A 57,671-nucleotide genomic window follows, 5' to 3' on the forward strand; every position below is an offset into this window, starting at 1 on the left:
ACTTCAACTTTAGGATTGACTTTATCTTGTTGTGGGTAAAGTATTTTTGAAATAACAATGGCGCCAGGGGCTGCCATGACTGAAGCTGCCAATAAATGTTTTGCAAAAGCCAAACGTGCAACAGGATCATCGCCACCTAAAAAACCAATGTATGCTGCCAAAACTCCACCAGCTACAGTTGCCATTCCGCCAATCATCACAAGTAAAATTTCAGATCTTGTCATACGTTCTAAATAGGCTTTAATCATCAAAGGAGATTCGGTTTGACCTAAGAAAATATTTCCTGCGACACTCAAACTTTCGGCGCCTGAAATTCCTAAAACTTTTGTCAATACTTTTGCCATCCCTTTGACAACAATTTGAATAACGCCCAAGTAAAAAAGAAGAGAGGTTAAGGCTGAGAAGAAAATGATGGTTGGTAACACTTGAAATAAAAAGATGTAACCATAACTTTCAACATCCATCAAACCGCCAAGTAAAAACTCACTTCCTGCTGCAGTAAATTCTAAAATTTTGACGAAAATATTTCCGACAAATTCAAACCCAGCTTGTACAAAGCCAATTTTTAAAACACCGATAGCAAGGAGTAGTTGAGCTGTTAAACCAGCGCCAACTGTTTTCCAGTTGATGGCTTTTTTATTCGATGAAAACAAATAGGCGATGAATAAAATACTGATCATTCCTAAAACGCCACGCCATAAGCTATTAAAACTAAAACCTTGATGCGGAATTGTTTCTTTTATGTTTGCAGCAGCTTCATCATCCTCTTGAGTTGGGATTTTTTGAAGTTCAGGTGTTTTGATAAAACCTAAAGTTTCTGTATTGTTTGATATCTGAAGTCCAGAGTCTTTTTGATCAATTTTATAGGCTTGGTAAGAAAGGCCATTAATTGGATTTTTAAAATAAATCGAGTCATTCTTAACGATGAAGCTTGTTTGAAAGCTTGCTTTTTCGTTTTTAAAACTTACAATTTCTAATTTTTCAAAATCTAATTGTAATTCTTTTGCTAGAGAGTCTTTGTCCGACTCTAGTTCCCAATTTCCTGAGATGCTTTGACCAAAACTAAAGCTTGCTAAAACTAAAGCACAGCTTAAAAAAATGTTTTTCATATTTTAACTTCTTTTCGAAATCTCGTCTCTTAATTTTGCAGCTTTCTCATAATTTTCTTCTTTCACAGCTTTATTTAAAAGCTCATTGAGCTGATTTTGGCTTAAGTGTGATAATTCGTTTTCTGAAGATTCTTCCTCAAAATAATCAACATCTTCAATCTGTTCATCTTCGGTTTGTTTTTCTTTCATTGTTGATTTCTGAAGCTCTATTCCTGCTTTATCTAATATGTTAGGATAGGTGAAAATCGGTGCGTTAAACCTTAATGCTAATGCAATGGCATCACTTGTTCTTGCATCAATAATTTCTTCTTTGTCATTGTTTTCACAGATTAAACTTGAGTAGAAAATACCATCAATCAATTTATGGATGATGACTTTTGTAACCTTGAGTTGAAATCGATCTGCAAAGGTTTTAAACAAATCATGTGTCAAAGGTCTTGGAGGTTTAAGCTCTTTTTCTAACGCAATTGCAATTGATTGTGCCTCAAAAGCCCCGATAACAATTGGTAATTGCCTTTTTCCATCCTCTTCGCTTAACAATAATGCATAAGCACCAGTTTGCGTTTGGCTGTAAGAAATTCCTTTGATGTTGAGCGTAATTAATTCCATTATTTGTTCTCTTGATGACCTAAAGATAAAAAAGGGCAATCTAAATAAAAAGGCATTTATTTAGATTGCCCTTTAGAAGGGCACAATTTATAAAAATTATGCGTTATTCGCTTTGAATTCTTTGAGTTTTTCAATCAATTTTGGGACAACTTCGAAAGCGTCTCCTACGATGCCGTAATCAGCAGCTTTAAAGAATGGTGCTTCATCGTCATTATTGATGACAACTTTTGTTTTTGAAGCACTGACACCTGCTAAATGCTGAATTGCACCTGAAATACCGATTGCGATGTAAAGATTAGATGCAACAGGCTTTCCTGTTTGTCCAACGTGTTCAGCATGTGGTCTCCAACCCATATCACTCACTGGTTTAGAGCACGCTGTTGCTGCGCCAAGAACTTCAGCCAATTCTTCAATCATTCCCCAGTTTTCAGGGCCTTTTAAACCACGACCTCCTGAGACAACAATTTCTGCATCAGCGATGCTCACTTTATCAGTATTTTTATCAATAGACTCGACATTAATACCGAAATTTTCATCGCTTACTTGCGCTTCAAATTCAATTTTTTCGAGTTCTGATTTATTTTCTTTTAAACCAAATGCATTATTTGATAAACCGATAATCTTAACATCAGTGTCAATTGAGGTTTGGTTAAATGCTTTGTTTGTAAAGGCTGTTCTTTTAACAGTAAAACCACCATCTGTTTGAGGAAGTTCAGTGACGTTTGAAGCATAGCCTGCTTCTAAATCAACAGCTAAAAGTGGCGCTAAATATTTAGCGTTGGCACTTTGACTCAAAACAACAACTTTAGATCCTTCTTGCTTTGCTGCATTTTTTAATGTTTCTGCATAAGCATCAGCACTAAATTTAGCTAATTTATCATTTTTAACTTCTAAAACTTTATCAATACCATAGTTGGCAAGTTCGTTAGTTGATTCTGCGTTTATTGTGACGGCTACAGCTTTTTCGCCAAGTTGGTCCGCAACAGCTTTTGCATAAGAAGCAACTTCAAATGCAGATTTTTTAAGCTGACCGTTTTCTGTTTCTGTATAAACTAAAATAGACATAATTTTCTGGATTTAAATAGCTTTCGCTTCGTTATGTAATAAGTCGATGAGTTCGTCAATGTTGTCTGCATCAACCATTTTGATATCTCCTTTTGGAGCTGGTTTTTCAAACTTTTTAGTCGAAGCTTGAGAGTTTGCTCCAACAGGTTCAACAACATTTAAAGGCTTTTTACGCGCCATCATAATTCCTCTCATGTTTGGAATTTTCAAATCGCTTTCTTCAACCAAACCTTTTTGACCGCCAATCACTAATGGAAGGCTTGAGGTTAAAGTTTCTTTACCGCCGTCAATTTCACGGACAGCAGTTGCTTTATCACCATCAACTTCTAAACTTACACAGGTATTGATGAAATTAGCGTCGATTAATTTTGCTAACATCCCTGGAACCATTCCACCATTATAATCAATAGATTCACGTCCAGCAATAATTAAGTCGTAACCACCATCTTTTGCAACTTTTGCCAATTCTTTTGCAACTTGAAAGCCTTCTAAAGCTTCAGTATCAACACGAATTGCAGTGTCAGCACCAATTGCTAAAGCTTTACGGATAGTTGGCTCTGTATCTTTGCCACCAACAGTGACGACATCAACGCTAGCGCCTTGTTTTTCCTTAAACCACATAGCTCTTGTTAAGCCGAATTCATCATTTGGGTTGATCACAAATTGAACACCGTTTGTGTCGAATTTCGTGTCATCTTCCGTGAAATTTATTTTTGAAGTTGTATCAGGAACATGACTTATACATACTAATATTTTCATCTTAAAAAGATTTTATCATTTTTACTTCTGCGAATATAAATTTTTTAGACTAAATTTCCTATGCATGCATAATAAATATTTCTAAAAATCTTTTAGCAAATCGACAATTGAATTAGTATTTTTGTCAATTCAAGAAATTAAAAGTTTAAAAGCATAATGAGAACAATCCAATTTAGAGAAGCTATAGCGGAAGCCATGAGCGAAGAAATGCGAGCAGACGAATCTGTTTATTTAATGGGGGAAGAAGTTGCTGAGTACAATGGTGCTTATAAGGCTTCAAAAGGTATGTTGGACGAATTTGGTCCTAAACGTGTGATTGATACACCAATTGCTGAGCTTGGTTTTACAGGTATTAGTATTGGTGCGGCAATGAATGGCAACCGACCGATTGTCGAGTTCATGACCTTTAACTTCTCTTTGGTTGGTATCGATCAAATTATCAATAATGCTGCTAAAATGCGTCAGATGTCAGGCGGACAATTTAATATTCCTATTGTTTTTCGTGGGCCAACGGCTTCAGCAGGGCAGTTAGGAGCGACGCACTCACAGGCTTTTGAAAGCTGGTATGCAAATACGCCAGGGCTTAAAGTGATTGTTCCTTCTAATCCTTATGATGCTAAAGGCTTACTGAAATCAGCAATCCGTGATGATGATCCTGTTATTTTTATGGAAAGTGAGCAGATGTATGGTGATAAAGGTGAAGTGCCTGAAGAAGAATATACAATTCCTATCGGGAAAGCTGACATTAAAAGAGAAGGAAGTGATGTAACAATTGTTTCTTTCGGAAAGATTATTAAAGAAGCTTATAAAGCTGCAGATCAATTAGCTGAAGAAAACGATGTTTCTTGTGAGGTGATTGATATCAGAACTGTTCGTCCGCTTGATTATGACACAATTATTGAATCTGTTAAGAAAACAAACCGCTTGATTATTTTAGAAGAAGCTTGGCCTTTTGGTAATGTGTCAACCGAAATCACTTATCAAGTTCAAGATAAAGCTTTTGATTATTTAGATGCTCCTATTGTTAAGATAAATACCGCTGATACACCAACACCATATTCTCCTAATTTATTAAAAGAATGGTTGCCAAATAGTGATGATGTCATCAAGGCGGTGAAGAAAGTTTTATATATTTAAATTATAATATTTCAAATTTTTAAGCTTCATTTGCATTCGCTTGTAAATGAAGCTTTTTACTTTATATGAAGAAATTTCTTGTTCTTTTTACACTCCTTTTTTCTGTCGTTAGTTTTGCGCAAACAAAAGTGAGCGGCCGTGTTTTTGACGAAGATGGAGAGCCAGTCCCTTATGCCAATGTTATTTTGGTTGATTCTAATATAGGAACAATCACTAACGAAAACGGAAAATTTTATTTGGAATCTGATAAAAAATACAATTTACTGAGGGTTTCTTTCGTCGGTTTTAAAACCCAAGATATTGAGCTCACAAAGTCTTCTACCTACAATTTAGAAATTACTTTGCCTAGTGATTCTGAAGCACTTCAAGAAGTGATTGTTTACAGTGGTAAAACTTCAAAGAAGAATAATCCCGCCATTGATATTCTTCGTAAAATATGGGAAAATAAACGTCAAAACGGTGTCAAGCAATTTGATTATTACGAGTACGACAAATATGAAAAACTCGAATTTGATATTAATACAATAGACAGTTCATTGATCAATTCCAAAATTTTTAATGGAATGGAGTTTATTTTTGATCAAGTCGATACAAATGCTGTGACTGGTAAAACATATCTACCAATTTTTCTGAATGAAGCACTTTCAGCAGTTTATGGCTCAAATGTTCACAATAAAGAAAAAGAAGTTTTAAAAGGAAATAAAAACTCAGGCTTTAGCGATAACCAAAGCTTGATTCAGTACATCAAGGATCTCTATAACGATTACGATATTTATAATAACTATATCAAGTTTTTTGATAAAAGTTTTGTGAGTCCGCTATCAAGAACTGGAATTGATAATTACAATTATGTGTTGTCAGATTCAGCTTATATTGGCGATAAATATTGCTATAAAATTGTTTACTATCCCCGTCGAAAAGGCGAACTGACTTTTAAGGGTGATTTTTGGGTGAATGATACAACATGGGCGATCAAGGAAATCAATATGACGATGAATAAAGGCGCCAATATTAACTGGGTAAAAGAGGTTTATATTGAACAAGAATTTGATGTGCTTAATGATTCTATTTTCCTGATTACACGAGATCACTTTATGACGGACTTTACTTTTAGAAAAAAAGAAGAGTCACGTGGGGTTTATGGGAAAAGAACAACGCTTTACGATCATTATAAATTTGATGTTGATAGACCTAAAGAATTCTATAAAAACCAATCTGAAATATATAACGATAGTGTCTATTTCAGAGAAGATGAATTCTGGGATAAAAACAGAATGGAATCTTTAAATAAAGATGAACGCCAAGTTTATAAAATGCTTGACACGCTTAAAACAGTAGATGCTTTTAAACGTATTTACAGTATAGGTACTGTTTTGGCAACGAATTATTGGGAGTTTGATGGCTGGGATTACGGTCCAGTTTTTTCAACTTTTGGATTTAATGATGTTGAAGGTGTAAGATTACGAGCTGGTGGAAGAACATACCAAAGCCAGAATGACAGATTTAGATTGCAAGGCTTTTTGGCTTACGGTTTTAAAGATGATAAATTCAAATATGGCGCTTCTGCAAAATATTTAATTGATATCCCAACACGCTTAACTATTGAAGGCGGAAACCGGCGTGATGTTGAGCAACTCGGTGCAAGCTTAACCAATACATCAGATGTACTTGGGCGAAGCTTAGCGTCATCATCAGTCTTAACAGTCGGCTCTAACTCGAGTTTAACGAATATTAATCTGACGAGTTTGGCTTTGTCTTTTGAGCCATTCGAAAATTTTAAAGTGCGATTTGGGTCAACTTACAGAACCTTAGAGTCAGCTTCAAAGGATTTTAGCATTGCTTATTACGAGGATGAAGCGCAAACAGAAATTTCTAAAGTGACCAAACAAACCGAGTTTTCCACACTCATTAAATATACACCTGGTCGGAAAACAACGGGTTATGGAGTAGAGCAGTTTGTCCTGAATGATGAAGATTATGCGGAGTTATTTTTAAATTTCTCACATGGAATGTCAGGGCCATTCGGAAGTGATTTTGATTATGATAAAGTTCAGTTTTTCTATCGTCAGCCGATTCAAGTTGGAGGTTTTGGTAAATTTACATCCACCTTTGAAGCCGGTAAAACCTATGGAGAAGTCCCGCTTGGTTTGTTAGATGTTGTTCCTGGAAACCAAACTTTATTTTCGATTTTAGGAACTTTTCCTTTATTAGATTACTATGAGTTTGTGACAGATTCTTATGTGAGTTTGCACATGGAACACAACTTCAATGGACGTTTATTTTCAAGAATTCCGGGATTAAGAGATTTAGATTTACGTGAAATTATTAGCTTTCGAGCAGTTTATGGCGAGTTGTCAGATGAAAATAAAGCACTCAATGCTTCGTTTACAAACCCTGTTTTGGTTGCGCCAGACAGAAAGCCTTATTGGTCGTATAGCTTTGGTGTTGGCAATATTTTTAGAATTTTCCGACTCGATTTTCACTTCAGAGGAAACTACAGGTCACTACCAGATGTTCGAAATTTTGGAATGACTGGCGGTTTCGGTTTTTATTTTTAAGTTAAAAAGACTTTAATATCCAAAGATTTCTTAATTTTGCAAGCCTATATTTTTTCATATAATTTAATTACAGAAATATGACTTTTGACGCTTTTATAGAGATTCCAAGAGGAAGTAGAAATAAATACGAATTTGATTTTGATACCAAAAGAATTCGTTTTGACAGAATGTTACATACATCAATGATTTATCCAGCTGATTATGGTTTTGTACCAGAAACATTAGCTTTAGACAAAGATCCACTTGACGTTTTAGTGTTTTTTACAAATCCAGTCATCCCTGGTTGTGTTGCTGAAGTAAAACCAGTTGGTGTTTTACACATGACAGATGAGAAAGGACCAGACGAGAAGATTATCTGTGTGCCAATTGATGATCCAATGTCTGAGGCAATCCAGAAATTTTCAGATATCAATCCACATTTAACAAGAGAAATTAAGCATTTCTTTACTGTTTATAAAGATTTAGAAGACAAAGAAGTTACAATTGGTGATTGGGGAGATGAAAATGAAGCAAAAGAGCTTGTTGAAAAAGCGATTAAGCGTTACGAAGAGAGTGATAAAGTAAAAAATAACTTTAGCATTTAAGTTTAAAGTCAATTTTTAAGAGATAATAAACCACCCTCATCACGACGGTGGTTTTTTGATTAATAACCTTTTTAAAAAACTTCGCAAATAGAATACAAATCCGTATTTTTGTGCTCAAAATCAATTTAAGATTATGTTTGATAGTTTAAGCGATAAGTTAGATAAGGCATTTCACGTCCTTAAAGGACATGGGCAAATTACTGAAGTCAATGTAGCAGAAACATTAAAAGAAGTCAGAAGAGCTTTAGTTGATGCCGATGTGAACTTTAAAATTGCAAAGAATTTTACAAACACGGTAAAAGAAAAAGCACTAGGGCAAGATGTATTGAATACATTAAAACCAAACCAAATGATGGTCAAAATCGTGAAAGACGAATTGACCGAATTGATGGGCGGTGATGCTGAAGGTGTTGATTTAAGCGGTCAGCCAAGTGTTATTTTGATGTCTGGTTTACAGGGGTCTGGTAAAACAACTTTCTCAGGGAAACTTGCAAACTTTCTTAAAAATAAAAAGACAAAAAAACCATTATTAGTTGCTTGTGATGTTTACCGTCCTGCAGCGATTGATCAGCTTCACGTTGTTGGTGAGCAGATTAATGTTGATGTTTTTTCAAATAAAGAAGAGAAAAATCCAGTAAAGATTGCTGAAGCAGCCATTGCTCACGCAAAAGAAAACGGACACAATGTCGTCATTCTCGATACCGCTGGTCGTTTAGCAATCGATGAACAAATGATGAATGAAATCTCCGAAATTCATCAAACCATTAAACCACAAGAAACACTTTTTGTTGTTGATGCCATGACGGGTCAAGATGCTGTTAATACAGCAAAAGCCTTTAACGATGTGCTTGACTTTAACGGTGTTATTCTAACAAAACTTGATGGTGACACGCGTGGAGGTGCTGCAATTTCTATTAAATCAGTAGTTGATAAACCGATCAAATTTATCGGTACTGGTGAGAAAATGGATGCGATTGATGTTTTCCATCCATCACGTATGGCCGATCGTATTTTGGGAATGGGTGATGTCGTATCTCTTGTTGAAAGAGCACAAGAACAATATGATGAAGAGGAAGCGAGAAAGATTCAAAAGAAAATTGCGAAAAACAAATTTGGTTTTGATGATTTCTTAAAGCAAATCCAGCAAGTCAAGAAAATGGGAAGCATGAAGGATTTGATGGGAATGATCCCAGGTGCTGGCAAGATGATGAAAAACATGGATATTGATGATGATGCTTTTAAGCATATTGAAGCAATTATTCACTCAATGACGCCAGATGAACGCTCAAATCCTAATGTGATTAACGCCAGCCGTAAAAGAAGAATTGGAAAAGGTTCAGGAACTTCAGTTCAAGAAGTGAATCAGCTTTTAAAACAGTTTACTCAAATGAGTAAAATGATGAAGATGATGCAAGGCGGTGGTGGTAAAAAAATGATGCAAATGATGAAGAATATGAAGTAGCAACTCCCGAAGAAACAACATAACACAACATAACATGACAATTTTAGACGGAAAAAAAGTAAGTAACGACATCAAAAATGAGATAAAGGCTGATGTCGATCAAATGATTGCTAAAAATGAAAAAGTGCCTCACCTTGCAGCAGTTTTAGTTGGGAATGATGGTGCTAGCATGACTTACGTGAACAGTAAAGTTAAAGCTTGCGAACGCGTTGGTTTTAAATCGACTTTAGTCAAATTGTCGAGCACAATCAGTGAGCTTGAGCTTTTAGAGCAAATCAAAAAATTGAATGAAGATGATGATATAGATGGCTTTATCGTTCAGTTACCCTTACCAAAACAAATCGATACGCAAAAAGTATTGATGACTGTTGATCCTGATAAAGATGTTGATGGTTTCCATCCAACAAACTTCGGTAAAATGGCATTGGATATGACAAGCTTCATTCCAGCAACGCCATTTGGAATCTTAGAATTACTTGAGCGCTACAATGTAGAGACTAACGGAAAACATACAGTTGTGATTGGAAGAAGTCACATTGTTGGTAGACCGATGAGTATTTTGATGGGACGAAAAGGCTTTCCTGGAAACTCAACTGTTACTTTAACGCACAGTCACACCAAAAATATCACGCAAATTATCAGTCAAGCTGATATTGTTATTTCGGCTTTAGGGAAACCAAATTTTTTAAAGGCAGAGATGGTTAAAGACGATGTTGTTGTGATTGACGTCGGTATTACACGTGTGCCTGATGAAACTAAGAAAAGAGGTTACAGAATTACTGGTGATGTAGATTATGAAAATGTGAGCAAAAAAGCATCTCACATCACGCCTGTTCCTGGCGGCGTCGGACCAATGACAATTGCGATGTTATTAAAAAACACGCTTTTGGCACGCGAACTTCATCGTATACGTCAAAATTCTTAAAAAACTTTATATTTTATAAAATAGCACCTAGTCAATTGATATTTCAGTTGACTCAGGTTGCTCTTTTGCCCAAGCTCTATAACTTTCAATATCGTCTCCGATAAATTTTAGCGCAAAATTCACGATTGTAATATCATCTAAATAACCAAGAAATGGGATGAAGTCGGGAACTAAGTCAAGCGGATTAAGGATATATAATAGACTAAAAGCAATAGCTGAAACCGTTTTCCAAGGCAAGTCTTTATAATGTCCATTTTTATAGTCAAGCAACATTCTTAAGAGCGTTTTGACATCTTCTTTAAGAGGTGCCCAATTTCTGTTCTTGATTTTATCTAAAATCCCTTCAGAACTATCAACCGCTTTGTCAATATCATCATGTGATATTTTTTTAGATTCAGCAGAAAAATATTCTTCATCAATATTTTCATTGTTCTTTTTGTTCTGGTACTGATTCTTCTGGTAAGTCTTCATTCAATTCTTTTTTCTGTTTTTTATTTTCAATTTCACCATATTCTTTTTTGTAAATTTTGACAATTAAAAAGAAAAGTGATAGTAATAGTGGACCAAAAATCAAGCCAATAAACCCGAAAAGTGGCACACCGATCACAACACCGATAAGCGTGATTAAAGGGTGTTCATCAGCCATACGTTTTAGCACATATAATCTTACTAAATTATCTGAAGAGCCGACAATAACAAAACCATAAATAATCATTCCTACAGCAGCGGCAGCATCACCTTGATAAAATAGTAAAACTGTTGCGGGAATAATCCCTATCGCTGTACCAATAAAAGGAATCATGGAGCCAATGGCGGTAATAACAAACCAAAAAAACGGTTCTGGCACGCCAAATATCCAAAATCCAATCAGAGAGATTAAGCCTTGAAATAAAGCAACTAAGGGAATACCAATGGCATTTGCTTTTACTTTTTCGCCAGATTCTTTAGCAATTAATAAAAGGTTATCGGTGCCAATCGGAATGTAAGTTTCTAAAGAACTCGATAGTTTTTCTTGATTGAGTAACATGTAATATAAAAGGAAATACATGATACTGATCGCTATAAAAATTTCAAAAGTACTACCTGCAAAACCTTGTAAATTTTGAGTCAGCCAAGAGGTAATTGTACTAGGGTCTAAACTGGCAGCAATTTGATAATCTGTTAATTTTTCAATTTCTGCTATCTGAGAGTTTAAGGCATTGACTAATTTTTCTGAATTAGAAACAACTTTACTGATTTTCGTACTTAGCATCCATGCGACTCCTAGGAAGGGAAGAAGAATTAAAATGAAAGATGAGACCAATAAAATAGTGACAGAGATCGATTCGTTTATACCTCTGTTTGTCATTTTTTTCATCACACGACGTAATAAAACATAAAATGTAATAGCGCCCAAAATTCCTGATAAGTAAGGAATAATTTCTTTGAAAATTAAGGAACCCAAACTGATGATCAAAAAGAGGATGAACAGTTGGCGTACGAGTTTTGGAGAAAGTGATTTCATTTATTTTTCGAATAATTGATTCATATTTCTGAAACTCTTAAACTCTAAAGCATTGCCGCTTGGATCCTTAAAAAACAATGTTTTTTGCTCGCCTGGTTTATCCTTAAATCTTACATAAGGTTCAATAATAAATTGGATCTCTTTTCTTTTTAAATGTGTTGCAAATCTGTCAAAAACATCCCATGGTAAAACCACGCCAAAATGTGGTACTGGTACTTGATGTGCATCTACCTTGCCATAAGCTTCATCAAAATGGTAATCTGAACTTTCATGAATGACAAATTGATGTCCAAAAAAATCATAATCTACCCAATGTGAGCTGCTTCTTCCTTCTTCAAAGTTTAGAACCTTTGTGTAAAATGCTCTACTTTCAGCTAAATTTTTGACAGGAACAGCTAAATGGAAAGGTGTCAGATGTTTCATAAGTGGTTGATTTTAGGTGTCTAAAAATAGAGATATTTTTTTAAACCTTAGCTTAATTTTATGTTTTTCAAAGCGTTGATTCTATTCGTTTGAATCATTTTCTATAAAAGAGATAATTTTCTGATCAACATCCGCATTATACAAGGAATGACCGAAGCCTTCTGTGATTAATAATTCTGAATTTTTTAAAGATTTATCAATTGCATAAGCTGAAGAAACAGCTGCTATTTTGTCACTCTTATCATGAACAACTAAACTTTTTGTTGAGATATCTTTAGCAAATTTTGCCATTGAGAATTCTTTATAAGTAAATCCGAACTTTTCCTTAAAAAAGCCTTCTAAATCTCGGATGAATGAATCACTTAAACTCAATATGTTTTGGTAATCACCAACAATATCAAGCATTTCAGAAGGCGCTCCCAAGAGCACGTTTTTCTTTATGTTTTGTTGGCCATATAAATGCTGATTGTAAATGACTGTCATCGCGCCCATGCTATGTCCGATAAGAAAATCAGGCTTGTATTTCTCAATCACATCTTTTAGAACTTTCGCATAAAGCGGCACATTGAGCGTTTTTCCGCTAGAATAGCCATGAGCTGGCGCATCAAAAGCATAAATATCAAATCCTTTTCTCTGAAATTTTTGAATCAAGTTTTTCCAACGATTCGTATTGCTATCCCAACCATGCACAAATAAAATTCGTGGTCCAGAATTCTCCCAATGATAAGTTTGTATCTCGTGTGAATGTGAAGAAATAACTTCTTTTTTGTGTGAATTTAGAAAGTCAATCTGATGTGGTTTTACATCGCCTCGTCTTGGCGTTGCAAATAAGGCGTAAGCAGTCTGCATCGCTTTCTTTTTGTTGACTAAGCGCTGTGTTTTTAATTTATAACCGATTATTTTCGGTAAATATTTATTTAGTTTCTTCTTCATTAATGCTGTCGTTAATAAGATCAATCGTTGCATTTTCGTCGTACCAGCCTAAAATATCAACGTCATCATCACTGTAGTTTTCAAACCAAAGTTGGATGATGCGTCTGGCACTTCTATAATCTGTTGAAAAATCTTTAAAATTCTCGGCTGAAATGATTTTTAATTTTTCATCAATGGGAACACCGATGATTTTGATATCCAACTCGCCTTCATCTCGCAATTTAAGATATCCTAAAGGTTTGAATTGAACAATTGTGCCAGTTTTAAGTTTTTTGCTAATCAGCAGAACATCAAGCGCATCACCATCACCACCCTCTTTTTTAGATTGAACGCTGTGCGGAATGAAACCGTAATTGCCTGGGTAACTCAGATAATTAATGTAACGATCTTTGCCGTTTTTTTGATCGATTTTAAAATCTTTCAGTTCTTTATTGTATTCGATTTTTGCGTTTGTTCCGCTCGGAATTTCAACTAACATCTGGAAAATACCTTCAGATGTTTGCGCTTTAATTTCTTTTAAAGAAATCTTTTTTTGACAAGAGAAACTGATCAGTGCAAAAACTGATACAAGAATCATTTGATTAATTCTCATCTTTATTTTTCTTCAGTAAAAGAAAACCAGAAATATTTAAAGGGCGCATCATCAGGAATTTGTGTCTTGCTTATTTTTGATGAAGAATCGTACTTTAATGAGCTTGGCAAATGCTTCTTGTCAATGACAACATAAATACCAGAATCTTTTAAATCAACGATCACATTTTTTAAGCTGTTTTGGATGAAATTGATTTTGTAGTTTTCATACAGATCTTTAAAAGTACTGCTTGCATTTAAGCCTTTATCAGTTTTGTAAGCAGAGTTTAAAATTTGGATTTCACTGATGTAACTTGTACTATCTTGAGCTTTACGTGGCTGAATTTTTAAAGCCAATTCGCCATTTTGATATACGTAATAATCATTATCTACCGCACGGAATCTATTTTTTAAGTCAGGTTTGACAATTGAATCTTGACTGAAAATACTTTCTAACTCATGCACTTCAGTTTGAGCCTTAATCTGGCCAACTTGATTTTGGCCGATTTTAAATTCATTTTGACTTTCTTGACAAGAGCTTAGGAATATTAAACTAAGAAGGAAACCGAACTGAACTATTTTTTTCATGCTAAATTTTTTCCAAAAATAATTAATCTTAGATCATAAGACTATTTTATCTAAAAAATATTGAGCTTATAAAGCTTTCAGGCAAGCATGCGAGAAATAATATTTACCTTTGCGGCATGTTGAAAAAAGAGATCGAAAACTTAGTTGATAAAGGCGAAATGTTGCCTTTGATGGAGCAATTTTATACAATTCAAGGTGAAGGACATCACACAGGTAAAGCTGCCTATTTTATTCGTGTGGGTGGCTGTGATGTTGGTTGCCATTGGTGTGATGTGAAGGAAAGTTGGAATCCGGATACGCATCCGCCAACGCATATTGACGAAATTGTTTCGCAAGCTAAAAGTTACAGTAATACCATTGTGATTACTGGTGGCGAGCCACTTACGTGGAATATGCAGCCCATCACATCGGCTCTTAAAAAAGAAGGTTTAGATATACATATAGAAACTTCTGGCGCTTATCCGCTCACTGGTATTTGGGATTGGATTTGCCTCTCGCCAAAGAAAATGAAATTGCCTCAACCTGAGGTTTATGAAAAAGCAGACGAACTTAAAGTGATTGTTTTTAATAAACACGATTTTAAATTTGCTGAAGAACAAGCCGCAAAAATCTCAGGTAATTGTCAACTTTACTTACAACCAGAATGGAGCGTGAGAGAGAAAATGATGCCGTTGATTGTGGATTATGTCATGAAAAATCCGAAATGGAAAATTTCACTCCAAACACATAAATATCTAGAGATTCCTTAAAATAAGAAGCTTTATTTTAGACGGAATTCAATTTTAATAAAAATTCATTCACTGTATTCTTAGAAAATTACTTAATATTATACTTTGTAAAGTTGTTTTATGAAGTCTAATAAATTTTTGTGCGCTTTAGTTTTTGTGTTCACTATCCAGTCAATGGTTAAGAATGAAATTAAAGTCATAAAAACTACCCTTGTATGGGTAGTTTTACTTTTCTCCACCCAAGTATTTTCTCAGTCTGGGACAGTTAAATATAACAACGAGGCAGAAATGTCATATTATTACAGTAATTTAAAACAAAATTATCCTGAAAAATTTAAGAAAATTCAACACTTTGCAACTTATGAGAAAAAAATGTTGAATCAAATCAATTATAAACTCGTTTTTTCCGAACATAAATCTATTTTTAAACCTATTGTTAAGAATAATGAAGAGAAAATGATTTTAACAACTCAAAAAGAAGGAGGTGTTTATTATAAAGATTCAGTATCAAATTATTTTAATACCATTAGGCGTTCTGAAACTTTTGATGTTCAACTCGCAGAAATAAAATGGGAAATTACGAGTGATTCCAAAGAGATTTTGGGTTATAAATGCTTTAAAGCAATAGGTCGTAAAAATGATATTGATTCTTTTGATTCAAGTTCTAAAATTGAAGCTTGGTTTACTGAAAAAATTAATTTATCACATGGACCAATGGGAATTAATGGATTGCCTGGCTTGGTTTTGGAAGCACACTTTGATCATTATCATTTTTACGCAACAGAAATTAAATTTGAATCTCACAAAGAAATCTCCAAGCCCATTGAAGGTAAATCAATCGACGAAAATCAATACATCAAACTTATTAGATAATTAAAATGAAAAAATTACTATTTATTACAGGAATCATCGCACTAACTTTTCAATTTTCACAAGCTCAAAGTGCTAAAATTACTTATAAAAATGAATTAACAGTCACTAAAGAATTGGAAGAGCTGAAAGAAAAGGATCCAAAAAAGTATGAACGATATTCATTTATGATTAAAAAAATGAATGAAAGAACAAAGCAATTAAGGTATACGCTTAAATTTAATGATCTTCGATCAGAATTTAAAACAAATCCGAAGATGGCAAAAGGTGATGATGCTGTTTCAAATATGTCTATATCGCAGAGCGAATATTTTTATGACTTGAGTAATAATAAGCGTTATCAAAAAAATAATATTTCGGGTAAAGAGCTTTTAATAAATAAAGAATCTATTTCATGGGAAATTTTGCCAGAAACAAAAGTTATCAGGGGTTACAAGGTTAGAAAAGCAGTAGCTGGTCAAACATTTTTTAGCATTGATAGAGAAAGTGGAGAATTGAAAGAAAAAGAACAGCCAGTCACGGCGTGGTTTACGACACAATTGCCATTTGCTTATGGGCCAGAAAATTACGGAGGCTTGCCAGGTCTAATTTTAGAGCTGAAAACTCAAGGAAAAAATTATAGCGTAGAGAAATTAGAAATTGATGAGGATAAAGATTTAGAAATTAAATTTCCGAATTTAGATAAAGCTTTATCAGAAAAAGAAGCAGCATTAATGATGCATAAAGCTGCTGCCAAGATGTTTGGAAGATGATAATGACGAGATAATTAAAACACATCAACAATGAGATACCTCATCATATTTTTAATTTCCTTTCAATGCTTTTCGCAGAATGGCATTGAAGTGATTTACAAATACGAATCTAATTTTCAAAAAGAAATTCCTGAAGATGCTTTTTATGGAAAAGTTTTAAAAGCTGCCAAGAAAATATTACCTAATTATGATTTTAAGCTATTGGCAAATGAAAATAAGTCTATTTATTTTTTGAAAAAAGGAATGTCTAATGATGCTTATCCTGAAAAGTTTGAAGCAATGATTTTGGGTACAGCAAACTCTAATAGCGTATTTTATGCGGATTTATCTCAAAATACTTTTGTCGAGCAAAAAAACGCTTTTGGTAAATTGTATAAAATAATTAGCGATTTTGATATTTATAACTGGAAAATTGTTGATGAGTTTAAAACAATATCAGGCTTTAAAGCACAAAAAGCAACATTGAGTTATAATGTAGGAAATGGACAAAATAAAAAGCAAAACAGAGAGATCGTGGCTTGGTTTGCGCCAGAAATCAATTACCCTTTTGGTCCTGTCGGATTTAGAGGTCTACCAGGCTTGATTTTGGAATTAAATGTCAATTGGGATTATGCTTACAGATTTAAATTGAATAAAATTGATTTTACTGATTCAAAATTAGAAATCAATAAACCTGAAAAAGGTGAACTTATCAATCTTGAAGATTTTAAAAAATTAAAAAGATGAAATAGTAAAAACTTCTTCTAACTTTTTATTAATAAGAAATCCCTATGAAATATCTAATAATCACTTTCTTTATCTTGATGGCTAGCTTAACAATGCAAGCGCAAAACTATGAACTAACATACATAGCTAGTTTTGATAAAGAGGTTATGCTTGATAGATTAGATAAAACTGAAAAAGAATTAAAAGAAAAATCAACGACAAGAAGATTTTTTAAGGAAGCACAGCCGATCGAATTTAAAATAATTGCGAACTCAAAAGCGGCATATAGTTATAGAGAGAGCCAAATGGAGTCAGACCATATTAAGATTAATATCAACAACGCACTTTATAATGAGAATAATAAATACTATTTAAACTTCACAGAGAATGAATATGTTTTTAAAAAACGCCATAGTTCAAAAGTTTATCGTGTTAGTTTTCAGCCTCATGAATATGAGATATTAAGCGATAAAGCTAAAGTAATCAATGGTTTTAATTGTCGTTTGGCTCTTGTGAAAGATGAAAACATCAAAGTTTGGTTTACCATGGATTATCCTCTTAACATCGGCCCTAAGAAATACATCGGTTTACCAGGTTTAGTTGTGAAAGTTTTAGAAAATACTATGATTAATTATGAGCTAAAATCTATCAAAGAAACAAAAACACAAATTAAAACATTTGACCCAACCCAAGAAGTGATAACCGAAAAAGAATATAAGGAGATGATGGATAAAATGAGTCAAGGTTTGTTTGAAAAATAATTTTTCACTAAACTATACTTTAACCAGTATTTCTTTTAATAAAACGTTGATGATTAAGCGTTGAAAAACACATCAAGAATGTTAAAAAATTAAAAAACATACATTTAACATTTAAAGTTGTCTTAAATCGTTTTTTTTTTTTAGGTTAGCTAACTCTAGCCAAAACATATCAAATGTTCTTCTAATTAATATAAAGAGGAAACGCTTTTCAAGATGAAAAGCGCTCCACAGATTAAGACATGAAAAATCACATCTCTAAGCGAATACAAAGTTACTGATTTTTCATGAAGATAAGGACAGCTTTTAGCTGAGATTTGGTCTAAGCGACCATAAAAATTTAAATATTTTAAGATAAATAACATGAAAAAGTTTTTTTCAATAATCGCAATTGGTGCGATGACAATAGGAATGAGTAGTTTTGATTCCGAAGAAATATATCAAGAAGATTGTGATGTTGCTTATAATGAATTACATGATTTTGCCGTCAATAATGGAGCAACTGATGAAAGTGCTAAAGCAGCAGCTGGTAACTATTGGGCTAATTGTGTTAATAACGGAGGTAGTTCTGCGATTATGGATGCATTGAAATTTATTGGTCTAAGATAAATTTTGTAAATCAAATTCATTTATGAAAAATCACTTTATTATAATTGTCCTTTTATTCAACTTAGTGAGTTATGCTCAGAGTTATCAAATCGAGTATCAGGCAAAGGTTGAAGGTTATGATCTTGACACAAAGAAAGGACGAGAACTGAGTAGTTCAGTGAGAACTTACTTGTTGAATACCAATCAAAAGATGCAACAAATATCGGAAGTGCTTGTGATAAAAGTTGTTTCTGAGTCTGATAAATATCATTTATCCTATCCTAATATTATGATGAAAGACGGCTTGTCAGATTTTGATTTAACATCAACTCAAAGTTGGATTTCAATTTTTCCTGAAATTTATTATGAAGACAATACGTCTTATGGTATTTCAAAATCCTATAGTGATTGGGTGGTAAAGTCAAAATCTCAACAGTATTTTAAGTGGGACTTAACTTCTGAAACTAAATCAATACTGGGCTTTAAGTGCTATCGTGCAGTTCCTATCATGAAAGATGGTTTGAAAAAACCAGATAATGCTTACATACCTGAGGAGGTTTGGTATGCACCAGCGTTAAATTTCAGAGCTGCTCCAGCTTTATTTGCTGATGTGCCAGGAGCGATTTTGGAATACAATACCAATTCAGCAAAAATAAAGGCGATTTCTGTAAATCAAGTTGATAAAAAAGTGAAAAGGCCAAATTTTAGAAAGTATGAAATTATTGATTATAAAACATTTAATAAGAGAGTTCGTGAAGAATCTCAAAAATTCATAGGTAATTAAAAAATAAAAACATGAAAACAACAATATTAATATTAAGTATATTTTTCTTGAGTTCTACTCCCACTAACCAAACTTTAAGAGATTGTGATGAAGAAGCTTCAAGAATTTTTGATTACACCTTCCATACATCAGGTGGAGATATAATTTATTCATTTATTCAATCGAATGAATGGAGAACTTTTTGTGAAATGGATAATGAAACTGGATTTTAATTCTTTTTTGATAATTTATTTTAACCACAAGGCGGCTTTTTAAGTCGCCTTGAATATTCAAAAACATGAAAAAATTTACATTAATAATTTACTTATTCAGCATTTTTGCTGTTGCTCAAAACCACGAGATCACATACACTTATAAAGTTGAAGAGTTTGGAGCTATGGAAGGTGTTGAAAAATACATCGTTGATCACTTTAAAAATGAAGTTAAAAAGTATAATAAAATGGCTGAGTTTTTAAAACTAAAAACGATTTCTAACGGAGAGACTTATTCAACGCGATTTAATAAAATGATGCAATCAGACGAATATACCAATACAGACCTGATGTCTGTCAAAACTTTGGTGTCTTCTGTTCAGCCTATTTATTACGATAAAGGAACAAGTTTAGCTTACAACTCTGCTATTTCTAGCGTTGTTATCGAGGTGATTAATAAAGATTATGTGACTTGGGAAATCCAAAATGAAACAAAAAATATTTTAGGAATTCAATGCTATAAAGCAACACCTCAAAATAAAAATGCTAAAGCAAAATTGGTTCCTGAATATGTTTGGTTTGCACCAAGTCTCAATTTTAAAGCAAGTCCGAGTGTTTTTGGTAATTTGCCAGGCGCAGTTTTAGAAGCCAAAAAACATAATGCGCTCATTACAGCTGTCGAAATTAAAGAAACTAATAAAGAACCTAAGAGAGTCGAGCCAAAACCAGGTCAAAAGGTAATGACTTATGAAGGTTTATCAACACAAATTCTACAAACTTTGGGTAAAAACTAGACTTTTAATGAACTAGTTTAAAAATTGATAATTTAAACTTTACTAAATATAACTTTTAATGAAATATGAATTGATAGAACATGATAGTAAATTTAAGATGTTAAAAAAATAAAAAAACATACATTTAACATATAAAGTTATCTTAAATCGTTTTTTTTTTTTTTAGGTTAGCTAACTGTAACCAAAACATATCAAATGTTCTTCTAATTAAATTAAAAAGGAAACGCTTTTCAAGATGAAAAGCGCTCCACAGATTAAGACATGAAAAATCACATCTCTAAGTAAATACAAAGTTACTGATTTTTCATGAAGATAAGGACAGCTTTTAGCTGAGATTTGGTCTTAGCGACCAAGAGAATTTAAATATTTTAAGACAAATAACATGAAAAAGTTTTTTACAATAATCGCTTTAGGAGCGATGACAATAGGAATGAGTAGTTTTGAAATTAATGAAAATGTAGCAGGTGTGAACCATGAAAACAAAGACGATTGTTTTTGGGAGGCACGACAAACAAGTCATGCTTTATTTGACAGTGGATTGATTCAGCCAGATTCAGCATACAATAGAATGCGTTTAACCTTGGCTATAGCAGATGTAGAATGTTAAGAAACGAAATAAAGATTACTTTGATAGTGATTTTAATATCGCATTGTGCAGCTCTTGCGCAATGCGATTTTCAAATCAAGTATAAAGCCTCAATTAACGAGATAGTCATAGAAGATTCTATACGGCAAACAGATCAAGAAAAGCATTTTGTTTTTGCTCAAAAAATGCGAGTTAAAATCAATGCCATGTATAAAGACAAATCTTTTACCTTAGATGTTAAAAATGATGCCTCTATTTTTAAACCACCAACTTTTATGGAAGTTGATAATTCAACTGTGCTAAAATTGGCAGATCTCTTTTTAAGTTTTCCTAAAAAAGTTTATATCAATAAGACTCAAAATCTTTGTATAGAAGAAACAGATTTAGGCTTCGAGAAAGTTTATTATGAGAATAAGCAAGATATAAAGTGGCAAATATTAAAAGAAGAAAAACAAATATTAGGCTACACCGCTCAAAAAGCAATAGCTCAAGTTGATGTCAAATTTAAAGAGGACGAGACACAGGAGTTTGAAGTATGGTTTACAAAAGAGATACCCTGTGGCTTTGGTCCTTCAAATATTCACGGTTTACCAGGTTTAATATTAGAAATTAATACAAAAAATTATAATTTAAAAGCACATCAAGTTATCACACCAGCTAAGGAAACTCCAAAACCATTAAGTGAGGATTTAGTCGATAAAAATTATTTTATAAAAATGAATGACAAAGTAAAAGAAATGAAATATTGAATATCTATTACAATTAAAACACATCAACAATGAGATACTTCATCATATTATTAATTTCCTTTCAGTGCTTTTCACAACAAACATTTGTGTATAAAACAAGTGCTGAAGTTGATTATGAATCTATTAAATTAGATGAAGTAAAAAAATTAATGAGAAACGTTGAGAGTGAATTAGATGAAAATAAATTTATATTGAGCGTTTTAGATAATCAGTCTCAATTCTCTGTTTCTGCAGCCTTGAACAAAGATTCTCAAAATCTTCAGGCTCTAAAAATTGCAGAAGCAATGAGTTATGTTAGTGATCAATGGTTTTATAATTCCTTTAATGGAAGTTTGTATTTACAAACCTCTTTTATGAATTAGATATTCAATGTTCAGTTTAAAGAATTGCCAAGATGGCAGATTAAAAATGAACACAAAGTTATAGGTAAATACAAAGTAACAAAAGCAGTGACATCCAGAAAATTTATTGGATCAAATGGTGTTAAGGAAAAAGAAATTGAAGCTAGGTTTTGTAAAGACATACCTGTTTATCATGGGCCAATGGGCGCAGTTGGTTTGCCAGGCTTAGTTGTTCAATTAAGATTTCAAAATACAATTTACACTTTAGACAGTGTTGAAAATACAGTAAATCCATTAAAAAAAATTAATCAAAATGAAGTTATTTGCTCTGAGAAATTCTATGATTTAGTTGATGAAAAACTCCAAAATTATCGATAAAACAAAAATTTTAAAGTGATAGTATATTAAGTAAAACAAACTTTCGGTAAAAACTAAACTTTTAATGAACTGGATTAAAAATTGATAATTTAAACTGAACATTGAGAATCTAACGGATCAGTTCCTAGTTTACCAACAGTAGTTAATTAATAATTATGTTACAAAAAATATCATTCTGCGTTTTTTTTATATTTTTTTCTTTGACCAATAAAAGCTTTAGTCAAGATTTAATTGTAGAATATCAAAAGAGTAATTTACCAGCTTTTTTAAAGATACACGATTCAATTTCACCCAATAAAAAAGGTCAATATCTCAATTTAAGGAAAAGGATAAGTAGAAATATCGGTAAGTTCAAGTATAAGCTTGAAATCGATTCTGATAATCAGACTTCACACTTTAGCGTTATTGAAAAAATGAGTGTTAATAATCAAGAGCGTTTTGATAATCAATTAAAAGGTTTCTTATATGGTCGCTTTCCTCATTTTACAAGTCTTAAAAAAGATAGTATTTTTAACGATGTCAATTACAGAGGCCAAAACTACTTTATAAGATTAGCTAACCCATATTACAATTGGGAATTAAAAAATGAAACAAAAATTATTAATGGATTTAAATGCTATTTGGCTACTGGTGAATTTATTGAGAAAGATGCTTTATTCGCGTTTAATAATAACAAAAAAGAAGTTTTACATGCTTGGTATGCGCCAGAACTTCCATCTGGTTATGGTCCATCCAGGTTTACAGGTTTGCCAGGAATGGTACTCCAAGCTGGAAATCAATATTTTGAATATTCTGTTACAAAAATTAAAGAATCAGATGTCAATGTGCAATTACCATCTAAACCATCAATAACTGAAAAACAAAAAAATAGTTTACTTAAGAAACGTTATCTTGGACAATAAATAATGCAGAATGATATTTTATTAAGACCACGAATTTATGTTTGAGGTCTGTTTTTTTAAATAAACCTATTTGCTAAAATCAATATGACAAAAAAACTCACAAGTCTCCTCATTTTTATTTTTACAATCACAGCAGTTTCCGCTCAAACTGTTCAACTCAAAGGTTTTATTACTGATAGCGTCCAGAATCCGCTGCCTAATACTAACGTGATTGCCACCTCTTTGCAAGATGCCAATGCGCAGATTAAATTTAGCATCAGCAGCTCAAAAGGTGAATACAAATTACAGCTGAGCGAGAATCAGCCTTACCTTATTGAAATCACGCATTTAGGTTTTAAAAAGATTGAAGACACCATTGATTTATCTGAAGATGTCTCCAGAAATTTCATCATGCAAGAAAGCACTGAATCTCTGGAGGAAATCATCATTCAACAAGAAATGGCGGTTATCGTCAAAGAAGACACCATCACTTATAAAACAGATCGATTTAAAACAGGCGAGGAAAGAAAGCTGAGAGATATTATTAAAAAGCTGCCAGGCATGGAAGTTGACCGCGAAGGTAATGTGACTGTCAACGGAAAACCTGTTACAAAATTAATGGTCGATGGCAAGGTTTTCTTTACAGGTGATGAAAAATTGGGCGTTAATAATATTCCTGCAGATGCTGTTGATGAAATTGAAGCACTTGATAATTATAGCGAAGTTGCCTTCCTAAAAGGTCTCGAAGACAGCGATAAAATGGCGCTTAATATTAAGCTTAAAGATGGTAAAAGGAAATTTGTTTTTGGAGATGTTGAAGTCGGTGGCGGCATTGAAGATCGCTTTTTATTTTATCCTAAACTGTTTTACTACAGCCCAAAAACCGCAGTTAATGTCATCGGAGATTTCAATAACACAGGCAAGAAATCTTTTACACTTAAAGATTATCTAGATTTTGAAGGCGGCATGGCCTTGGCTCTGGAAGATCGTGAGGCTTACTCTAAATTATATAGCGATGATTTTGCGCAGTTCTTAAGGCAAGAAGATTTTGTTTCTAATAAAAATGATTTCGGTGCCGCCAGTCTTTCGCAAGAATTGGGCGGTAACTTTAGTTTAGACGCTTATAGTATTTTTAATAAAAGTAAATTAAGAACACAAAGCCGCGAAAATTTCGCTTACCAAACAACTGAAGCACCTGATGAACTGAGAACACAAGAGAGTCAAAACGATTTTCTTTTTAGCATTAGCAAAATAAAGCTGAGGTATGATAATAGCGATGACACAGATTTAAGAGCGAATACAAATTTTAAATACAACACAGCTGAAGCGGAATCCTTATTAAATTCTGAAGTTGGTAATGAAAACCGTTTTGTGAATACAAATGCACAACCTGAGAATTTTGAGTTTTTGCAAACTTTCAATCTTAACAAGCAATTTTCATTTAAACACACTTTAAAAGTTGAAGCAAAAATTAAAAGTGCTGACCAAACAACATCAAGACTATGGAGTTTTAATCAGCCGCTTTTTACAGATATCATTCCTTTGATTGATGAAGGAGATGATTTTAATTTGAATCAACTCAACAAGAAGCAAGTGACAAATGTAAGCCTGAATGCCAAGCATTATTGGGTTTTGGCCGATTTTCACCATATTTATCCTATCGTGAATCTTGATTATTTTAATTTTGATTTTAGCACACTTGATGAGCAACTTCTTAATGATGGCAGCATCAATAGTTTTGAGTCTGCAGGTTTTAATAACCAAATGGATTTTGAATTGTTTAAAGCTGGACTTGGTTTTCAGTACAAAACTCAAATCGGGAATTTGGTTTTGAGACCAGGTTTAGTTGTTCAGAATTACAACTGGAATATTTCACAGTTTGATGAAGAGTTGATCAATTCACAAACGGCAGTTTTATTACCCGAATTTTTTGCAGAATACAAGTTTAAAAATTCAGCAAAGCTTAAACTGAAGTATAATCGTCACACAGGTTTTGGCAATCACGCGAATTATGCCAACCGTTTAAGCTTACAAAGTTTTAATCAAATTTCACGTGGAAATGAAAATCTTGAAAACCAGATTTTTCATCAAGCGAGTTTATTTTATAGTCACTTTAGTATGTTTAAAGGCATGTTTTATAACTTGGGTTTGACGTATTTGCGTAAAGAAAACAGCATCACTCGCCAAACAGAAATTGAAGGTATTGACCAAATCAGCACAAGTATTTTAACCGATTTGCCAGAAGACAGATATTCTTTTAATGCTGGCGTTTCAAAACGCATCCCGAATTTTACAATTTCTTTAAATGGAAATGCAAGTCTCTCAGAATATTCAAGAATTATTAATGATGAAGTTTTTGATTATGAAAACATCAGTTTTGGTTACCGTGCAAGTGTGCGAACACGTTTTAAAGATTTACCAAATATTGATGTTGGCGTGAATCAGAATTTTTCTCAATTGCATTCAAACACCATTGAAAACGACTTTAGCATCCTGTCGCCTTATGCAAATTTAGAATATGATTTTGGTAATTTCATTTTTGACTTCAATTACGATTACAATTATTTTAAAAATCAAACAACAGGCGATGCCAACCGTTTTGAAATGGCAGATGCATCTTTGTTTTACGGAAAAGAATCTTCAGCTTGGGGTTTTGAGCTGAGTGCGACCAATTTATTTAATATCGATTTTAAAAGACAAAATTCAGTCAATGAATTCATTGTGACTGATCGTAAAACTTTTATACAACCGAGAATTGTGATGTTTAAAGTGATTTATAAATTATAAGATATTAGAAATTCATAAAAGGTTCAACTTTTCAAGAAATTTAAAATAATTTTCAGATTGAAATCTTGATTTGAATGGATAAAAGTGTCAACTTTGTGAGCTAATTTAGCCTCATTTTTTTACTTTTGTCCATGCAAAAAAACGTACTTATCTTAGACTTCGGATCGCAGTACACACAGCTTATCGCTAGGCGTGTGCGTGAATTAAACATCTATTGCGAGATCCATCCCTTCAACAAAATCCCTGAAGATTTAAAAGAATTTAAAGCCGTTATTTTATCAGGAAGTCCATTTTCTGTTCTTAATCCTGAAGCGCCTCAACCTGATTTAAGCCAAATTAAAGGTCAGTTTCCTTTATTAGGTGTTTGTTTTGGTGCGCAGTTTATGGCGCATAATTATGGCGGTGAAGTGGCTTCATCAAACACAAGAGAGTTTGGTAGAGCCAATTTGAATTTTATAAAAGAAGACTCTGATCTTTTTCAAAATATCGATGAACATTCACAAGTGTGGATGTCACACAGTGATAGCATCAAAGCTTTGCCTGATAATTTTGAATGCATTGCGAGTACTTTTGAAGTCAAAAATGCAGCTTACAAAATAAAAGGTGAGCAAACTTACGGCATCCAATTTCATCCAGAAGTTTACCATTCAACAGATGGGAAACAACTTCTCGAAAACTTTTTAGTCAATATTGCTGAGGTGCCGCAAACCTGGACACCAGCAAAATTTGCTGACATGACGATTGCCAGTTTAAAAGAAGAAATCGGTGATGATAAAGTTGTTTTAGGCTTAAGTGGAGGCGTTGATTCTACTGTGGCAGCTACACTTTTGCATCAAGCTATTGGCAAAAATCTTTATTGTATTTTTGTGAACAATGGTTTATTAAGAAAAAATGAATTTGAATCAGTTCTCGATCAGTACAAACACATGGGTCTGAACGTGAAAGGCGTTGATGCTTCTGATTATTTCTTAGATAAATTAGCAGGCGTTTCTGATCCTGAGAAAAAAAGAAAAATAATCGGGAATGCTTTTATTGATATTTTTGATCAAGAAGCTGGTGATATTACAAATGTGACCTATCTTGCTCAAGGCACAATTTATCCTGACGTGATTGAATCTGTTTCTGTCAACGGGCCTTCAGCGACAATTAAATCTCACCATAATGTGGGTGGTTTACCTGACTTTATGAAGTTAAAAATCGTTGAACCTTTACGCATGCTTTTTAAAGATGAAGTAAGACGCGTTGGCGCAGAATTAGGGATTGATGCGAAGTTATTAGGGCGTCATCCTTTCCCAGGGCCAGGTTTGGCGATCAGAATTTTAGGTGATATTACCAAAGAAAAAGTGCGTGTGATTCAAGAAGTTGATGCTGTATTTATACAAGCACTTCGCGATTGGGATTTATATGAAAAAGTATGGCAGGCAGGCGCAATCTTGTTGCCCATTGATTCAGTTGGCGTAATGGGAGACGAGCGAACTTATGAAAAAGTTGTAGCTTTAAGAGCCGTTGAATCGACTGATGGAATGACGGCAGATTGGGTAGATTTGCCTTATAAATTTTTACAAACTGTTTCTAACACAATAATAAATAAGGTTAAAGGCGTTAATAGAGTGGTGTACGACATCAGTTCAAAACCACCAGCAACAATTGAATGGGAATAATTATGAGAATCTTAATCATATCTTTAATCTTCGCTGTTTTTAGTTTCACGGCATCTGCACAAAAGTTCTCGACTTATACTGTAGAAGATCAGCAAGATTTAAAAACTGTCGCTCAAAAATTTGATGTTTCTGTCACAGATATTTTAAATTTTAATCCAGATATTTCACGCTATAAAAAGCTTGAAGGCGAAACATTAGTCATTCCATTATCTGATGCTGAAGACAATATATCGCGTTTTGAATCTTATGAAGTTGAGCCAAAAGAAACTTTATACAGTATTTCAAAAACATATCAAGTAGAGGTTGAAACGATTATTAGATATAATCCATTTCTGAAAACACGCGAGTTGAATTCAGCTGATGTTTTGGAAATTCCGATTTTAAAAAGACCGACAGATATTTCAAACCAGAGTGTTAAAAACTCAACTTTCTCGAATTTGAAACACTTGGTGCAGCCCAAAGAAACAAAGTATGGTATTGCTAAAGATTATGGATTAACGGTTGAAGAATTAGAAGCCTTAAACCCTAATGCTGATGTGATTCACCCTGGTGATTATTTAATTATAGAAAGAAAGAAAAAGCAAACCCCGGAATTACCTGAGTCTAAAGAATATAAATATGTCAAAGTCGATTCAGAATCTGACTTAGATGCTTTGCAGAAAAGCTTTAAGGTGACAAATGAATTGGTTGAAAAACTCAACCCTGCTTATCAATATACAGGCGTTGGTAATGGTATTGTTCTGAAACTTCCTGCAGATGCAAAAGGAAAAGATAAACGCTTGGATTTAAGCAGTAACTTTTCAGATCCATCTCAGAAACAGATAGGCTTATTTCTTCCTTTTAATTTAGAAAAATTTAAGGCTAGCAAAAAAACAATGAAAGAGGAGTTGATGGATAATCGTATTTCTCGTATAGCTATCGATTTATATGAAGGTGCATTGGCAGCAGTTGATTCTGCTCAAAAATTAGGGATCAATGTTAATTTACGAACTTTTGATACTGGGATGAGTGCTGAAGGCATGGAACAATTAATCAATAATAATGATTTAAGTCAATTACAAGCAGCGATTGGGCCTGTGATTCAACCTAATGTGAGAAAGTTAAGTCAACATTTATCTAAAGATTCAATTCCTATAATTTTGCCAATTACTGAAGCTTCTATGTCAGGGACTCAGATTTTCAACTCTTTGCCAAGTCGAGCTTTAAAAGAGGAGATGATCACGACTTATATCCATCAGAATATAACGGATGATGTTAATTTAAGCTTGCTTTCTGATGCTCAAAATAGTCATTTCAAGCAAGTCATCGATAGAACTTTTCCAGGAACGAAACATGTGAGTATGAGTGAATCATATTTGCAAATGAATGAAGTTGGTGCCGTTTTGCAAAAGGGGAAAACCAATTGGTTTATCCTCGATACTGATAAGATTGGTATCGCGGAGTCAACTGTTTCTTTTCTTGAAAGCTACAGAAAAAAAGACTATGATATCAAGTTGATCATGCCTTCAAAATCAGCTTTAAGAGATGATATTTCAAATACTTACTTATCAAATTTAAAGCTGCTTTATACTGATTCAAATTATGATGTTTCAGAGTATAAATTAAAAGATGAAGATGATATTTTAAAGTCAAAATACTTCTTACGTGGTTTTGATGTCACAATGGATGTCATTTTAAGATTGGCTTATGTTGGTGATTTTTATGATACTGTGAAGCTTGATGGCTTTACAGAATATTATCAAAATAAATTTCAATATCAGTATGATGTTTTTGAGAAAATATATCGCAACACCGCAGTTTATTTAATCGAATATCAAGATGATTTAAAGCTTAATGTGATTGAGCTTTTACCTCAAGATTAAAATAATTAATTTATCAAAGTAACTTTTATAAATTAAAAAAAGGTCTCGTTAATGAAATGAGACCTTTTTTTAGGTATAAATTTTATTAAAATTTAGAGTTGAGCAACTCTTTTTTTAGCTTCTTCTAACTCTGATATGATATTTTTAACGATATCTGCAGCGGGAAGTATGTCAGAAATTAAGCCTGATATTTGTCCGATTTCAAGTTCACCTTCTTCTAAATCACCTTCAAACATGCCTTTCTTTGCTCTTGCGCGACCGAGAAGTTTTATTAATTCCTCTTTGGTAGGTGTTTGTTGATACAATTCTTGAACATCATTAAAAAACTTATTTTTTAAAAGACGAACCGGCGCTAATTCTTTTAATGTTAATTGTGTGTCGCCTTCTTTAGCCTTGACAACTTCATTTTTAAAATTTATATGTGATGAAGCTTCATGAGAAGCAACAAATCGCGTCCCGACTTGTACAGCCTCAGCACCTAATATCATCGTTGCAAGCATTGCATCACCATTGGCGATTCCGCCAGCTGCAATTACAGGAATTTTGAGCTCTTTTGTAATCATCGGGATTAAGGTCAGTGTTGTTGTTTCGTCACGACCATTATGTCCGCCAGCTTCAAAGCCTTCAGCAACAACGGCATCGACGCCAGCTGCTTCAGCTTTTAAACCAAATTTGACACTGCTCACCACATGCACAACTTTAATATTATGATCTTGTAAATGCTTTGTCCAGGTTTTTGGATTTCCAGCTGAGGTAAAAACGATTTCAACGTCTTCCTCAATAATAATTTCCATGATTTTTTCAATATCAGGGTAGAGCATAGGCACATTCACTGCAAAAGGCTTGTCAGTCGCTTTTTTGCATTTTTGAATGTGTTCTCTCAATACATCAGGATACATTGAACCTGCACCAATAATCCCTAAAGCGCCAGCATTACTGGCTGCACTTGCAAGTTTCCAGCCACTTGCCCATATCATTCCTGCTTGTATTAGCGGATATTTTATATTGAATAATTTTGTAATTCTGTTATTTTGCATGTACATATATTTTAAGCAATCACACCAGAGCCAAGTAATTCGTCATCTTGATACCAAGCGACAAATTGCCCTTCGGTAATTGCAGATTGATTGTTCTCAAAGATAACAAATAGGCTGTCTTTTGTTTGGTGTAAACTTGCTTTTTCGAGAGGTTGTCGATAACGTATTCTCGCCTGAACTTCCATTGTTTCGCCTTCTTTTAGTTTTAAATCTTCACGAATCCAATGTATATCTTTGGCTTTTACCTCTAGACCACGCTTCAGTAAGCCTGGATGATCTTTGCCTTGTCCTGTATAAATGATATTCTCTTTAACGTCAGTATCAATCACAAAAAGCGGTTCTTTAGTACCACCAACTGCCAATCCTTTACGTTGTCCTTTGGTAAAGAAATGTGCACCATCATGCGTCGCAACAACTTTACCATCAGATTTTTGATACTTTATTTTCTGACTTAATTTATAAATGTCGTCAGAAGTATCATTTTCTTTTTTATCATTATATAAAGGGCTATCAGCAGGAATCTCAACGATATCGCCTTTTTTGGGTTTGAGTTGTTGTTGAAGGAAATCTGGCAATCGCACTTTACCTATAAAACATAAACCTTGTGAATCTTTTTTATCAGCAGTGATCAAATCTTGCTCAGCCGCAATTCGTCGTACTTCAGACTTTTGAAGATCACCAACAGGGAATAAAGCTTTTGATAATTGTTCTTGAGAAATTTGACACAAGAAGTATGATTGATCTTTATTTCCATCTTTTCCTGCCAAAAGTTGATATTTCTTTTCACCATTGATTTCTATTTCCTCTTTTCTACAATAATGTCCAGTTGCGACATAATCAGCACCTAAAGATTCAGCAATTTTCAGAAATTCATCAAATTTAATTTCTCGATTACAGAGAACATCTGGATTAGGCGTTCGTCCATTTTCATATTCTGAAAACATATAATCGACAATTTTCTTCTTGTATTCTTTACTTAAATCAACCGTTTGAAAGGGGATACCTAGTTTTTCAGCAACCAACATCGCATCATTACTATCTTCTAGCCAAGGGCATTCATCACTGATTGTTACTGAATCGTCATGCCAGTTTTTCATAAAAAGGCCAATAACTTCATAACCTTGTTGTTGACATAAATATGCTGTAACACTTGAATCAACACCACCACTTAAACCAACAACGACTCTCTTTTTCATATTCTTTAAATCTTGCTGCAAAAATAGCAAATTGTGTATTCAACTTAAGTCATCATTCTCGTAATTTTAATAAATAGGTTTTGTTTAATGAAAATTAACAAAGATTAAACAAAATTAAATCATTAAGGTTTTAAATTTACCACGAACAAAAAAATATAACTATCATGATTAAAAGAATCCTATTATTATTTTCCATCATTTTGCTTGCTTCGTGTAGCGATGATGACGATGCAGGACAACCTGTTGTCGAGGAATTTACAACCTTTGAAACAATTGCAAATAGCCCAGATCATGAGATGCTTGAGCAAGCATTGATTGATACTGGTCTAGATCAGGTTTTAAATTCAGATACATTTACAGTATTTGCACCAACCGATGCGGCTTTTGCGAATATAGATGTAAGTGGATTGTCAACTAACGAGTTGAAAAATATTTTATTGAATCATGTTATTACTGGTGCAGCGATGTCAACTGATCTTACAAACGGATATATTGACACGAATGCTAAAAATTCAGATGATGACATCATTAATATGCATGTCAGTACTGACGGAGGCGTTACTTTAAATGGTATGTCTTCAGTCATAACTGCAGATGTTACAGCTTCTAATGGTGTTGTGCATATTGTTGATGAAGTCATTACGATTCCTTCAGTTGCAACTTTTGCAACAGCTGACAATAATTTCACTGGATTAGTTGCTGCATTAACTAGAGAAAGTAGTTTTACTTTTGTTGATGTTTTAAGCAGTACTGATGTGCCAGCTCCTTTTACAGTGTTTGCACCAACAAATGCAGCTTTTAGTGACTTTTTGGACGAATTGGGATTATCTTCTTTAGCAGATGTGCCAACTTCAGCTTTAGAAGCGACTTTAAACTCACATGTAATTGCAGGAGCCAATGTTCGTTCTGAAGACCTAACAGATGGTACAGTAAATACTTTAGGTGATCCTATTGAAATTGATGCTGAAAATGCTGTAATTACTGATCAAAATGGAAGAATGATCAACATTACTGTGACTGATGTTCAAGCAGGAAATGGTGTTATTCACGTGATTGATAAAGTTATTGCTCCAGATAATGTTATTGAAACAACTTATGAAATTATTTCAGAAAGCCCTGATCATACAGTTTTAGCACAAGCATTGATGGATGCTGATTTGGTTTCTGCTTTAAATTCAGATGAGTTTACTGTATTTGCTCCAACTGATGCGGCTTTTGGAAATATTGATATTTCTGGATTATCAGCTGAAGAAGTTAAAAATGTATTGATGAATCATGTTGTTGCTGGAACAAATATGTCAGCAGACTTGTCTAATATGTATGTCAATACATTAGCTACAGAAACAATTTCAGGTGATGCTAATAATTTGAGTTTATACATTAATATAGATAGTGGCGTAATGTTGAACGGAATGTCAACAGTGACAGTTGCTGATTTAGAGGCGACAAATGGCGTTGTGCATGTTGTAGATGAAGTCATTACAATTCCTGATGTGACAACTTTTGCAACAGCTGATCCTAACTTTTCAATTTTAGTTGATGCCTTAACACGTGAATCTAGCTTCACTTACGTGAACACATTAAGTAGCTTTGATTCTCCAGCACCATTTACAGTATTTGCACCAACCAATGATGCTTTTGTAGATGTGTTAGGTGAATTAAATTTTGCCTCACTTAATGATATTCCTACAGCAACCTTAGAAGCAACCTTAAATACTCATGTTGTTGCTGGTGCTAATGTCACATCGAACACAATTTCTTCTGGAGTTGTATCAACTTTAGGTGACGATATTACTTTAGATGCTGCAGGAGGAACAATTGAAGATCCTAATGGAAGAACTTCTACAATTGTAAAATTTGATGTTCAAGCTGGTAACGGTGTTATTCACGCGATTGATACAGTTCTATTACCAGAATTATAAGCATTTATAATTCTATAAATTTTTAAATTGAATTAAACCGTCTCATTACTTTTAATGAGACGGTTTTTTTTGAAATTGATTGTGATGAGTTTCTTTTCTCTTTTTATTCGAGATAATGTATTTGTTTATTTAAGAAATCACTGTTACTTGTATAAGCTAATACTTCTTTGAATTAATTCTCATTATGAGTTAATGTAAAAGAAATATCAATGCGTATTAACTACATAATGAGTCCATGTTTTTATGATAAATATTGGACTTACTATGGAGTGATAGTAAACTCACCATGGAATCATGTTAATGCTGAATTCCTTAAGCATCTCTTATTCTAAACTTATAAAATGATTAATTTACTTAGATATTTGTAATTATAATCGAATGCTTGAAGTCATAATACAAAAAAAGCTGTCTCATTTATTTGAGACAGCTTTTTGTTTTTCTAGTTTTATAATCAAGAGTTTTATTTCTTCTTATTCTGCTTTTGTTGTTCTTCCGCTTGTGCCATAATATCTTGAAACTTACGTGCAAACTTACCTTTCTTCTTAGGTTTCTTCTTTTTCTGTTCAATCTTCGCATGGATTTTCTTTTCATCAACAATCACATGTTTAATGACAAGCATAATTCCGATGGTAATTAAGTTAGAGATGAAATAGTACAATGATAATCCACTCGCATAATTATTGAAGAAGACGAGCATAAATAGAGGAGATAAATACATGATAAATTTCATGTTTGGCATCCCTGGTTGCTGTGCTTGTTGCATATTTTGACCAGTGGTCATTGTCATGTAAATGAAAATTGCAACAGATGCTAAAATCGGGAATAAACTCACGTGATTTCCATAAATCCACGAGATTAAAGGAATATTAGCATCCCACTCAAAAATAACATCATAACTCGATAAATCCTCAGCCCATAAAAAGCTTTTTTGACGTAAATCAAAAGCACTTGGGAAGAATTGGAATAAAGCATAGAAAACAGGAATCTGGAGTAGGGCAGGAATACAACCCGCTAACGGACTCACACCAGTTTTACTGTAAAGCTTCATTGTTTCTTGCTGCTTTTTCATCGCATTGTCCTCGTACTTTTTATTAATCTCATTGATCTCAGGACGTAAAACTTTCATTTTAGCTTGAGATAAGTATGATTTATAAGTGACGGGAGAAAGCACAATTCTTACCATAATTGTCATCACAATAATCGCAAGACCATAATTCCCTAAAGTACTGCTTAAAAAGCCGAATAATGGAATAAATACATATTTGTTAATCCACCCGAATATTCCCCAACCCGTCGGAACAATTTCATCTAAATTCTTTTCATAAGTTGTCAGTAACTGATAATCTGCTGGTCCAAAATAAAGATTCATATTCTCAGAAAACTCGTTGTTGTGGAGTTTTAAAGGAATATCAGCAACAAATCTTTTTGTGTAAAGCGTATCAACTTGTTCATCTTGAACAAGGTTGTATGAAGTGAATTTCCCTTTTTCAAAAGAGTTATCGGTTAATAATATCGTTGTAAAGAAGTGTTGTTTATAAGCAAACCAATCAATTTTGTTAGCTTCCTCACTTGCTTCATCGCCTTGACCTGTGTAGTCGTCCTTGCCATCTTCATACTGAAAAACAATTTCTGTATATCTGTTTTCATAAGAGATACTTTTTGCTCGACGATAAGCTTTTAAGTCCCAAGTTAAATCAGCCTTATTGTTATTGATAACATTATTAAGACCTTGAGATCTTAAAGTGAAATCAAGCATATAATCATTTGGCTTTAATGTGTAGGCAAACTCCAGATATTCGCTTTCAGAAGTTTTAGCACGCATCATCAATTTCTGAGAATCTCCGACCTCTGTAAGTTCAGGGATAAACATTAAGTTTTTGGTTTCGATGTTACGATTATCGTTCGTCTGAAATTTAATGTTAAACTCAGAGTTCCCATCCTTAACAAGGTAAACAGGTTTCCCGTCAAAAGTGTTATGTTCTTTTAATTCGGCAGAAACAACTTGTCCACCTCTATTGGCAACTGTAATTTTAACAACCTCATTCTCAAAAGTTGTTGTTTCTTGCTCCAATTTTTGTGCTTCAACAACAGAGTAACCAAAAGCACCATATTGTTGTTGCGCCATACTTAAAGCTAAGGAATCATTTCCATTTGCAGTAAGCTGGCTTGTTTCCTTTTGTTGAGATAAGTTTGGTTTTTCTACTTCAGTTTGTTTGTCATCAGTAGTGACTTCAGTATTCGTTTGGTTATTTACTTCTTTTGGAGCTTCTTCAGGTCTAAAATACAACCATGAGAGTAGAATAGCGCCAATCAACAAAAAGCCAATGATCGAATTTTTATCAAAATTTCCTTTTTCTTCCATTACTTATATAATCACGAATGTTAAAAATTTTTTTGCAAAAGTCCGTAAATAGTTTGACTTAGGCTTATAAAACGATAGTTTTTGTCAAATTAATTATTCTTTTTCCACATTGAATTTTTTCGCAGCTTCAACAAATGCCAAAAATAATGGATGCGGGCTAGCAACTGTACTTTTATATTCAGGATGAAACTGAACGCCTAAAAAGAAAGGATGATCTTTTAATTCAATTGTTTCAACTAAATTGGTTTCTTTATTTTTACCAGAACAAATCATGCCATTTTCTTCAAGACGATTAATGTAATTATTATTGACTTCATAGCGATGGCGGTGTCTTTCACTAATGTTTTGTGATTGATAAATCTCTGCAAGTTTTGAGTCTTCTCTTAATTCACAATCCCAAGCGCCTAATCGCATCGTTCCGCCCTTATCAACTATTTTTTTCTGGTCATCCATAATATCAATAACAGGATGTGGCGTGTTTTCATCCATTTCTGTAGAATTGGCATTTTCTAAATTCAGCACATTTCTAGCAAACTCAATAATGGCCATTTGCATCCCTAAACAGATACCAAAAAAAGGAATTTGATGTTCTCTTGCATATTTGACAGCTTCTATTTTTCCTTGAATGCCGCGTTCTCCAAACCCAGGAGCAACCAAAATACCATCTAATGATTTGATGATCTCAGTATTGTCATTCATAAATTCAGAATGAATACTGATTGTTTCAATTTTCACATCATTGTAAGCGCCTGCATGTATGAAAGCCTCTAATATGGATTTATAAGAATCTTGTAATTCTACATATTTTCCAACCAGACCAATTTTAAGTGTCGTTTTTGCATTTTTTAATCTTGATAAAAATGAATTCCACTGTTTTAAATCTGGTTTTTGTTTATTTGGTAATTTCAATTTTTCAAGCGCAATCACATCTAAACCTTCTTCAACCATCAGATTTGGAACATCGTAAATCGTGTCTGCATCTATAGATTCTATAACAGCCTCTTGTTTGACATTGCAAAACAATGCAAGTTTTTTGCGTATATCTTCCCCGATATGATGCTCTGTTCTGCATACAAGAATTTCTGGTGATATACCACTTTCCATCAATGTTTTAACGCTGTGTTGCGTTGGTTTTGTTTTGAGTTCTCCAGCCGCAGACAGATAAGGGATCAATGTGAGGTGTATAATTAATGCATTGTTATCACCAAGCTCCCACTTCAACTGACGAACAGCTTCGATATAAGGTAAAGATTCAATATCGCCGACAGTTCCACCAATTTCAGTTAAGACAATATCATAATCACCGCTTTCGCCTAAGATTTTAATACGATCTTTGATTTCATTTGTAATATGAGGGATGACTTGAACGGTTTTGCCCAAATATTCACCACGTCTTTCTTTGTTAATGACGCTTTGATAGATACGTCCAGTTGTCACACTATTAGCCTGAGAGGTGTTAACGTTAAGAAATCGCTCGTAATGCCCAAGGTCAAGATCGGTTTCTGCACCATCTTCTGTGACAAAGCATTCACCATGTTCATAAGGGTTAAGCGTTCCAGGATCAATATTTATATAAGGATCTAGCTTTTGTATTGTGGTCCTGTAACCACGTGCTTGAAGAAGTTTTGCTAAAGAAGCGGCGATTATTCCTTTCCCGAGAGACGAAGAAACACCGCCTGTCACAAAGATATATTTTGTTTCGGCCATTGTGTTGAAATTATGTCATTACGGGAGGCAAAAATACCAATTAATTTTGAGGTTTCAACAATTTTAAAATGCATTTTCTAAAAATATAATTCAAGTAGATTTTAGATTTATTTTTAGTTAATTTTTTGGTTTTTAGAGAAATATTGAGATTAAAATACAGCTTTTGGTTGTGTCTATCTATTGTAGTTTAGACCTATTCATGAAATTGATTTTAAATGTTATCAATTCCCCTTGAATTATATTGTATCGACACCATAAATTGTTACTTTTGTAGTGCATATAAAAATTATCATAAAACCTGATTATGAATTTACACGAATATCAAGGCAAAGAAATATTAAGTAGCTTCGGCGTCAACGTTCAGCGTGGTATCGTTGCTACAACACCAGAAGAAGCAGTAGATGCTGCTAAGAAATTAACCGAAGAAACTGGCACAGGTTGGCACGTGATTAAAGCGCAAGTGCACGCAGGTGGTCGTGGAAAAGGTGGTGGTGTTAAACTTGCCAAAAACCTTAAAGAGGTTGAAGAAATCGCAGGAGAAATTATCGGAATGGATTTGGTAACACCGCAAACTTCTAAAGAAGGTAAGCGCGTTCATCAGGTTTTAGTTTGTGAGGATGTTTATTATCCTGGCGACAATGAGCCTGAAGAGTACTATATGTCTGTTTTATTAAATAGAGCAACTGGTCGTAATATGTTGATGTATTCTCCAGAAGGAGGGATGGACATTGAAACTGTTGCGGATGAAACGCCAGACAAGATTTTCACTGAAGAAATTGATCCAGCAACAGGTATTTTACCTTTTCAAGCACGCCGTGTTGCATTCAACTTAGGTTTGTCAGGAAAAGCTTTTAAAGAAATGGTTAAGTTCGTTATGTCATTATATACAGCTTACGACAAATCAGATTCTTCTCTTTTCGAAATCAACCCTGTTTTAAAAACAAGTGATGATAAAATTTTAGCTGTTGACTCTAAAGTCTCTTTAGATGATTCTGCTTTATTTAGACATAAAGATTACCAAGAAATGCGTGACATCCGTGAGGAAGACCCGACGGAAGTTGAAGCTAAAGAAGCTGGCTTAAGCTATGTTAACCTTGACGGAAACGTTGGTTGTATGGTAAATGGTGCTGGTTTAGCAATGGCAACAATGGACTTGATTAAGTTTGCTGGTGGTGAGCCTGCTAACTTCCTTGACGTTGGTGGTACTGCTGATGCAAAAAGAGTTGAAGAAGCTTTTAGATTAATCTTAAAAGACGATAAAGTTGAAGCAATTTTGATTAACATTTTCGGAGGTATCGTTCGTTGTGATCGTGTTGCTGAAGGTGTTGTTGAAGCTTATAAAAATTTAGGTGACCAAATTAAAGTGCCTATTATCGTGAGATTACAAGGAACGAATGCAGAGATGGCTAAAGAATTAATTGACAATTCTGGATTGGCTGTTGAAAGTGCAGTTCTTTTCCAAGAAGCTGCTGATAAAGTACAGAAAGTATTGAGCTAAGTTGATTTTAGAATCTTAGTTTATATTATATATTCAATAAAAAAGCCTGCAAATTGCAGGCTTTTTTGTTGTAAAAATAGACTTGAAGTTTTAATTTAAGATTCAAGTAATGCTTTAATACGTTTCATGGCTTCAATAATTTCTTCTTCACTTGCAGCATAAGAAATACGAATACAGTCAGGGTTACCAAATGCTTCTCCTGTCACTGTCGCAACAAAAGCTTCTTCTAATAAAAGCATAGAGAAATCAGTTGCGTTTTCAATTTTACGGCCTTTAACCGTTTTTCCAAAAAAAGAATTGACATTAGGGAAAACATAAAAAGCACCTTCTGGTTCATTACATTCAAAACCTTTGATGTCATTCAGTAAGTCTAAAATCAATTGACGTCTTGACTTGAATTTGTTAATCATATAATCCAATTCACCAACATCAGCTTGCAAAGCAGTAATCACAGCACGTTGAGCGATACAGTTTGCTCCACTTGTGACTTGACCCTGTAATTTTGTACAAGCTTTAGCGATTTCTTCTGGTGCACCGATATAGCCAATTCTCCAACCTGTCATAGCAAATGCTTTAGAAACACCGTTGACAGTCACAGTTCTATCTTTCATGCCTTTAATGCTTGCCATAGAAAAATGCTGATGACCAAAATTAATATGTTCGTATATTTCATCACTCACGACGACAATATGTGGGTGATCAGCCAATACTTCTGCTAAAGCTTCTAATTCCTCTTTTTGGTAAACAGATCCACTTGGGTTACATGGAGAACTATACCAAATCATTTTTGTTTTTGGCGTAATCGCATTTCTAAGCTGATCAGCCGTCATTTTGAAATCTTGATCAATGCTGGTTTCGACTTCAACAGGAACTCCCTCGTTTAATTTAACGATGTCTTTATAGCTCACCCAATATGGGCAAGGTAAAATGACTTCATCACCAGGGTTAATAATTGCTGCAGCGACATTATATAATGCTTGCTTAGCGCCTGTTGAAACAACAATTTGTTTGTCAGAATAATCAAGGTCATTATCGCGTTTGAATTTTTTCTGAATCGCAGCTTTTAGTTCTGGGTAACCATCAACAGGTGTGTAAGTGTTGTAGTTGTCCTCAATAGCTTCAATCGCAGCTTTTTTAATAAATTCTGGCGTGTTAAAATCTGGCTCGCCTAAGCTTAATCCGATAATTTTGTGGCCTTCAGCTTTCAGTTCACGTGCTTTTGCAGCCATCGCTAAAGTTGCTGAGGTCTCTAATTTTTCGACTTTGTCAGATAATTTGATCATTCTAAATATATATTTTTTAAGAAGCCAGCTCTGGCTGAGCTCCTAATTTTTTCAGGTAATTAAAATGTGATTTAATCGCTGAGCGTGTAGTTTCATATTCATTGTAAGGCAAATTAAATTCTTGTGCAGTTTCCTTTACAATTTCAGCAATTTTATCATAGTGAATATGACTGATGTTTGGAAAAATATGGTGTTCCACTTGATGATTTAAACCGCCAGTAAACCAATTGACAATCTTGTTCTTTGTCGCAAAGTTTGTTGTCGTAAAGAGTTGGTGAATTGCCCAAGTGTTTTTCATTTCACCTTTTTCATTCGGCATAGGCATTTCATTATCCTCTAAAACATGAGCTAATTGAAAGATCACACTTAAGATTAATCCAGCGGTGTAGTGCATCACAAAAAAACCAAGAATAACTTTCCACCACGTAATACCAATCAACATCGGAATAATCAACCAAACAGTGATATAGATTGATTTTGTAATGGCTAAGGTGCTCCATTGTTTCCACTTGCTCGGCATTTTTCCGTAAGATAATTGACGCTTCAAATAATTTTTTGTCTGTATAAAATCTGTCGTTAAGGCCCAGTTAAAAGTCAATAAACCATATAAGAAAACAGAATAGATGTGTTGAAACTTATGGAATCTTCTCCATTTTGCATGTTTCGAAAATCTGATGATTCTACCAGCATCGATATCTTCATCATGACCGTGAATATTCGTGTAAGTATGGTGAAGGACATTGTGCTGTACTTGCCAGTTATAAACATTTCCGGCTAAAACATAAATGCTACTTCCCATAAATTTATTAACCCATTTCTTTTTTGAGTAAACGCCATGATTTCCATCATGCATCACATTCATGCCAACGCCAGCCATGCCAACGCCCATTAAAACTGTGAAAAGCAGCTTCCACCAGTCTGAAATATCGAGAAATAAAATGAGGAAGTAAGGTGTTAAAAATAATGAGAACATGATCACTGCTTTTAGATGCAGCTTCCAGTTACCGGTTTTTTGAATGTTGTTTTCCTTAAAGTAAGAGTTGACGCGCTTATTTAATGTTCTAAAAAATTTGTGCGGGTCTTTGCGTGCAAACTTGATTGTTGGGTTTGTCATGTATTCTAAAATTTATAATCGCAAAAATACAATTAATTTTCAGAGGCATTATGTGTTTTTTGTTAATTTGGGCAGCTTCTTTAGGTTTGTTTAAACCTAAAGAAACAGGCTTTTCATTGCAATGCTTCAGCTAGAAAAGCTAATTTTGCTAATCAATACAAGGCTTTCAGGTTATCAAGCTTGCCTTGATGTAAAATTTAAGCTATCTATCTTCCAGGATTCTTTTTTCAATCCTTGCTGCGTAAATATTGTGCTTTCTTAAAACATCATTAACAAATTTATTGATGGATAAAAGCTTCATGTCAAGCTGAAAATCTATTTTTGCATAAACTTAGTGACTGAAAATAAATAAATATGTATTCAATTATTACCAAGCATTTTCCTGACTTGACTGATGAGCAGCTTGGACAATTTAAAAAAATTGCAGAGGTTTATAAAGACTGGAATCAAAAAATAAATGTTGTTTCTCGTAAAGACATTGATGAGATTTATACACGACATGTATTGCATAGTTTGGCTATCGCCAAGATTCAACGATTTAAACCAGGATCACATATTTTGGATGTTGGCACAGGTGGAGGTTTTCCAGGTATTCCTTTAGCGATTCTACATCCTGAAACTAATTTTACTTTAGTTGACAGTATCGGTAAAAAAATTAAGGTTGTTGATGAGGTTGTGCAAGCTTTGGGTTTAAAGAATGTCAAAACCGTTAATGCTCGTGTTGAAACTATAGATCAACAATTTGATTTTATTGTCAGTAGAGCAGTGGCAGCAATGCCAACTTTCGTACATTGGGTAAAAGGTAAGATTGCTAAAAAATCTAATCACGAACTGAAAAACGGTATTCTATATTTAAAAGGAGGTGACTTGTCAGAGGAATTATCAACTTATCAAACGGCAGAAATATTTGATCTTGTTGAGATTTTTTCAGACGATTTTTTCGAGACAAAAAAAGTTGTTTATCTCCCAATAAAATATAAAGGTTAATAAATTTTGCCTATGTATGAATTAAAAACAAAAGAAGCTGTTTCGATATCGAAACAGCTTCTTTTTTTTATAAAAAAGCTTGATTATTCTTTATCCATAAATGGGTATCTATAATCAGTGGCTGGCACAAAAGTTTCCTTAATTAGTCTTGGAGATGTCCAACGTAACAGATTTAGTTTAGAACCTGCTTTGTCATTTGTACCGCTATTTCTAGCACCACCAAATGGTTGTTTGCCAACAACAGCTCCTGTACATTTATCATTGATGTAGAAGTTTCCTGCTGCATCTTGTAATATTTCAGTAGCTAAAGTAGCAGCATAACGATCCGTAGAAATGATAGATCCTGTCAATGCATACTGACTTGTTTCATTGCAAAGGTGTAGAGTTTCTTCAAACTTCTCGTCTTCATAAACATAAACAGTTAAAACTGGACCGAATAATTCAGTTTCCATTGTTGTATATTTAGGATCTGTTGTGACAATTACAGTAGGATCAACAAACCATCCTTTAGATTTGTCATAAGTACCACCAACAATAATTTCAGCTTGATCATCTTTTTTGGCTTGATCGATATATTTCGCTAATTTATCAAACGATTTTTCATGGATAACAGCTGTGAAGAAATTTTCGAAGTTTTCTGGACTGCCAATTTTGAAAGACTTAATATCTTCAACAAGATATTTTTTTACTTCTGGCCAAATACTTTTTGGGATGTATGTTCTTGAAGCTGCGCTGCATTTTTGTCCTTGAAACTCAAAAGCACCTCTTGATAACGCTGTTGCGATAACTTTAGGACTTGCAGAATTGTGAGCTACGATGAAATCCTTACCACCAGTTTCTCCTACAATTCTCGGGTAAGTTTTATAGTTGTGAATGTTCTCGCCGATTTTCGACCAGATGCCTTTGAAAACATCAGTACTTCCTGTAAAGTGAACACCAGTAAAGTCTGGGTGTGATAAAATGGTATCAGTAATCATTTCAGGATCTCCCATGACCATATTAATGACGCCATCAGGAACACCAGCTTCTTTAAAAACTTCCATAATGACTTGAGCGGAGAACATTTGAGAGTCACTTGGCTTCCATACAGCAACGTTACCCATTAAAGCAGCACTTGCTGGTAGGTTCCCGGCAATCGCTGTAAAGTTAAATGGTGTAATTGCATATACAAAACCTTCAAGCGGCCTGTGTTCAACACGGTTCCATGCTGATGAGTCAGACTCTGGTTGCTCTTCATAGATTTGCGTCATATATTCAACGTTAAACCTTAAAAAGTCAACGATTTCACATGCTGAGTCAATTTCTGCTTGAAATATTGTTTTTGATTGCCCAATCATTGTTGAAGCATTCATTTTGTCTCTGTAAGGTCCAGCAATAAGATCAGCAGCTTTTAAGAAAACCGCAGCGCGTTGTTCCCATGGTAAGTTAGCCCATTTTTGGCGTGCTTCAAGTGAACTTTTAATAGCTTCTTCAATGTGTGTTTTTTCAGCTTTGTGGTAAACACCAACTTCGTGCTGGTGATCGTGAGGAGGTCTTATACTTCCTGTGTTTCCAGTTTTAATTTCTTTTGATCCTATATATAAAGGAACTTCAGTTTTTTGATTGTAAAGTTCTTTATATTTTTTTAAAACTGATTCTCGTTCAGGAGTACCAGGCGCGTACGATTTAATTGGCTCATTAATCGCAGGTGGCACTTGAAAAAATCCTTTGCCCATAATTAATAATTTTTTTAGTAGTTTTTAATGAGGTTAAAGATACTTAAATTGTTCAGACTGATAAGTGTCAAAAAAATAAGATTTTATTAATATATGTTAATATATGTCAAAGTCTATTTTTTGATATTTCTACTGATTAAATGCCCTGTTCCTATGACCTTGTCGTATCTTGTTCCAACAGGTCTATAGTAAACAATAATTGAATATAAGTTCTCGGTTTCTGTGTGACTTCCAGAAATCTTAATATCGTTAAAGCCTTTTTCCTGACTCCAGAAAACATATTTGTAATTATAAAAACCTTGTTTAAAAAGCATGCTGTTTTCGTAAGAACCTGTATTTGGATTTAATTTAAGCATGGTGTCATCATTTAATGTGTAATTATTAAATTTTCCGTAAACATGAACTTCACCGTCGCTTAAATCTTGATTTGTTTGAAGTTTAAAATGAACTCTTGTGTAGTCAGCTTCCTTGTCCAGCTGATCAGCATTAATGACATTGAGTAAAAAGCTGCCATTAATGTCTGGATTATATGTATATTCCTTGGTGCTACGATCGTAATCTTTAAATAAATATGAATTATAAATATCTGTGAGTTCAACACGACGGATTTGAGATGTTCCTAAGCGGATGTCTTTTGTGTCAAAGTTTCGGTATTCGTTTCCGCCCCAAAAAGAACTTTCGTCATTGTGTCTGTAAATCAATATGTTACCTTGGTTGTACTGCGGTTTTAAATTATAAATGCCATTAGAAAAATCATTGTTTTTTATCAAAACAACTTTGACGCTTTGTTTAGGGTTTTTAAAGAAAAAATCATCTTGACCAATTTCAAAATTGATAACTTGCTTTTGATTGGCATAGTCTAATCTGCGGTCTTCTAAAACAGACATTTTTACTTTAACTTCATTATTAACGACAATAAATTTTCTTGTAAAAACGACTTGACCAGCATCGTTTTTGATTTTTAAAAGATAATTCCCTGTTTTTTTAAAAGCGCGCGTATCCTTATTAGGGAGATTTAGAGAATAATTAGTGTAAGATTGTAATGTGTTAAAAGAGTTTTGGAAATTTAGAATTCTTAAATCATCAAAGCCTTCTAAATATTCACTTTTTGAAAGATCAGATTTGGTCCAATCAAAATTGTAATGTTCAATTTCATAATAATAATCGCTTTCTGCGCCTTTTAAATCGTCAAATTTCAAAATAAGACGATCATTCATTTTCATGATCGGTGTTCCGCTAAATTCATCGCTTGATGATTGAAAAATTATTGTTTTTATGTTTTCTGTGGGAGGTGTTTCATAAACTTGAGAAAAACTGACGTAAAAACTTAAAATGAATACGATAAGATAAGATGTTTTCAAACTTTTTTTATCAAATATAATAAAGTCTTAGTATATTTGTTTAGAATCGATATAAATAGTGTAACTATAAGAATGGTTTAATGAGTAATTGAAACTATGATTATTATATTTGCCATCCAATTTAAAACTCTACGTTGAAAATGTCTAAAAGCGTTAAAGTTAAGAAAGGATTAAAACTTCCTTTCAAGGGTGAGGCGGAGAAAATTCTCGAAGTTGTCCCGTTGTCAAACACCTATTCCGTTAAGCCACCAAACTTTTACTCGGTTGTACCGAAGATGCTACTTAAAGAAGGAGCTCGTGTGAAAGCTGGTGATGAACTGTTTTTCTCAAAATATGCTGACCAAACGAGATTTGTCTCTCCAGTAAGTGGTTTGTTGAAAGAAATTGTTCGAGGGGCTAAAAGAAGAATTCTTGAAGTCATTATCGAGGCAGATAAAGAAATCGAATATAAAGATTTTGGTTCTCTTTCAACTGAAAGTGCATCTTCTGAAGATGTCAAAGCGAAATTGTTCGCAACCGGTTTGGGGGCTTTCATAAAGCAAAGACCTTATGATGTGTTGGCAGATGCTGAAGATACGCCGAAAGCGATATATGTCTCTGCTTACAATACAGCGCCTTTAGTTGCTGACTTAGAGTTTGTTTTAAAAGATAAAATCGAATTTTTTCAAGAAGGAATTAATGTGCTTAATAAATTGACTGAAGGTCATGTTTATTTAGGTGTTGATTCTCATTCTACTTCTGCATTGAAAGATGTGAAGAATGCTGAAATTCTTTCTGTTTCTGGACCACATCCAGCAGGTAATGTCGGAACTTTAGTTCATGAAACAGAGCCAATGAATTCAGGTGAAAAAGTCTGGGCGGTTGGAGCTGAAGATGTTGCTATTATCGGAGAGCTTTTTAAAACAGGTCGCTTCAATGCTGAACGAACCGTAGCTGTTACTGGACAATCTGCACAAGATAGAAAATACTACAAAACAATTATCGGTGCTCAAGTCGGATCTTTTGTGAAGGCTTTTGATGATAACTCTCGATTTATTTCTGGTGATGTTTTAACAGGAGAGAAAATCGATTCTGACGGACACATGAGTTTTTATGACAATGAATTGACCATCATTCCTGAAGGTGATTCTTACAGAATGTTCGGGTGGATTCCTTTTAAGGATAATCATGTGCATTCAATGTCAAAGACTTCTTTGTCATGGTTGTTTCCGAATCGTAAATACGATGTCAATACTAACCTTAATGGCGAAGAGCGTTCTTTAGTTGTGACTGGTGAAATGGAGGAAGTGATGCCTTTAGATATTTTTCCTATGGAATTATTGAAAGCGTGTATGGCTGGTGATGTTGAAAAGATGGAAAACTTAGGAATTTATGAAGTGATTCCTGAAGATTTTGCATTAGTTGACTATGTAAATACTTCTAAAGTTGAGGCACAGCAAATTATAAGAAACGGTTTAGATATAATGATTACTGAAGTAGGATAAAAAAATTGTTATGAGTTGGATTAGAAAAAAATTAGACAAAGTTAAGGAGCCATTTCAGCCAGGTGAAAAGTTTGAAAAATACGCACCAGCTGTTAATGCGCTTGATACCTTTTTGTTTGTGCCTAATCACACAACACAGAAAGGAGCTCACGTTCGTGATGCGGTTGATTTAAAAAGAACAATGATCACAGTTGTGTTGGCATTGATTCCTGCTTTAATCTTCGGGATTTGGAATGCAGGACATCAGCATTTTGTTCAACTTGGTGAAGAAGTTGGTTTTTTAGAAGCTTTCTTGCATGGTTCATATAAAATTGTTCCTATGATCATCGTTTCATACGGTGTTGGTTTAGCAATCGAGTTTTTGTTTGCAATCTTGCGCGGTCATGAAGTTAATGAGGGTTACTTAGTAACTGGACTTTTAATACCGATGATTATGCCAGTTGACATTCCTTTATGGATGGTCGCTTTAGCTGTTATATTTTCAGTTGTTATTGGTAAAGAAGCTTTCGGAGGAACAGGAATGAATATTTTGAACCCAGCATTGACGGCAAGAGCTTTTGCTTTCTTTGCATATCCGACTTATATGTCTGGCAATAAAATATGGGTTAGTGAAGCGTCAGATGTTGACGGTATTTCTGGTGAAACTATTTTAGGTGCTTTAGCGGAAGGTAAAGATGTTGCTTATTCTTCAATGGATATGTTCAGCGGATTGATTCCGGGATCAATTTCAGAAACATCCACATTATTAATTTTAGTTGGTGCGCTGATTCTTATCATGACTAAAGTAGGAAGCTGGAGAATTATTGTCAGTGGTTTTATAGGAGCCGCTGTGATGGGACTCATCTTTAATGCATTGAATATTGAAGGAAATGGTTTAACAAATTTCCCTTGGTATAATCATTTGATCGTAGGAGGTTTAGCATTTGGGATTGTCTTTATGGCAACAGATCCTGTGAGTGCTGCGCAAACAACGCGTGGTAAATTGATCTATGGTTTCCTTATTGGTTTGTTAGGTGTGATGATTCGTGTTTTCAACCCGGCTTACCCTGAAGGAATCATGTTAGCAATCTTGTTGATGAACGTTTTTGCTCCAACAATTGATTACTATGTGATTCAAGGAAATATTAAGAAAAGAAAAAAGAGGCTAAAGCTTAAAACAGAAAAAACAGCTTAAGAAATGGATAAAAATGGTAATGCATATACGTTTATTTTTGCAATTGCAATGGTAATTGTTGTGGGTGTAGCGCTTTCTTTTACTGCAACACAATTGAAGCCACTGCAAGATGAAAACGTGCGACAAGAGAAAATGCAAAATATACTTTCAACTTTTGTTGGTGAAAAAATTAATGTTGAAGGTGAAGAGAAAGAGTTAACACGTGATGTTGCTTCTGAAGTCTATGGAGAATTTGTTTCAGAAGAAATTTCTCTAGATAATAAAGGTAATGTCAAAAAAGATGTTGATGCCTTTAAAGTTAATCTAGCAAAAGAACTTTCAAAACCTAATGATGAAAGAACTTACCCATTATATGTTGCAAATTATGGTGAAGATAAGTTTTACATTGTTCCTTTAAGAGGAAGCGGTCTTTGGGGACCAATTTGGGGTTACATTGCTTTAAAAGATGATATCAATACAATCAAAGGTGTTGTTTTTGATCACGCTGGTGAAACAGCTGGATTAGGAGCAGAAATCACAACAGATTGGTTTATGGAAAGATTTACTGATGAGGTTATTTATGACGCTGATGGTAGTTTGATAGGTGTTGCTGTTGTAAAAGGTTACAGCGGTGGTACAGATAAATCAGATAATGCTGTTGATGCCATTTCAGGTGCAACAATTACCGGTGATGGTGTGTCAGATATGATTCAAAATATCTTGAAAAACTATGAACCTTATTTTAAAGAATTAAAAAAATCTGATAAAGTCGCAATTCGTTAATTATGGATACAAAGAAAAATCAAGATAACGCAATGAAGGAGACAGAGAAAAAGAAAGAACTGATGATGTTTCTTTCTGGTTCTGAAGAAAAAGAGCACTTTTTATCAAGTGCCAATCGTAAGATATTGTCAGATCCTTTAAACGATGATAACCCAATTACAGTTCAAGTTTTAGGAATTTGTTCTGCATTAGCGATTACAGTTCAGTTAAAACCTGCAATAGTTATGTCTTTAGCTGTTGTTTTTGTAATGGCTTTTAGTAACGTTATTATCTCATTATTGAGAAACTCAATTCCGGGTCGTATTAGAATTATTGTTCAATTAGTTGTCGTTGCGGCGATGGTTATTTTAGTTGATCAAATATTAAAGGCTTACGCCTATGATGTCAGTAAACAACTTTCCATTTTTATTGGTTTAATTATTACTAACTGTATTATTATGGGACGTCTTGAAGCATTTGCTTTGGGTAATGGTCCTTATAAATCACTTTTAGATGGAATTGGTAACGCAGCAGGGTACGGTTTGATTTTGATCATTATTGCTTTCTTTAGAGAGTTATTAGGCTCAGGTAAATTGTTAGGATATGAAGTTTTAGGTCATAAAGGCTTAACACTTGCTGATTCAACTGGACTTTATGCATTAGGTTATGAAGATAACGGATTCTTCTTGTTATCACCCATGGCCTTAATTGTAGTGGGGGTTATCATCTGGGTTCAGCGTTCTCGTAACCGTAAATTAATTGAAGAAAATTAATAAATCATAAGAAAATGGATTTAGTAAACTTATTTGTAAAAAGTATATTTGTTGAGAACATGGTTTTTGCCTATTTCTTAGGAATGTGTTCTTATTTGGCTGTATCAAAAACAGTAAAAACAGCTGTTGGTTTAGGTGCAGCGGTGATCTTTGTTCTTTTGATTACTGTACCTGTGAATTATCTTATTGATAATTATATTCTTCAATCGGGTGCTTTAAGTTGGTTAGGATCAGAGTTTGCAGATGTTGATTTAAGCTTCTTAAGTTACATCATGTTTATTGCTGTGATTGCATCAATGGTACAATTAGTTGAGATGATTGTTGAGAAATTTGCTCCAGCATTATATGGCTCTTTAGGTATTTTCTTGCCTTTAATTGCTGTAAACTGTGCGATTTTAGGAGGGTCTTTATTTATGCAACAAAAAGATTTTAACGGAATTTCAGAAGCTGTGACTTACGGAGCAGGAAGTGGAATCGGGTGGTTCTTGGCTATCCTTGCAATTGCTGCTATTCGTGAAAAAATTGCCTACTCTAATGTCCCAGCACCCTTAAAAGGTTTAGGTATTACTTTTATAATCACAGGTCTCATGGCTATTGGCTTCATGAGTTTCATGGGAATTGAACTTTAAAAAAATATAATATGATTGTTATAATTTCAAGTGTCGTTGTCTTTTTAATTCTAATACTTTTGTTAGTTATATTATTATTGACAGCTAAAGCAAAACTTTCTCCTTCAGGTCCTGTTACAATTAACATCAACGATGAGAAAGATATAGAAACGGGCTCAGGGTCTACTTTACTTTCGACTTTAGGAGACAATAAATTGTTTTTACCTTCTGCTTGTGGTGGTGGTGGAACATGTGTTCAGTGTAAATGTATTGTTGAAGACGGTGGTGGTGCAATTCTACCAACTGAAGAGCCTCACTTTACTAGAAAAGAAATCGCTGAAGGCTGGAGACTTGGTTGCCAAGTAAAGGTTAAAGAAGATATGAAAATCCAGATTCCTGAAGAGGTATTTGGTATTAAAAAATGGGAGGCGACTGTTGTTTCCAATTATAATGTAGCTTCATTTATTAAGGAATTTGTTGTTGAAATTCCTGAAGATATGGATTACAAAGCTGGGGGTTATATCCAGATTGAAGTTCCAAAATGTACTGTTGATTTCAAAGACATGGATATCACAGCTCACCCAGAGGAACATCCTGATGATCCTCAAAAGTTTAAACAAGAGTGGGATAATTTTAAGCTTTGGCCTTTGACAATGAAAAATACCGAAACTGTTGAGCGTGCTTACTCAATGGCTTCTTACCCAGCTGAAGGTCGTCGTGTAATGCTTAACGTGCGTATTGCAACGCCTCCTTTTGATAGAAGTAAAGGAGATTGGATGAGTGTTAATCCAGGTGTTGCTTCGTCATACATTTTTAATTTAAAAGAAGGTGATAAGTGCATTATTTCAGGACCTTATGGTGAATTCTTTATCAATGAAAGTGAAGCAGAAATGCTTTATGTCGGAGGTGGAGCAGGAATGGCGCCAATGCGTTCTCATTTATATCATTTATTTAGAACATTAAAAACGGGTCGTAAAGTTTCATATTGGTATGGTGGTCGTTCTAAAAGAGAATTATTCTACTTAGAGCATTTTAGAGCTTTAGAAAGAGATTTTCCAAATTTCAAATTTCATTTAGCTCTCTCTGAACCAATGGAAGAAGATAACTGGAAAGAAAAGAAAAGTATTGATGATGAAGGAGATGGATTCGTCGGATTTATTCACCAGTGTGTAATTGATAATTATTTGAATCATCACGAAGAGCCTGAAGAAATCGAATTATATTTCTGTGGACCTCCATTGATGAACCAAGCTGTTCAGAAAATGGGTGAAGATTTTGGTATACCAGATGAAAACATCAGATTCGATGATTTCGGTGGATAAACATCAAAATTATATTATATATCTTAAACCCGAGATTCTTCTCGGGTTTTTTATTTTATATAGAGAATTGAACTCTGTTAAGAGTAGTTTAAATTGAGAAATTATAAAGGACTATTGATAGTCATAGATATGTTTAATTATAAAGTTTTGTCTTTCTTTATTATTTTTTAATCATTATTAAAGTTTCATAAGAATATCACTTCTTAAAATTGCCTTTTTAGATCAGGTAGCTTTAGCTGTTTTTGCGCTAACTATGTGACTTCCTACAGATATTAGCAAGTATGTGTCTAATTCTAAACAAAAGATTTCAATCATCTTTTTAATTTCAAGACGTGTTGAAGTTTATGCAATCCGTTTTGCTATAGATTTAATTTTTCATTCATCCAATTTATAAATCGTGTAGGTACCGTTTTTCTCTTTTACTGCGATAAGTCTATCGCTAATAAATTGAGATGCTATGTTGGGTTGGTTTTGCTTTGACTTTAGATTTTTGAAAAGTAAGGTGTTTGGACCGCGGAGATGTTGTACTTTTTTATTTTTTGTGTCAATAACCAATTCATTATAGCTATAATTTACGATTGTTTTACCTAATGCATTTGTAGCGTTTGTTTTTGATTTGTAATATTTAATGACTCTTGCATATCCATTTTTAAATGGCGTAGCAGCAATATATTCTGTCGGAATTACTTTTTCTCCCATCTTGTTAATGTAGCCATAAAAAGTGATACCATCTCTTACTTCTTGAATTAAACAGAGGCCGTTGTTAAAAACGGGATGTTCTCCTGAAAAAGCAACTACATCTTTTCTGTAATCAATAATAAGTGTTCCTTCGCTGTTAATAAACCCCCACGAATTATTTTTTTCTACAGCTCCAAGACCTTCTTGAAAAGGGGTTACTTTATCAATCTTTGAGAGGACCTGCGCATTTGTGATTAAAGGGAAACAGGTTAAGAGTATTAATATTAATTGTTTCATAATAAGCTTGTTTTATCTAATGATTTCCTAAATATAGCTTTTATATAATTGTTTTAACATGATAATAATCAGTATTTTATAATCTTTTTATTGTCTTTTTTGATATTATAGCGCCTTACAATTGAGAGAGTTTTTCAATCCCATAAAAAGTATTAAATTTGATGTTCGTATGGGTTAAGTGTTTAGTTTAACTTATCCTAATTCTAGTTTAAATTCGGTTTTTATATTATCTTCATATGGCACTTCTTAATGATCAACAATTACATAATTTGGCGATGAACATTGCTGGCAAGGATTTGGAGTCCATGGGGTATGAGTTTTTAGGTGTCAATAGTAAAATTGGAAAGAATCCTCAATTCGTCGCAATAAAAGATTCTAAGCTGATATTTGTTTTGGTGCGTGCCATCCAATATCCTGACAATCCCGTATTTTACGATAAAGCTTTAGCTGAAAAAGTTCGTGATCATGGAGAAAAGCATAAAGCAAGAACTTATTATGCAGGTGTAGGTCTTGCAAATTCGCTTGACTATGACTTGCCTATAGATTCTGATCAAAATTACATTGTTAATTATACAGGTTTAATTGAAATTAAACCTTGATGCAAACAGGAATCACTTCATTTTTATTGATGCGGTAGCGTTCGATTTCTTCATCTGTCATATTCTCAGCATAAGCAATTTGCTTAACAGTAAAACCTAGCTTTTCTAATTTCTTGTAGTAATCTATTCCGTAAACTCTCACATGGTCATATTGACCAAATATTCTTGTTCGTTCATCTTTATCTATGATAGTGTCATCTTCAAAAGTAACTTCTCTTGAGCTATCAATAGGAATTTGAAGTATCGCTATTCCGCCAGGTTTTAAAACACGATAAAGTTCTTGCATCGCTTTAGTATCATCAGGAATATGTTCTAAAACATGATTACAAAGAATGAAATCATAGCTGTTTTCATCAAATGGTAAATCACAAATATCGGCCTTAACATCAGCTAAAGGAGATTCGAGATCAGTTGTTGTATAAGTGATGTTTTTTGCTTTTCTAAAACGCTTGTAAAAAGCTTGTTCTGGAGCAACATGCAGCAGCTGAGATTCTTTTGTAAATAAATCGGTTTCATTAATCAAATAAAGCCATAATAGGCGGTGTCGTTCTAATGATAAAGTGGAAGGAGATAAAACATTTTCTCTAACCTTATCATAACCGTAAGGAAGCATTGTTCTAAAGCTTTTGCCATCAATAGGATCCTGATATTTTTGACCTGAATAATAGAAAACTAAAAAAGGCCTAAATAAATAACTAATTTTAATGAGTAAAGGTCTGGGAACTAAATTTAGGAAGAATTTGAAAATTTTTTTCATCAGAAAGGAAACCTAAAGTGCCCAGAGCGGGAGTCGAACCCGCACGCCCTAATGGACACATGGCCCTCAACCATGCCTGTCTACCAATTCCAGCACCTGGGCGTTAACTTTTATAAGTAAAAAGCAGTGATCTGGCTGGGGCTCGAACCCAGGACCCTCTCCTTAAAAGGGAGATGCTCTACCAACTGAGCTACCAGATCGTTGGTAATAATTAAAAAGTGATCTGGCTGGGGCTCGAACCCAGGACCCTCTCCTTAAAAGGGAGATGCTCTACCAACTGAGCTACCAGATCTTAAAAAAAAAGAACATTTTTTATGCGGGTGCAAATATACTATCTTAATTTATTTTATCAAGTCAATTTCAATTAAATTTGAAACAAATTTTAATTTTTTTTATTTTATGTCTAAAATCATCTTACTCGGCTATATGGGCGTTGGAAAATCAACACTTGGAGAGTTGTTATCAAAAGTCAATCGGCATCATTTTTTTGATTTAGATGCTCAAATAGAAGAATCTTTTGGGCTTTCAGTTCAAGATATTTTTAAATCAAAGGGAGAGTTAGCGTTTAGAAAAGAGGAAAAGCGTCAATTACATCAAATTATGAATATGGATACTGATATTGTTTTAAGCTTAGGAGGCGGAACACCTCTTTATTATAATAATGCGGATTTCATTTTTGATACTGAATCTTTCAAGACTGTTTACCTCACTTCAACATTAAACCACCTCGTCAAAAGATTATTAAATGAAAAAGAGCAACGTCCTCTTATTTCTCATCTTAAAACAGAAGCTGAATTAGAAGATTTTATCAGAAAGCACCTTTTTGAGCGGCACCATATATATGATCGTGCACGATATCAATTAAATGTTGATGATAAATCACCAAGTGAATCTGTTGATGAATTACTTAACTTACTAAATGTGCACTAAATTCTTCTTGTTCATTTTGGCTCACTTCAACATGACTCAGCATTGTCGTTGATAGAGACAGTCCTTTAAAATCAGCCTGAATTGGGAATTTCTTGTGAGCTCTATCAATAAGAACAACTGTTTTAAGCTGTTTTAAATTTGTCTTTAAAAAATGATTGACGGAATAAATAAGCGTACTTCCTGATTTGAGAACATCATCTACAATAATAACAGATTGATCTCGGTATTCATCTTCATCTATGTCAATAGAAACAGAATTAATGGGTGACTTTTTATCAATTTCGATTTGACATAATCTGACATCTAAATCGCTTATTTCTTTTAGGAAGTCAGAAATGATTTTTGCTATATGATATCCATTTTCACAAATACCAGCGACAATAATATGTTTTTCATTGATGTTGCTTTCAAGAATTTGATAGCTCATGCGCTTAAGTTTTTGCATGATTTCCTGATGATTTAATATCTTTACTCTATCTGTCATTTTCAGTATCTTTTTCTTGTTTTTTAATCGGATCAAGCCATTCGTCTAATTCACGTCTGTCTTTTTTTGTTGGTCTTCCTGTTCCTTTTTCTCTGTAATATTTCTGTGAATCTTTTAATAATTCTAATTTTTCAAAGGCTTCTTTAGGTGTTTTATCAAGACAGTAAATATTAACCAATTTGGCTCCAACTCTTGATTTAGGCAAATCTAAGACTTCAATTTTATAATTGATTTGATTCTTTCTCACTTCAAGTTCATCCGTCGGATAAACTTCTCGTGATGGTTTGACAATTTCATCTTTTATACGAACATGTCCCTTTCTACAAGCTTTCGTAGCAATGTTTCTTGTTTTAAAATATCTGACGCACCATAAATATTTGTCAACTCTCATAATAATAATTAGATTCAGTAGTTCTTGATAGACAAAAATAACAGAAAATTGTATCTTGCGGCGTAAAAATTAGTTTAATGAAAAATCTTAGTTTATTAATGATGATGCTTCTCATTTTTTCTGCATGTAGCAGTGATGATGATGGAGGTGGAATCAAGTTGAGAGATGCGGAAGAAGTGAAAGAAGAAAACGAGGCTTCTATTCAAGACTTTTTGTCAACTCATTATTACAAAATGGAGTCAAATCCTAGCAATCCAAACTTTGATCGTATCGTTTTTGATTCGATTTCAAATGGAGAGGAGGCAATTATTGACTCTGAGTTTTTAAAAACAAAAACTGTCACTAGAAACGATATCGATTATGAAATTTTCTACCTTAAATTTAGAGAAGGAGCAGCTTCAGAAAGACATCCAACCTTTGCGGATTCAACTTTAATAACTTATGAAGGTTTCACTTTATCCAATAAAATTTTTGATGTTTCTCCAAATCCGGTTTGGTTTGATTTGACGCAGATTATTCCTGGATTTTTTGAAATTATGCCTGAATTTAGAGGCGGAACAGGTTTCGTTGAAAATCCTGATGGAACAGTTACTTTTAATGATGATTTTGGTATTGGAGCGATGTTTATTCCTTCTGGACTAGGTTATTTTGCTAACCCACCAGTTGGTTCAAAAGTTTCAGCGTATTCTCCAATTATTTTCACTTTTCAATTGTATAAATCAAAAGAAACTGACCACGATGGTGATGGTGTGCCAACTTGGATGGAAGATGTCAATGAAAACCATAATTTAAATGATGATGACACAAACGGAAATCGTGTCCCTAATTATTTAGATCCTGATGATGATGGTGATCGTGTACCAACACGTGAGGAAATTATTATCAATGAAGATGGTACGATTGAGTTTCCAGATTCAAATGGAAATGGAACTCCTGATTATCTAGATGAATCTTATCCTTTAGAATAAAATAGGTTTTATAAACTCACAAAAAAATCCGATTGCAATTAAGCAATCGGATTTTTTTGTAAATTATATTTTGTCTAAATTAAACTGTTTGTTCAGGATCAAAACCTTCTAAGTATTGTGCAACGCGTTGAACAAACTGTCCGCCTAAAGCGCCGTTGACAACACGATGGTCATAACTATGTGATAAGAACATTTTATAACGAATACCGATAAAGTCACCTTCAGGAGTTTCAATCACTGCAGGAACTTTTCTGATTGCTCCAAGTGCTAAAATACCAACTTGTGGCTGATTGATAATTGGTGTTCCGAAAACGCTGCCAAAAGTACCCACATTAGTCACTGTGTAAGTTCCGCCTTGAGTTTCATCAGGTTTTAATTTACCAATTCTAGCACGATTAGCTAGATCATTTACCTTCTTAGCCATGCCTAATAAGTTCAATTGATCTGCATTATGAATGACAGGAACAATTAAATCTCCATTAGGAAGTGCAGCTGCCATTCCTAAATTGATATTTTTCTTTTTGATGATTTGCGTTCCATCAACTTGAATATTAACACCTGGGAAATCTTTGATTGCTTTAACAACAGCTTCCATGAAAATAGGCGTAAAGGTTAACTTTTCACCTTCTCTATCTTGAAATG

General features: G+C 33.8%; 57 protein-coding genes and 3 tRNA genes (2 of these 60 running past the window's edge). 34 read left to right on the forward strand and 26 right to left on the reverse strand.

Annotated elements, in window-relative coordinates:
- From BLV84_RS07440 to BLV84_RS07455, 4 genes are all read right to left on the reverse strand, one after another.
- Positions 1-1,109, reverse strand: partial view of a NupC/NupG family nucleoside CNT transporter gene (locus BLV84_RS07440; RefSeq protein WP_093243885.1) — the 5' portion only. The gene continues 580 nt to the left of window position 1, outside the view; 1,109 of the gene's 1,689 nt are visible here — the first part of the coding sequence; the start codon lies at positions 1,107-1,109; the stop codon falls past the left edge of the window.
- A 3-nt stretch (positions 1,110-1,112) separates the two neighbouring features.
- Positions 1,113-1,718, reverse strand: coding sequence for a bifunctional nuclease family protein (locus tag BLV84_RS07445; RefSeq protein ID WP_093243889.1), 606 nt, complete (start codon positions 1,716-1,718; stop codon positions 1,113-1,115).
- Between the two features lie 96 nt (positions 1,719-1,814).
- On the reverse strand, positions 1,815-2,783 hold the full coding sequence (locus BLV84_RS07450) for an electron transfer flavoprotein subunit alpha/FixB family protein (RefSeq protein ID WP_093243893.1): 969 nt from the start codon (positions 2,781-2,783) through the stop codon (positions 1,815-1,817).
- A 12-nt stretch (positions 2,784-2,795) separates the two neighbouring features.
- Complete coding sequence (locus BLV84_RS07455; protein ID WP_093243898.1) at positions 2,796-3,542, reverse strand: electron transfer flavoprotein subunit beta/FixA family protein; 747 nt, start codon at positions 3,540-3,542, stop codon at positions 2,796-2,798.
- 156 nt (positions 3,543-3,698) lie between these two features.
- Between BLV84_RS07455 and BLV84_RS07460 the strand changes: the two genes are divergently transcribed.
- From BLV84_RS07460 to BLV84_RS07480, 5 genes are all read left to right on the forward strand, one after another.
- Positions 3,699-4,679: a pyruvate dehydrogenase complex E1 component subunit beta gene (locus BLV84_RS07460; protein WP_093243902.1), complete on the forward strand. Its 981-nt coding sequence runs from the start codon at positions 3,699-3,701 to the stop codon at positions 4,677-4,679.
- Positions 4,680-4,744: 65 nt separating this feature from the next.
- Complete coding sequence (locus BLV84_RS07465) at positions 4,745-7,237, forward strand: DUF5686 and carboxypeptidase-like regulatory domain-containing protein (protein WP_093243905.1); 2,493 nt, start codon at positions 4,745-4,747, stop codon at positions 7,235-7,237.
- Positions 7,238-7,314: 77 nt separating this feature from the next.
- Positions 7,315-7,821, forward strand: a complete 507-nt coding sequence (locus tag BLV84_RS07470) for an inorganic diphosphatase (protein ID WP_093243909.1) — start codon at positions 7,315-7,317, stop codon at positions 7,819-7,821.
- 133 nt (positions 7,822-7,954) lie between these two features.
- Positions 7,955-9,283, forward strand: a complete 1,329-nt coding sequence (gene ffh, locus BLV84_RS07475; protein WP_093243913.1) for a signal recognition particle protein — start codon at positions 7,955-7,957, stop codon at positions 9,281-9,283.
- Positions 9,284-9,317: 34 nt separating this feature from the next.
- Positions 9,318-10,208, forward strand: a complete 891-nt coding sequence (locus tag BLV84_RS07480) for a bifunctional 5,10-methylenetetrahydrofolate dehydrogenase/5,10-methenyltetrahydrofolate cyclohydrolase (protein ID WP_093243917.1) — start codon at positions 9,318-9,320, stop codon at positions 10,206-10,208.
- A gap of 27 nt (positions 10,209-10,235) precedes the next feature.
- Here the strand turns inward: BLV84_RS07480 and BLV84_RS07485 are convergent, their stop codons facing one another.
- The 6 genes from BLV84_RS07485 to BLV84_RS07510 form a co-directional block, all read right to left on the reverse strand.
- Positions 10,236-10,679: a YkvA family protein gene (locus BLV84_RS07485; RefSeq protein WP_093243920.1), complete on the reverse strand. Its 444-nt coding sequence runs from the start codon at positions 10,677-10,679 to the stop codon at positions 10,236-10,238.
- Positions 10,633-11,712, reverse strand: coding sequence for an AI-2E family transporter (locus tag BLV84_RS07490; protein WP_093243924.1), 1,080 nt, complete (start codon positions 11,710-11,712; stop codon positions 10,633-10,635). The genes BLV84_RS07485 and BLV84_RS07490 overlap by 47 nt, the downstream gene beginning before the upstream one ends.
- Positions 11,713-12,135: a VOC family protein gene (locus tag BLV84_RS07495; protein ID WP_093243927.1), complete on the reverse strand. Its 423-nt coding sequence runs from the start codon at positions 12,133-12,135 to the stop codon at positions 11,713-11,715.
- Between the two features lie 81 nt (positions 12,136-12,216).
- Entirely contained in the window at positions 12,217-13,068 is an 852-nt protein-coding gene (locus BLV84_RS07500; protein ID WP_093243930.1) for an alpha/beta hydrolase, read from the reverse strand.
- Complete coding sequence (locus tag BLV84_RS07505) at positions 13,049-13,660, reverse strand: inorganic diphosphatase (protein WP_093243933.1); 612 nt, start codon at positions 13,658-13,660, stop codon at positions 13,049-13,051. Before BLV84_RS07505 ends, BLV84_RS07500 begins: the two co-directional genes overlap by 20 nt.
- 2 nt (positions 13,661-13,662) lie before the next feature.
- A complete protein-coding gene (locus BLV84_RS07510; protein WP_093243938.1) occupies positions 13,663-14,226 on the reverse strand; it encodes a hypothetical protein in 564 nt (187 codons plus the stop codon).
- Between the two features lie 116 nt (positions 14,227-14,342).
- Between BLV84_RS07510 and BLV84_RS07515 the strand changes: the two genes are divergently transcribed.
- The 17 genes from BLV84_RS07515 to BLV84_RS07585 all read left to right on the forward strand — a co-directional run bounded on the left by BLV84_RS07515 (position 14,343) and on the right by BLV84_RS07585 (position 29,641).
- Entirely contained in the window at positions 14,343-14,975 is a 633-nt protein-coding gene (locus tag BLV84_RS07515) for a 7-carboxy-7-deazaguanine synthase QueE (RefSeq protein ID WP_093243942.1), read from the forward strand.
- Positions 14,976-15,074: 99 nt separating this feature from the next.
- Positions 15,075-15,827, forward strand: a complete 753-nt coding sequence (locus BLV84_RS07520; protein ID WP_093243945.1) for a GLPGLI family protein — start codon at positions 15,075-15,077, stop codon at positions 15,825-15,827.
- A 5-nt stretch (positions 15,828-15,832) separates the two neighbouring features.
- Positions 15,833-16,576 (forward strand): GLPGLI family protein, encoded by a 744-nt coding sequence (locus tag BLV84_RS07525; protein WP_093243948.1) that lies wholly within the window; start codon positions 15,833-15,835, stop codon positions 16,574-16,576.
- 30 nt (positions 16,577-16,606) lie between these two features.
- Positions 16,607-17,302 (forward strand): GLPGLI family protein, encoded by a 696-nt coding sequence (locus BLV84_RS07530; protein ID WP_093243952.1) that lies wholly within the window; start codon positions 16,607-16,609, stop codon positions 17,300-17,302.
- 44 nt (positions 17,303-17,346) lie between these two features.
- Positions 17,347-18,042 (forward strand): GLPGLI family protein, encoded by a 696-nt coding sequence (locus BLV84_RS07535; protein WP_093243956.1) that lies wholly within the window; start codon positions 17,347-17,349, stop codon positions 18,040-18,042.
- A gap of 360 nt (positions 18,043-18,402) precedes the next feature.
- Positions 18,403-18,648 carry a hypothetical protein gene (locus BLV84_RS07540; RefSeq protein ID WP_093243959.1) on the forward strand — a complete coding sequence of 82 codons (246 nt, stop codon included), beginning with the start codon at positions 18,403-18,405 and terminating at the stop codon, positions 18,646-18,648.
- 22 nt (positions 18,649-18,670) lie between these two features.
- Positions 18,671-19,411 (forward strand): GLPGLI family protein, encoded by a 741-nt coding sequence (locus tag BLV84_RS07545; RefSeq protein ID WP_093243964.1) that lies wholly within the window; start codon positions 18,671-18,673, stop codon positions 19,409-19,411.
- Positions 19,412-19,422: 11 nt separating this feature from the next.
- Positions 19,423-19,623, forward strand: a complete 201-nt coding sequence (locus BLV84_RS12450) for a hypothetical protein (RefSeq protein ID WP_143521338.1) — start codon at positions 19,423-19,425, stop codon at positions 19,621-19,623.
- Between the two features lie 65 nt (positions 19,624-19,688).
- Positions 19,689-20,396: a GLPGLI family protein gene (locus BLV84_RS07550; RefSeq protein ID WP_093243967.1), complete on the forward strand. Its 708-nt coding sequence runs from the start codon at positions 19,689-19,691 to the stop codon at positions 20,394-20,396.
- A gap of 382 nt (positions 20,397-20,778) precedes the next feature.
- Positions 20,779-21,003: a hypothetical protein gene (locus BLV84_RS07555; protein WP_093243969.1), complete on the forward strand. Its 225-nt coding sequence runs from the start codon at positions 20,779-20,781 to the stop codon at positions 21,001-21,003.
- Positions 20,997-21,731 carry a GLPGLI family protein gene (locus BLV84_RS07560; RefSeq protein ID WP_093243973.1) on the forward strand — a complete coding sequence of 245 codons (735 nt, stop codon included), beginning with the start codon at positions 20,997-20,999 and terminating at the stop codon, positions 21,729-21,731. Before BLV84_RS07555 ends, BLV84_RS07560 begins: the two co-directional genes overlap by 7 nt.
- 29 nt (positions 21,732-21,760) lie before the next feature.
- Positions 21,761-22,093, forward strand: a complete 333-nt coding sequence (locus BLV84_RS12590) for a hypothetical protein (RefSeq protein ID WP_234953113.1) — start codon at positions 21,761-21,763, stop codon at positions 22,091-22,093.
- Between the two features lie 24 nt (positions 22,094-22,117).
- On the forward strand, positions 22,118-22,450 hold the full coding sequence (locus tag BLV84_RS12595; RefSeq protein ID WP_234953114.1) for a GLPGLI family protein: 333 nt from the start codon (positions 22,118-22,120) through the stop codon (positions 22,448-22,450).
- Positions 22,451-22,605: 155 nt separating this feature from the next.
- A complete protein-coding gene (locus BLV84_RS07570; protein WP_093243975.1) occupies positions 22,606-23,352 on the forward strand; it encodes a GLPGLI family protein in 747 nt (248 codons plus the stop codon).
- 84 nt (positions 23,353-23,436) lie between these two features.
- On the forward strand, positions 23,437-26,118 hold the full coding sequence (locus tag BLV84_RS07575) for a peptidase associated domain and porin domain-containing protein (protein WP_093243978.1): 2,682 nt from the start codon (positions 23,437-23,439) through the stop codon (positions 26,116-26,118).
- Between the two features lie 131 nt (positions 26,119-26,249).
- Positions 26,250-27,779 (forward strand): glutamine-hydrolyzing GMP synthase, encoded by a 1,530-nt coding sequence (gene guaA / locus BLV84_RS07580; protein ID WP_093243979.1) that lies wholly within the window; start codon positions 26,250-26,252, stop codon positions 27,777-27,779.
- A 2-nt stretch (positions 27,780-27,781) separates the two neighbouring features.
- Positions 27,782-29,641: a LysM peptidoglycan-binding domain-containing protein gene (locus BLV84_RS07585; protein WP_159429402.1), complete on the forward strand. Its 1,860-nt coding sequence runs from the start codon at positions 27,782-27,784 to the stop codon at positions 29,639-29,641.
- 92 nt (positions 29,642-29,733) lie between these two features.
- On the opposite strand, the gene BLV84_RS07590 is transcribed toward BLV84_RS07585, so the two are convergent.
- The gene (locus BLV84_RS07590) at positions 29,734-30,678 is read right to left on the reverse strand and encodes an NAD(P)H-dependent flavin oxidoreductase (RefSeq protein ID WP_093243984.1); all 945 of its coding nucleotides are present in this window, start codon (positions 30,676-30,678) and stop codon (positions 29,734-29,736) included.
- Positions 30,679-30,689: 11 nt separating this feature from the next.
- Positions 30,690-31,874: a tRNA 2-thiouridine(34) synthase MnmA gene (gene mnmA / locus BLV84_RS07595; protein ID WP_234953115.1), complete on the reverse strand. Its 1,185-nt coding sequence runs from the start codon at positions 31,872-31,874 to the stop codon at positions 30,690-30,692.
- Positions 31,875-32,038: 164 nt separating this feature from the next.
- Between mnmA and BLV84_RS07600 the strand changes: the two genes are divergently transcribed.
- The gene (locus BLV84_RS07600) at positions 32,039-33,796 is read left to right on the forward strand and encodes a fasciclin domain-containing protein (protein WP_093243991.1); all 1,758 of its coding nucleotides are present in this window, start codon (positions 32,039-32,041) and stop codon (positions 33,794-33,796) included.
- Positions 33,797-34,256: 460 nt separating this feature from the next.
- On the opposite strand, the gene yidC is transcribed toward BLV84_RS07600, so the two are convergent.
- Both yidC and BLV84_RS07610 read right to left on the reverse strand, forming a co-directional pair.
- Positions 34,257-36,158, reverse strand: a complete 1,902-nt coding sequence (gene yidC, locus BLV84_RS07605; RefSeq protein WP_093243995.1) for a membrane protein insertase YidC — start codon at positions 36,156-36,158, stop codon at positions 34,257-34,259.
- Positions 36,159-36,251: 93 nt separating this feature from the next.
- On the reverse strand, positions 36,252-37,865 hold the full coding sequence (locus BLV84_RS07610) for a CTP synthase (protein WP_093243998.1): 1,614 nt from the start codon (positions 37,863-37,865) through the stop codon (positions 36,252-36,254).
- Between the two features lie 304 nt (positions 37,866-38,169).
- Between BLV84_RS07610 and sucC the strand changes: the two genes are divergently transcribed.
- Entirely contained in the window at positions 38,170-39,363 is a 1,194-nt protein-coding gene (gene sucC, locus BLV84_RS07615) for an ADP-forming succinate--CoA ligase subunit beta (protein ID WP_093244003.1), read from the forward strand.
- Positions 39,364-39,458: 95 nt separating this feature from the next.
- On the opposite strand, the gene BLV84_RS07620 is transcribed toward sucC, so the two are convergent.
- Together BLV84_RS07620 and BLV84_RS07625 are read right to left on the reverse strand one after the other, a co-directional pair.
- On the reverse strand, positions 39,459-40,646 hold the full coding sequence (locus BLV84_RS07620; RefSeq protein WP_093244006.1) for a pyridoxal phosphate-dependent aminotransferase: 1,188 nt from the start codon (positions 40,644-40,646) through the stop codon (positions 39,459-39,461).
- A 16-nt stretch (positions 40,647-40,662) separates the two neighbouring features.
- A complete protein-coding gene (locus BLV84_RS07625) occupies positions 40,663-41,760 on the reverse strand; it encodes a fatty acid desaturase family protein (protein WP_093244009.1) in 1,098 nt (365 codons plus the stop codon).
- Between the two features lie 354 nt (positions 41,761-42,114).
- Here BLV84_RS07625 and rsmG point away from each other — a divergent pair, with 354 nt between their 5' ends.
- Positions 42,115-42,747 (forward strand): 16S rRNA (guanine(527)-N(7))-methyltransferase RsmG, encoded by a 633-nt coding sequence (gene rsmG, locus BLV84_RS07630; protein ID WP_093244012.1) that lies wholly within the window; start codon positions 42,115-42,117, stop codon positions 42,745-42,747.
- A gap of 83 nt (positions 42,748-42,830) precedes the next feature.
- On the opposite strand, the gene pruA is transcribed toward rsmG, so the two are convergent.
- Both pruA and BLV84_RS07640 read right to left on the reverse strand, forming a co-directional pair.
- Complete coding sequence (gene pruA, locus BLV84_RS07635; RefSeq protein WP_093244015.1) at positions 42,831-44,462, reverse strand: L-glutamate gamma-semialdehyde dehydrogenase; 1,632 nt, start codon at positions 44,460-44,462, stop codon at positions 42,831-42,833.
- Between the two features lie 113 nt (positions 44,463-44,575).
- Positions 44,576-45,823 carry a type IX secretion system plug protein gene (locus tag BLV84_RS07640; protein WP_093244018.1) on the reverse strand — a complete coding sequence of 416 codons (1,248 nt, stop codon included), beginning with the start codon at positions 45,821-45,823 and terminating at the stop codon, positions 44,576-44,578.
- Positions 45,824-45,963: 140 nt separating this feature from the next.
- Between BLV84_RS07640 and BLV84_RS07645 the strand changes: the two genes are divergently transcribed.
- Genes BLV84_RS07645 through nqrF form a run of 6 tightly spaced genes read left to right on the forward strand, consistent with a single transcriptional unit; the run spans position 45,964 to position 51,925 of the window.
- Positions 45,964-47,307, forward strand: coding sequence for a Na(+)-translocating NADH-quinone reductase subunit A (locus BLV84_RS07645; protein ID WP_093244021.1), 1,344 nt, complete (start codon positions 45,964-45,966; stop codon positions 47,305-47,307).
- Positions 47,308-47,317: 10 nt separating this feature from the next.
- The gene (locus BLV84_RS07650) at positions 47,318-48,481 is read left to right on the forward strand and encodes an NADH:ubiquinone reductase (Na(+)-transporting) subunit B (RefSeq protein WP_093244024.1); all 1,164 of its coding nucleotides are present in this window, start codon (positions 47,318-47,320) and stop codon (positions 48,479-48,481) included.
- A 3-nt stretch (positions 48,482-48,484) separates the two neighbouring features.
- Positions 48,485-49,243, forward strand: a complete 759-nt coding sequence (gene nqrC, locus BLV84_RS07655) for an NADH:ubiquinone reductase (Na(+)-transporting) subunit C (protein ID WP_093244026.1) — start codon at positions 48,485-48,487, stop codon at positions 49,241-49,243.
- 2 nt (positions 49,244-49,245) lie between these two features.
- On the forward strand, positions 49,246-49,995 hold the full coding sequence (locus tag BLV84_RS07660; protein ID WP_093244028.1) for an NADH:ubiquinone reductase (Na(+)-transporting) subunit D: 750 nt from the start codon (positions 49,246-49,248) through the stop codon (positions 49,993-49,995).
- A gap of 14 nt (positions 49,996-50,009) precedes the next feature.
- A complete protein-coding gene (gene nqrE, locus BLV84_RS07665) occupies positions 50,010-50,624 on the forward strand; it encodes an NADH:ubiquinone reductase (Na(+)-transporting) subunit E (RefSeq protein WP_093244030.1) in 615 nt (204 codons plus the stop codon).
- Positions 50,625-50,635: 11 nt separating this feature from the next.
- Positions 50,636-51,925, forward strand: coding sequence for an NADH:ubiquinone reductase (Na(+)-transporting) subunit F (gene nqrF, locus BLV84_RS07670; RefSeq protein WP_093244032.1), 1,290 nt, complete (start codon positions 50,636-50,638; stop codon positions 51,923-51,925).
- A 375-nt stretch (positions 51,926-52,300) separates the two neighbouring features.
- On the opposite strand, the gene BLV84_RS07675 is transcribed toward nqrF, so the two are convergent.
- Complete coding sequence (locus tag BLV84_RS07675) at positions 52,301-52,900, reverse strand: WG repeat-containing protein (RefSeq protein ID WP_093244034.1); 600 nt, start codon at positions 52,898-52,900, stop codon at positions 52,301-52,303.
- 236 nt (positions 52,901-53,136) lie between these two features.
- On the opposite strand from BLV84_RS07675, the gene BLV84_RS07680 reads away from it, so the two are divergent.
- Entirely contained in the window at positions 53,137-53,499 is a 363-nt protein-coding gene (locus BLV84_RS07680; protein ID WP_093244035.1) for a Na(+)-translocating NADH-quinone reductase subunit F, read from the forward strand.
- Here BLV84_RS07680 and BLV84_RS07685 read toward each other — a convergent pair.
- The 4 genes from BLV84_RS07685 to BLV84_RS07700 form a co-directional block, all read right to left on the reverse strand.
- Entirely contained in the window at positions 53,489-54,256 is a 768-nt protein-coding gene (locus BLV84_RS07685) for a class I SAM-dependent methyltransferase (RefSeq protein ID WP_093244037.1), read from the reverse strand. The genes BLV84_RS07680 and BLV84_RS07685 overlap by 11 nt on opposite strands.
- A gap of 18 nt (positions 54,257-54,274) precedes the next feature.
- Positions 54,275-54,358: transfer RNA gene (locus BLV84_RS07690), tRNA-Leu, on the reverse strand.
- A 25-nt stretch (positions 54,359-54,383) separates the two neighbouring features.
- Positions 54,384-54,456, reverse strand: a tRNA-Lys gene (locus BLV84_RS07695).
- A gap of 19 nt (positions 54,457-54,475) precedes the next feature.
- A tRNA-Lys gene (locus BLV84_RS07700) sits at positions 54,476-54,548 on the reverse strand.
- 107 nt (positions 54,549-54,655) lie between these two features.
- Here BLV84_RS07700 and BLV84_RS07705 point away from each other — a divergent pair.
- Positions 54,656-55,186 (forward strand): shikimate kinase, encoded by a 531-nt coding sequence (locus BLV84_RS07705; RefSeq protein WP_093244039.1) that lies wholly within the window; start codon positions 54,656-54,658, stop codon positions 55,184-55,186.
- Here the strand turns inward: BLV84_RS07705 and BLV84_RS07710 are convergent.
- Both BLV84_RS07710 and BLV84_RS07715 read right to left on the reverse strand, forming a co-directional pair.
- A complete protein-coding gene (locus tag BLV84_RS07710; protein WP_093244040.1) occupies positions 55,164-55,670 on the reverse strand; it encodes a phosphoribosyltransferase family protein in 507 nt (168 codons plus the stop codon). The two genes, BLV84_RS07705 and BLV84_RS07710, sit on opposite strands and share 23 nt — an antisense overlap.
- Entirely contained in the window at positions 55,660-56,061 is a 402-nt protein-coding gene (locus tag BLV84_RS07715) for an RNA-binding S4 domain-containing protein (RefSeq protein ID WP_093244042.1), read from the reverse strand. Before BLV84_RS07715 ends, BLV84_RS07710 begins: the two co-directional genes overlap by 11 nt.
- Positions 56,062-56,138: 77 nt before the next feature.
- Between BLV84_RS07715 and BLV84_RS07720 the strand changes: the two genes are divergently transcribed.
- Positions 56,139-57,029, forward strand: coding sequence for an FKBP-type peptidyl-prolyl cis-trans isomerase (locus BLV84_RS07720; RefSeq protein WP_093244043.1), 891 nt, complete (start codon positions 56,139-56,141; stop codon positions 57,027-57,029).
- 79 nt (positions 57,030-57,108) lie between these two features.
- Here the strand turns inward: BLV84_RS07720 and BLV84_RS07725 are convergent, their stop codons facing one another.
- Positions 57,109-57,671, reverse strand: the end of a protein-coding gene (locus BLV84_RS07725) for a dihydrolipoamide acetyltransferase family protein (RefSeq protein WP_093244045.1). 754 nt of this gene lie beyond the right edge of the window; 563 of the gene's 1,317 nt are visible here — the last part of the coding sequence; its start codon lies beyond the right edge, outside the window — the gene reads right to left on this strand; its stop codon occupies positions 57,109-57,111.

The organism is Psychroflexus halocasei (assembly GCF_900107595.1).
Classification (GTDB): domain Bacteria; phylum Bacteroidota; class Bacteroidia; order Flavobacteriales; family Flavobacteriaceae; genus Psychroflexus; species Psychroflexus halocasei.

Excerpts from the sequence above, each read along its gene's own strand:
- BLV84_RS07445 (WP_093243889.1), bottom strand. The coding sequence starts at position 1,718 with ATGGAATTAATTACGCTCAACATCAAAGGAATTTCTTACAGCCAAACG.
- BLV84_RS07450 (WP_093243893.1), bottom strand. The coding sequence starts at position 2,783 with ATGTCTATTTTAGTTTATACAGAAACAGAAAACGGTCAGCTTAAAAAA.
- BLV84_RS07455 (WP_093243898.1), bottom strand. The coding sequence starts at position 3,542 with ATGAAAATATTAGTATGTATAAGTCATGTTCCTGATACAACTTCAAAA.
- BLV84_RS07460 (WP_093243902.1), top strand. The coding sequence starts at position 3,699 with ATGAGAACAATCCAATTTAGAGAAGCTATAGCGGAAGCCATGAGCGAA.
- BLV84_RS07465 (WP_093243905.1), top strand. The coding sequence starts at position 4,745 with ATGAAGAAATTTCTTGTTCTTTTTACACTCCTTTTTTCTGTCGTTAGT.
- BLV84_RS07470 (WP_093243909.1), top strand. The coding sequence starts at position 7,315 with ATGACTTTTGACGCTTTTATAGAGATTCCAAGAGGAAGTAGAAATAAA.
- ffh (WP_093243913.1), top strand. The coding sequence starts at position 7,955 with ATGTTTGATAGTTTAAGCGATAAGTTAGATAAGGCATTTCACGTCCTT.
- BLV84_RS07480 (WP_093243917.1), top strand. The coding sequence starts at position 9,318 with ATGACAATTTTAGACGGAAAAAAAGTAAGTAACGACATCAAAAATGAG.
- BLV84_RS07485 (WP_093243920.1), bottom strand. The coding sequence starts at position 10,679 with ATGAAGACTTACCAGAAGAATCAGTACCAGAACAAAAAGAACAATGAA.
- BLV84_RS07490 (WP_093243924.1), bottom strand. The coding sequence starts at position 11,712 with ATGAAATCACTTTCTCCAAAACTCGTACGCCAACTGTTCATCCTCTTT.
- BLV84_RS07495 (WP_093243927.1), bottom strand. The coding sequence starts at position 12,135 with ATGAAACATCTGACACCTTTCCATTTAGCTGTTCCTGTCAAAAATTTA.
- BLV84_RS07500 (WP_093243930.1), bottom strand. The coding sequence starts at position 13,068 with ATGAAGAAGAAACTAAATAAATATTTACCGAAAATAATCGGTTATAAA.
- BLV84_RS07505 (WP_093243933.1), bottom strand. The coding sequence starts at position 13,660 with ATGAGAATTAATCAAATGATTCTTGTATCAGTTTTTGCACTGATCAGT.
- BLV84_RS07510 (WP_093243938.1), bottom strand. The coding sequence starts at position 14,226 with ATGAAAAAAATAGTTCAGTTCGGTTTCCTTCTTAGTTTAATATTCCTA.
- BLV84_RS07515 (WP_093243942.1), top strand. The coding sequence starts at position 14,343 with ATGTTGAAAAAAGAGATCGAAAACTTAGTTGATAAAGGCGAAATGTTG.
- BLV84_RS07520 (WP_093243945.1), top strand. The coding sequence starts at position 15,075 with ATGAAGTCTAATAAATTTTTGTGCGCTTTAGTTTTTGTGTTCACTATC.
- BLV84_RS07525 (WP_093243948.1), top strand. The coding sequence starts at position 15,833 with ATGAAAAAATTACTATTTATTACAGGAATCATCGCACTAACTTTTCAA.
- BLV84_RS07530 (WP_093243952.1), top strand. The coding sequence starts at position 16,607 with ATGAGATACCTCATCATATTTTTAATTTCCTTTCAATGCTTTTCGCAG.
- BLV84_RS07535 (WP_093243956.1), top strand. The coding sequence starts at position 17,347 with ATGAAATATCTAATAATCACTTTCTTTATCTTGATGGCTAGCTTAACA.
- BLV84_RS07540 (WP_093243959.1), top strand. The coding sequence starts at position 18,403 with ATGAAAAAGTTTTTTTCAATAATCGCAATTGGTGCGATGACAATAGGA.
- BLV84_RS07545 (WP_093243964.1), top strand. The coding sequence starts at position 18,671 with ATGAAAAATCACTTTATTATAATTGTCCTTTTATTCAACTTAGTGAGT.
- BLV84_RS12450 (WP_143521338.1), top strand. The coding sequence starts at position 19,423 with ATGAAAACAACAATATTAATATTAAGTATATTTTTCTTGAGTTCTACT.
- BLV84_RS07550 (WP_093243967.1), top strand. The coding sequence starts at position 19,689 with ATGAAAAAATTTACATTAATAATTTACTTATTCAGCATTTTTGCTGTT.
- BLV84_RS07555 (WP_093243969.1), top strand. The coding sequence starts at position 20,779 with ATGAAAAAGTTTTTTACAATAATCGCTTTAGGAGCGATGACAATAGGA.
- BLV84_RS07560 (WP_093243973.1), top strand. The coding sequence starts at position 20,997 with ATGTTAAGAAACGAAATAAAGATTACTTTGATAGTGATTTTAATATCG.
- BLV84_RS12590 (WP_234953113.1), top strand. The coding sequence starts at position 21,761 with ATGAGATACTTCATCATATTATTAATTTCCTTTCAGTGCTTTTCACAA.
- BLV84_RS07570 (WP_093243975.1), top strand. The coding sequence starts at position 22,606 with ATGTTACAAAAAATATCATTCTGCGTTTTTTTTATATTTTTTTCTTTG.
- BLV84_RS07575 (WP_093243978.1), top strand. The coding sequence starts at position 23,437 with ATGACAAAAAAACTCACAAGTCTCCTCATTTTTATTTTTACAATCACA.
- guaA (WP_093243979.1), top strand. The coding sequence starts at position 26,250 with ATGCAAAAAAACGTACTTATCTTAGACTTCGGATCGCAGTACACACAG.
- BLV84_RS07585 (WP_159429402.1), top strand. The coding sequence starts at position 27,782 with ATGAGAATCTTAATCATATCTTTAATCTTCGCTGTTTTTAGTTTCACG.
- BLV84_RS07590 (WP_093243984.1), bottom strand. The coding sequence starts at position 30,678 with ATGCAAAATAACAGAATTACAAAATTATTCAATATAAAATATCCGCTA.
- mnmA (WP_234953115.1), bottom strand. The coding sequence starts at position 31,874 with ATGAAAAAGAGAGTCGTTGTTGGTTTAAGTGGTGGTGTTGATTCAAGT.
- BLV84_RS07600 (WP_093243991.1), top strand. The coding sequence starts at position 32,039 with ATGATTAAAAGAATCCTATTATTATTTTCCATCATTTTGCTTGCTTCG.
- yidC (WP_093243995.1), bottom strand. The coding sequence starts at position 36,158 with ATGGAAGAAAAAGGAAATTTTGATAAAAATTCGATCATTGGCTTTTTG.
- BLV84_RS07610 (WP_093243998.1), bottom strand. The coding sequence starts at position 37,865 with ATGGCCGAAACAAAATATATCTTTGTGACAGGCGGTGTTTCTTCGTCT.
- sucC (WP_093244003.1), top strand. The coding sequence starts at position 38,170 with ATGAATTTACACGAATATCAAGGCAAAGAAATATTAAGTAGCTTCGGC.
- BLV84_RS07620 (WP_093244006.1), bottom strand. The coding sequence starts at position 40,646 with ATGATCAAATTATCTGACAAAGTCGAAAAATTAGAGACCTCAGCAACT.
- BLV84_RS07625 (WP_093244009.1), bottom strand. The coding sequence starts at position 41,760 with ATGACAAACCCAACAATCAAGTTTGCACGCAAAGACCCGCACAAATTT.
- rsmG (WP_093244012.1), top strand. The coding sequence starts at position 42,115 with ATGTATTCAATTATTACCAAGCATTTTCCTGACTTGACTGATGAGCAG.
- pruA (WP_093244015.1), bottom strand. The coding sequence starts at position 44,462 with ATGGGCAAAGGATTTTTTCAAGTGCCACCTGCGATTAATGAGCCAATT.
- BLV84_RS07645 (WP_093244021.1), top strand. The coding sequence starts at position 45,964 with ATGTCTAAAAGCGTTAAAGTTAAGAAAGGATTAAAACTTCCTTTCAAG.
- BLV84_RS07650 (WP_093244024.1), top strand. The coding sequence starts at position 47,318 with ATGAGTTGGATTAGAAAAAAATTAGACAAAGTTAAGGAGCCATTTCAG.
- nqrC (WP_093244026.1), top strand. The coding sequence starts at position 48,485 with ATGGATAAAAATGGTAATGCATATACGTTTATTTTTGCAATTGCAATG.
- BLV84_RS07660 (WP_093244028.1), top strand. The coding sequence starts at position 49,246 with ATGGATACAAAGAAAAATCAAGATAACGCAATGAAGGAGACAGAGAAA.
- nqrE (WP_093244030.1), top strand. The coding sequence starts at position 50,010 with ATGGATTTAGTAAACTTATTTGTAAAAAGTATATTTGTTGAGAACATG.
- nqrF (WP_093244032.1), top strand. The coding sequence starts at position 50,636 with ATGATTGTTATAATTTCAAGTGTCGTTGTCTTTTTAATTCTAATACTT.
- BLV84_RS07675 (WP_093244034.1), bottom strand. The coding sequence starts at position 52,900 with ATGAAACAATTAATATTAATACTCTTAACCTGTTTCCCTTTAATCACA.
- BLV84_RS07680 (WP_093244035.1), top strand. The coding sequence starts at position 53,137 with ATGGCACTTCTTAATGATCAACAATTACATAATTTGGCGATGAACATT.
- BLV84_RS07685 (WP_093244037.1), bottom strand. The coding sequence starts at position 54,256 with ATGAAAAAAATTTTCAAATTCTTCCTAAATTTAGTTCCCAGACCTTTA.
- BLV84_RS07705 (WP_093244039.1), top strand. The coding sequence starts at position 54,656 with ATGTCTAAAATCATCTTACTCGGCTATATGGGCGTTGGAAAATCAACA.
- BLV84_RS07710 (WP_093244040.1), bottom strand. The coding sequence starts at position 55,670 with ATGACAGATAGAGTAAAGATATTAAATCATCAGGAAATCATGCAAAAA.
- BLV84_RS07715 (WP_093244042.1), bottom strand. The coding sequence starts at position 56,061 with ATGAGAGTTGACAAATATTTATGGTGCGTCAGATATTTTAAAACAAGA.
- BLV84_RS07720 (WP_093244043.1), top strand. The coding sequence starts at position 56,139 with ATGAAAAATCTTAGTTTATTAATGATGATGCTTCTCATTTTTTCTGCA.